Origin of the sequence: Massilia cavernae, from assembly GCF_003590855.1 — a bacterium.
GTDB lineage: Bacteria > Pseudomonadota > Gammaproteobacteria > Burkholderiales > Burkholderiaceae_D > Telluria_A > Telluria_A cavernae.
Window position 1 is genome coordinate 1 of sequence record NZ_QYUP01000088.1, and the last position, 44,477, is coordinate 44,477.

The following is a 44,477-nucleotide window of genomic DNA, read 5'->3' on the forward strand; positions in this document are numbered from 1 at the left end:
GCTGGACACTGCGCGTGGGTGAGGCAACTAACAGACTTGCCGGCCTTCAAAGTTCATGCTGGACGTTTTCCACCAAGGAGGTCGAAGATGTCTTATGAAGAACGCGATGCCTATGGCATGTATGTAGACAAAGGCCACAAAGGGCCTGGCCCTGAACTGATGGGCGCCGAGACCCTGATCGGCAACCACGTTCACAACCTGAAGAACGAGCACCTTGGCGAGATCAAGGAAATCATGCTCGACATGCGCACCGGCAAGGTTGCGTATGCGGTGATGTCGAGCGGGGGCGTGCTGTCGCTTGGCGAGAAACTGTTTGCGGTGCCATGGGAAGCGCTGAAGCTGGATACGGTGCACAAGCGCTTCACGATGGACCTCGAAAAGAGCCGCATCGCGAACGCGCCCGGCTTCGACACCGACCACTGGCCGACATGGCCGAGCAACAATGGGCGAACCAGATCCACAGCTACTACGGCACCTCGGGCACCTCGTCGCGCATGTAATTGTTCCAAAATCGGGGTCAGACCACCATTCTGGAATATTCCAGAATGGTGGTCTGACCCTGAGCCTTCCCCTCATATTTCGTACGTCTCGAGCATGGACCCGAGCTCGTTCAACGCTTCGGCGATTTGACGTCGCGTTAAGAGTGCCGAGCTGTGATATTGCAGCCAGTGGCGCGCTAGCGACAGGATGGATAGGGTGGCAGCCGCTTTCTTGCGACTGCCATAGTGAACAGCGAACCCGTTGCGGCGTACGGCCAAGCCGATCAGCCACAGCGCGAACGCAAGCAGCGATGCGATGAGCAACAAGATGGTGAGTCGATGTGGCTTGCGTGTTTGGCTGCTGCTGAGCCCCATTCCCATTGGGAGCTTTTGAGGTCGCGGAACGTCTGCTCGATCTGCATGCGGCCCTGGTACAAATTAACAACCGCCTTGGCACTGAGCCTCGACAGGCGTGGCGAAACAGCCAGCAACCACGGCTCCCGTTGCCCTGCGCTCTGCTTCTTACTATGGTGGCTCTGCGATTTTTTCCCGAACACAGTCTTGCATGTGCGCCCTTTGGGTACTCTCTTGATCATCACCAAACGGCATGGCACAGGGTTCGAACGGACGTAATTGAAGCTCCCCAGGTCGCGTGCACGTCCCTTCGTGTCCGCGAAATGCTCTTTGCAACCGCGCCAGTCACTTTTGCCACTGGGGGTCACCATGTCGCGGTTTCGGATGCGTCCTATCCAGGCAAACCCGAGTTGATCGAGCATCTTGAACCACGCGGCGCGAAAGCCGGCATCGGTGATGATCAAGGGCTGACAATGGGCTGGCAGCACCGAGCGTAGCGTCTTCATGAACTCGCGGTGCACCGAAGCCGCACCATACTGCGCGGTGGGGTGTATCTCTTCATAGATGACGATAGCGCGGCCCTTCACAACGACAGCCGCACGCAGCACGTGTTGGCTGATGTCGGCTAACAAATCGGACCAGTCCACGATAATGCTGATCTTCGATTGGCCTTGCAAGACGCGCTGCGCGACTGCGCGAAATATCTCCACGCGTTCGGTCGCCAGATGGGGATTGCTCAACAGCCGATCACAGCGCTTGATGCGATGACGCAATGAGCTCGAGCCTTGCACAGACTTACTCATCTTCAGCAAACCAAGCCCGCCACTCCGCGCCGCCTCAATCATCAAGGCAAGGCAATGCCGGCGTTTGGCGTGTATCGATGGGCATTGATCGGCTAACAAATCTTGTATGATTCGTCCTGCATGCATAGTCTGTTCCTTTCGTTCGCAGTTTGGTCGCTACAAACGAAAGGGTTAACACAGCCATGCATGCGCCGTTTTTGGGATTAGAAGTTAACAGGCATCCAGCCTGTTTACAAGCAATTTTTGAGGGGAAGGCTCAGGGTCTGACCCCGATTTTGGAATGTTCCGAGTTGGAACGTTTGCGCTGTTTAGCAGAAGTTGCGGCTGGAGGTGTCGAGGCGGCCGAGCAGGTGCGACATGTCGACCAGCCGCTTGGCCACCAGGTGGCGCACCTCCCCTTCCCTTTGCCAGATGCCGTACACGCCCAGCAGCGGCGCGCCCAGCACTTCGCGGCGCTGCTTTTCCACCAGGCTGGGCCAGATGATGACGTTGACGTTGCCGGTCTCGTCTTCCAGCGTCAGGAACAGCACGCCTTTCGCCGTCGCCGGCCGCTGCCGCACCGTGACGATGCCGCAGGCGCGCGCCAGCTGGCCGTGCTGGAAATCGGCCAGGTCGGAGGCGGCAATGAAGCGCTGCTGGAACAGCCGCTCGCGCAGCAGCGCCAGCGGATGCCGTCCCAGCGTGAGCCCCTGCGCGCGGTAGTCGCCGATAATTTCGTCGGCTTCGCTGGGTGCGCGCAGCACCGGCGCTTCCTCCGCCAGCGAAGTTGGCCGCAGCAGGTCTTTGTCCGGCACCGCGCCCACCGCCTGCCACAGCGCCTGGCGCCGGTTGCCGGCCAGCGAATGCAGTGCGTTGGCGGCAGCCAGCACCTGCAGGTCGTGCCGGTCCAGCTGGGCGCGCCGCGCCAGGTCGCTGACGCTGGCAAAGGGCCGGATCGCGCGTGCGTCTTCGATCCGCGCCACCGCTTCCTTGTGCATCCCCCGCTGCAGCGACAGCCCGAGCCGCACCGCCGCCTGCGGCCGTTCGCCCTCGCGCGCGGGCGGCCCTGACGGCGGCTCGAGCGCGCTGTCCCAGCCGCTGATGGCGATGTCCGCCGGCCTCACTTCGACGCCGTGCCGGCGCGCGTCCTGCACCAGCTGCGAGGGGCTGTAGAAGCCCATCGGCTGGCTGTTCAGCAGCGCGCACAGGAAGGCGGCCGGTTCGTGGCACTTCAGCCACGAGCTGGCATACGCCAGCAGCGCGAAGCTGGCGGCGTGCGATTCGGGGAAGCCGTATTCGCCGAAGCCCTGGATCTGGCTGAAGATCGCCTCGGCGAACTCGAGCGCGTAGCCCCGATCCTGCATGCCGCCGACAATCCGGTCGTAGTATTTTTCCAGCCCACCCTTGCGCTTCCACGCCGCCATCGCGCGCCGCAGCTGGTCCGCTTCGCCCGGCGTGAAGCCGGCCGCCAGCATCGCCACCTGCATCACCTGCTCCTGGAAGATCGGCACGCCCAGCGTGCGTTCGAGCGCGATCTTCATCTCCGGCTTGGGATAATCGACCGGTTCGATGCCCTGCCGCCTCCGCAGGTAGGGGTGCACCATGCCGCCCTGGATCGGACCGGGCCGCACCACCGCCACTTCGATCACCAGGTCGTAGAAGGTACGCGGCTGCATCCGCGGCAGCATGCTCATTTGCGCGCGCGATTCGATCTGGAATACGCCGATGGTGTCGGCCTTGCAGATCATGTCGTAGGTTTCCGTATCCTCGGCCGGGATGTCCTGCATCGAGAACACCATGCCGCGCTGCTGTCCCACCAGGTCGAGCGTGCGCCTCAGTGCCGACAGCATCCCCAGCGCCAGGATGTCGACCTTCAGCAGGCCCAGCTCCTCGAGATCGTCCTTGTCCCACTGGATCACGCTGCGGTCGGCCATCGCCGCGTTCTCGATCGGGACGAGGCGCGACAGCTTGCCCTGCGCGATGACGAAGCCGCCCGGGTGCTGCGACAAATGGCGCGGAAAACCGAGCAGCCGCTGCGCCAGCGTGGCCCACTGCTGCGCGAGGACGGAGTCGGGATCGAGCCCGCTTTCGGCCAGCCGCTTGACCAGGTCTTCCTTGCTGTCGAACCAGTGGTGGCTCTTGGCGACCTTCTCCACGATCGCCAGGTCGATGCCGAGCGCCTTCCCGCTGTCGCGCAGCGCGCTCTTGGGGCGGTAGGAAATGACCACCGCAGCCAGCGCCGCGCGTGCGCGCCCGTACTTCCCGTAGATGTACTGGATGACTTCCTCGCGCCGCTGGTGCTCGAAGTCGACGTCGATGTCGGGCGGCTCGTTGCGCTCCTTCGAGATGAAGCGTTCGAACAGCAGGTTGCCGCGCGCCGGGTCGACTTCGGTCACGCCGAGGCAGTAGCACACCGCGGAGTTGGCCGCCGATCCCCTGCCCTGGCACAGGATGCCGACCGAGCGCGCGTAGCGCACGATGTCGTACACGGTCAGGAAGTAAGGCTCGTAGTTCAGCTGCCCGATCAGGTCGAGTTCATATTCGACCTGGGCCTGCACCCTCGCTGGTATCCCCTGCGGGAAGCGGTGATGGGCGCCGATGTAGGTTTCGCTACGCAAGTACTGGGCCGCGGTCTGCCCCGGCGGCACCAGTTCGTCGGGATACTCGTAGCGCAGCTCGTCGAGCGAGAAGGTGCACAGGCGCGCGATGCGCAGCGTTTCGGCCAGCACCTCGGGCGCGTAGATGTTGGCCAGCCGCAGGCGCGCGCGCAGGTGCTGCTCGGCGTTCTGCGACAGCGAGTAGCCGCATTCGGACACCGGCTTGCCGATCCTGATCGCGCACAGCGTGTCGTGCATCGGCTTGCGCGAGCGGACGTGCATGCAGACGTGGCCTACCGCGGTCACCGGCAGCCAGTGCTGCAGCGCGACTTCCTCGATGGTGGCGCGGTGGGCGTCGTCGTAGGCGCGGTGCAGCAGGTTCAGTCCCAGCCAGGCGCGGCCCGGGAAGGTGGCCGCCATCCACGCGGCCTGGCGGTGCAGGCGGTCGACGTCGGCCGCGTCATGTCCCGGATACGAGGGCAACAGGATCGCCAGGCAGCCCGGCAGGCCTTTCAAATGGGCCTGCTCGCCCGAAGGCGATGCGAAGTCCGCCGGCGTGAGCAGGTAGCTGCCCTTGTCGCTGCGCGTGCGTCCCTGCGTGATCAGCTCCGACAGGTTGCCATAGCCGTTGCGGTCCTGCGCCAGCACGACCAGCGACAGCGCCGGGCTGCCGTCCGGGTCCTGCAAATGGAAGTGGGCGCCGATGATCAGCGGCAGTCCCTCGCGCTTGGCCACCGCATGGGCGCGCACCACGCCGGCCAGCGAACATTCGTCCGTGATCGCCAGCGCCGAGTACCCCAGCTGCACGGCGCGCGCGACCAGTTCCTCGGCATGCGAGGCGCCATGCAGGAAGGAGAAATTGGTCAGGCAGAACAGCTCGGCATAGTCGGGCAGGCTCTGCGCCATCGGGGCGGGAAACATATATGGTGCAGAAATAGTACTGTATAAAAACACAGTATAGGCCATGCGCCAGCCGGGAACAAATCCGCGTGCGCCAGGTCCCGCCCCCCCCCCCCCCGCCAGGCATGCAAGCGGCATAGGTCGCCGTGAAAACCTGAGGATTACCTCCAATCGTATATACAAATGTTGTCCCATAACCACACTTAATACAGTTATAAGTGCTTAGAATGCTTTTTTTCACCCTGGAGACTGACGCGTGTTTCAAACCACCACCTTACGCCGTTCCGTATTGCTCGCCCTGTATGGCAGTGTCGCCCTCGCCGCTTTCAGCCCTTCCGCTTTCGCCCAGACCGAATCCCAGCAAGCCCAGTCGGCTGACGTGATCCCGACCGTCAGCATCGTCGGATCGCGCCGCGTGACGGCCGCATCGGCCACGGAGACCGCGGTGCCGGTCGACTTCATCCCGATGACCAAGCTTGCCGAGCAAGGCAGCCAGTTCGACCTGGCCCAGACCCTGACCTACATCTCGCCTTCGTTCAACTCGACCCGCCAGACCGGCGCGGACGGCGCCGACCTGGTGGATTCGGCAGCCCTGCGCGGCCTCGGCTCCGACCAGACGCTGGTGCTCATGAACGGCAAGCGCCGCCACAGCACCTCGCTGGTCAACATCTTCGGTGCGCGCAACCGCGGCAACACCGGCACCGACATGAACGCAATCCCGCTGCTGGCGGTGAAGAACATCCAGGTGCTGCGCGACGGCGCGGCCGCGCAATACGGTTCCGACGCGATCGCGGGCGTGATCAACGTCGAACTGAAAAAATCGCTGGGCTGCGAATCGGTATTCGGCGTCGGCCAGTACTCCGAGGGCGACGGCGAGAACCTGCTGGTGTCCGGCTACTGCGGCGTGCCGCTGGCAGGCGGCGTGGTGGGCATCACCGCCGAATACCTGGACCGCGACCGCTCCAACCGCGCCGATCCGGGCAGCCTGCGCACCATCGGCGACTCCAAGGTCGAGAACCAGACCGTGTACCTGAACGGCGAGATCCCGGCCGGTCCGGGCAAGGTGTACTTCACTGCAGGCCTGCAGAAACGCGACGCATCGTCAGCCGCATGGGGCCGCGGCCCTGACGAGATCCCGACCCGCAATGCGCAGGCGATGTACCCGAACGGCTTCGCCCCTTACATCAACGCCGACATCGACGACCAGTACGGCACCATCGGCTACCGCACCAGGTTCGACGAATGGACTGCCGACCTGTCGCAGACCTACGGCTACAACAAGATGCACTACAACATCAGCAACACGCTGAATGCATCGATCGCCAATAAGGACCTGCTGGCCGGCGGGCGCGGCGTCAGCGCGTCGCAGTTCGACGCCGGCGGCTTCTCGGCCGAGCAGATGACCACCAACGCCGACGTGGCGCGCTTCTACCCGGGCTTCATGAATGGCCTGAACCTGGCGTTTGGCGCCGAGTACCGCACCGAGAACTACAAGATCTTCGCGGGCGAACCGGGTTCCTACATCGACGCCGACGGCCCGGGCTTCGGCGGCGACCCGGGCAGCCAGGGCTTCCCTGGTTTCCGGCCGGCCGACGTGACCGACCGCGACCGCCACAGCGTGGCCGCGTACGTCGACGTCGAAACCGACGTGACCGACCGCTTCAAGGTGCTGACCGCGGCGCGCTACGAGAACTTCAGCGACTTTGGCAGCAGTGTCACCGGCAAGCTGGCGGCGTCGTTCAAGGTCAGCGACGGCTTCATGCTGCGCGGTTCGGCCAGCACCGGCTTCCGCGCACCGTCGCTGCAGCAGGCATTCTTCTCGTCGACGTTCACCGAATTCGTCAGCGGCCGCCCGATCGATTCGGTGTTCGCACCGAACGGCGGCGCCGTGGCCAACGCGATCGGCATTCCGAAACTGAAGGAAGAGGAATCGACCAGCTACACCCTGGGCGCGACCTTCACGCCGACCGCAGCGACCTCGGTAACGGCCGACCTGTATCGCATCTCCATCGATGACCGCGTCGTGTTCTCGGGCCGCTTCGACGCCGACAACTTCGCGCCGATCGTGCCGCTGCTGAATACCCTGGGCGTGGGCGCCGCGCAGTTCTTCGTGAACTCGATCGACACCAAGACCCAGGGCCTGGACCTGACGGTGGCGCACCGCGCCGACGTCGGCCCCGGCAAGCTGAATACCTTCCTGGCCATGAACCTCAGCAAGACCGAAGTGACCGCGGTGCATGCGCCGGCGGTGTTCAGCGGTTACGAGGACGTGCTGCTGTCCGAGCGCGAACGCCTGTTCATCGAACAGGGCGGCCCGCGCCGCAAGGCCACGCTGTCGTTCGAGTACCTGCTTGGCAAGGTCGGCACCGAGTTCAAGATCATCCACTTCGGCCCGCAGACGCTGGGCACGTGGTCGGGCAGCGAGTCGGTGCCTAACCAGCACTACAAGGCCAAGACCTCGGCCGACCTGTCGCTGACCTGGAACTTCAGCGACAAGACCAAGCTGACCGTGGGCGGCGCCAACATCTTCAACGTCAAGCCGACGGTGCAGGACGAGAACGAAACCGACAACGGTTTCAAGTACGAGTCGGTGCAGTTCGGCCTGAACGGCGCATCCTACTTCGCGCGCCTGTGGCACAAGTTCTAAGCCCGTACGCGTAAGCAGCGGCGCCCTGCCTCGTGCACGGGCGCCGCTTTTTTTTTGGGACCGCCGCCCTGTAATTACAAATATGTATACCGAATTTTCATGCTGGCCGGTGCGATCCCGGTGATATACACTTGCGCGCTACGTTATCCACGTCACCTCACACCAGCCCGGACATGAAACCAAAATTCCTCGCCTACGCCCTTCCCCTGTTCCTGCTCGCCGCCGCGCCGGCCGCGCGCGCCGATGTGGACTACCAGCTGCGCATTACCGATGCCGCCCAGCACCTGGCTGAAGTGCGCGCCACCTTCCCCGCCTCGAACGCCACCACGCTCGACGTGCAGATGCCCAACTGGCGCACCGGCCGCTACCAGATCCTGAACCTGGCCAACGGCGTGCGCATGTTCAAGGCGGTCAACGCCAAAGGCGAGCCGCTGGCAGTGGCCAAGACCGACAAGGGTACCTGGCAGGTGCAGACCACGCCGGGCGACGCCGTCACCGTCAGCTACGAGGTATACGCCAACGTGCTGGGCGAACGCACCCGCCACATCGATGACACCCACGCCTACCTCGACGCCAGCGGCGTCTTCGTCTACGCCGCGCCGTTCCGCAACGAGCCGGTGAAAGTGAAGATGGACGTGCCGGCCGGCTGGCAGTCGCGCTCGGGCATGGATGCCGGCACCAACTGCAACCACTGCTTCGTCGCGCCGAACTACGACGTGCTGGTCGACTCGCCGATCGAAACCGGCATCCACGAATTCCACAGCTTCATGGTCGACGGCCGCACCATCGAGCTGGCGATCTGGGGCCGCGGCAACTACGACAGCAAGAAGATGGCCGAGGACCTGAAGAAGGTCGTGATCGAAGGCGGCAAGCTGTATGGCGGCAAATGGCCATTCCAGCGCTACCTGTTCATCGTGCACGCCACCGACGGCGCGGGCGGCGCCACCGAACACCTGAACTCCACCGTGATCCAGAAACCGCGCTGGACCTTCGCCAAGCGCAAGGACTACCTGAACTTCATCCGCACCGCGGCGCACGAGTTCTTCCACACCTGGAACGTGAAGGCCTACCGTCCGAAGGAGATGGTTCCTTACGAATACCAGAAGGAGAACTACAACCGGCTGCTGTGGGTAGCCGAAGGCCACACCTCCTACTTCGAGGAGCTGATGGTGCTGCGCGCAGGCCTCGAGAAGCGCGACGAGTTCATGGAAGAATACGCGAAGCTGATCGATGACTACCTGCACCAGCCGGGCCGCTTCCAGCAAACCGCCAGCGAATCGAGCTTCGACGAGTGGATCTCGGTCGGCGGCGAACGCGCGCGCAACGCGTCGGTCAACATCTACACCAAGGGCCAGGTGCTGGGCCTGATGATGGACATCGAGCTGCGCCGCCAGACCAAGGGCGCCAAGGGGCTGGAAGACGTGCACCGTGTCCTGTACGAGAAGCACTCGGTGGCGCAGGGCGGTTACGATCCGAAGGCGTTGAAGGCTGCGCTGCGCCAGGTCAGTGGCCAGGACTGGAGCGGCTGGTGGGCGCAGTACGTGGACGGCACCGCGGAGATTCCGTTCAAGGACCTGCTCAAGACGGTCGGCATGCAGTACCTGATCGACGTACCGAAGGACGAGGAACAGAAGGAAGCGTGGTGGGCCGGCTGGAAGGTGAAGGAAGGCTCCGATCCGGCGGTGGTGACGGAAGTCGAGCGTGACGGTCCGGCGTGGAAGGCCGGTATCGTGTCGGGCGACGTGCTGCTGGCGGTGAATGGCGTGAAGGTGTCGGCCAAGGATTTGTCGGAGAAGCTGTACCTGACCAAGACCGGTCCGTTCAAGCTGCACCTGTTCCGTCGCGACGAACTGCGCGAGATCCAGCTGGCGCCGGTGCTGCAGCCGAACGGCAAGGCGAAGGTGAAGGCGCTGGACAAGCCGACAGCGGAGCAGAAGGTGATGAACGCGGCGTGGCTGGGTACGCCGTGGCCGAAGGAAGAGGCGAAGAAGAACTAACGAAGGGCGTAGGGCGGACAAGCGAAGCGCCTCCGCCGAATGGGTGCATACGTCAACGCGACGTACCCAATTCGGCGGATGCGCTCCGCTTATCCGCCCTACATTTTTATGGCTAAAATCTCGGGAACTCGATGCGAACTTTCAACCCACCCAGGCGCACGGATTGATCAAGCACCAGCTTCGCGCCATGCCTGTCCGCGATGGCCTTCACAATCGCCATCCCGATCCCGCTCCCCCCCGTCTCGCTGCCGGCAATCCGGTAGAAGCGGTCAAACACCCTCCCCCGCTCCTCCGGCGCAATTCCCGGCCCGCTGTCCTCGACGACGACCACCGGCCCGGTATCTCCCGCATTCACCTCCACATCGACCTTGCCCCCCGCCGGCGTGTACTTGATCGCGTTATCCACCAGGTTGCGCATCAGGATCGCCAGCGCCTCCGGCTGGCCCTGGATTGTCACGTCGTCAGCACGTTCCAGCCCCAGGTCGATTCCCTTCACCTGCGCCGCACCGGCCAGGTCGCCCAGCGTCCTTCGCGCCACGTCCGTCAGCGCAACTTCCTCGACCCTTGCAATATCGGCCGCCGTGGTCTCCTGCCTGGCCAGCACCAGCAGTTGCTCCACCAGCCGCGTGGCGCGCTCGATGCCAGCGGTAAGCCGCCCTACCGCCACGCTGCGCGCTTCCTCGCTGCCTGCGCGTTCGAGGCTTAGTGCCTGCAACTTCAGCGCCGCCAGCGGCGTGCGCAGTTCGTGCGCGGCGTCGGCGACAAAATTCTGCTGCGCCTCGAACGCCGTCCTCACGCGCCCGAACAGCGCGTTCAGTTCCTGCACCAGCGGCAGCACTTCATCCGGCAAACCCGATTCGGACACCGGCGACAAATCATCGGCCTGGCGCGACGCGACCTGCTTGCGCACCCGCGCCACCGGTTCCAGTGAGCCGCTGACCACCCACCATACGACCAGCATCAGGATCGGCATCATCACTGCGATCGGGCCGACCGTCCGCAGCGCGAGGTTGCCCGCGATCTTGCGGCGCACCGCCATGTCCTGCGCAACCTGCACCGTCTGGTTGCTGGTCTGGACCGAGAAGATGCGGTAGGTGGTGCCGTTGGCGTCGACGTTGGAGAAGCCCAGCACCGCCCGCTGCGGCAGGCGCGCTCGCGAAAACGTGCGGAACACCTGCACGCCGTCGGGCGTCCAGACCTGCACCATCAGCTCGTTGTTCTCCGCGTCGGCCTCGGTCGCTTCGCGCGCTTCGATGTTCGACAGCGGTGCGCCGGAGCGCAGCGACAGCGCCATCTGCTGCATGTGGTAGTCGAAGATCTGGTCGGCGTCGCGCAGCGAGGTGCGGTAGGCGATCGAGGCCTGCGCCAGCGTGGCGATCGAGATGGCGGCCAGCAGGAACCACAGCAGGCGGCCGCGCAGCGAGTGCGACACCTTCATTGTTTGGGCACCATGTAGCCGACGCCGCGCACGTTCTGGATCAGTTCACTGCCCAGTTTCTTGCGCAGGCCGTGGATGTACACCTCGACCGCATTGCTGCTTACTTCGTCGCGCCAGCTGTACAGCTTTTCTTCGAGCCGTGGCCGCGACAGCACCGCGCCGGGACGCGCGATAAGCGCTTCCAGCACCGCCCATTCGCGCGCGGACAGCGTGACCATGGCGCCGTCGACCTGCACTTCGCGGGTGGCGGGGTTGATCGAGATGTTCTTGTATTCGAAGACCGGTTCGGCGCGGCCGGCGGCGCGGCGCAACAAGGCGCGGATGCGCGCCAGCAGTTCGTCGAGGTCATAGGGTTTGAGGACGTAGTCGTCGGCGCCGGCGTCCAGGCCGGCGATGCGCTGCCCGACCGAGTCGCGCGCGGTGGCTACCAGCACAGGGGTGCGGTCCTTCCGGTTGCGCATGGAGCGCAGTACTTCAAGGCCGTCCTTGCGCGGCAGGCCAAGGTCCAGCAACACCAGGTCGTAGGCTTGCGACTGCATCAGCGCGGTATCCGCCATTTCGCCGTCCTTGACCCAGTCGACGGCGTAGTGCTCGGCCCTGAGCAGGTCGAGCACTACTTCGCCGATCATCGTATCGTCTTCCACCAGCAGCAGCCGCATCACTTCCCCGTTTCTCGATTAATGCGGTGGCCGACGTACGCGTCAACCGATCCGCACAGGAATGAAGATTTTGTCACCACCGCGCTGAATCAGCAAGGCAACCGACTTGGTCGACTTGCCCACCACGTCGCGCACCTGGGCGACCGAGGTCACCGGCCGGCCATTGATCGCCAGTAGTACATCGCCAGGTTCGACCCCGGCATTCGCGGCGGCGCCGTCCGCATCTTCCACCAGCAGGCCGGCGGCGATGCCGGACTGGCGCTTCTCGATCGGCTCGAGCGGACGCAGGGCCAGGCCCAGCTTGCTGCCCGAATCGACCGCGGCGACTTCCTCTTGCTCATCCGGCGCCGCCTTGTCGCTGGCGTTGGCCAGCTTGGCGGGCACCTGGATCGTCTTGCCTTCGCGGAAGACTTCCATGGTGACCTTGTCGCCCGGCTTGTTCAGGTTGAGCATGGCCGGCAGGTCGAGCGAGGCGATGATCGGTTGTCCATTGAGCTTGCGGATCACGTCGCCCGCCTTCAGGCCGGCCTTGTCGGCCGCGCCGCCACGCTCGACGTTCGCCACCAGCGCGCCTTCCGGCGAGGCCAGGTTGAACGAATCGGCGAAAGCCTGGTTCACTTCCTGGATCTGGATGCCCAGCTTGGCGTGCTGCACCTTGCCGGTGGCGACGATCTGGTCCTTGATGCGGTAGGCCACGTCGATCGGGATCGCAAACGACAGGCCCTGATAGCCGCCGGTCTGGCTGTAGATCTGCGAGTTGATGCCGACCACTTCGCCGCGCGTGTTGAACAGCGGGCCGCCCGAGTTTCCGGGGTTGACGGCGACGTCGGTCTGGATGAAGGGCACATGGCTGTCGTCCTGCAGCGAACGTCCCTTGGCGCTGACGACACCCGCCGTCACGCTGCTTTCAAGGCCGAACGGCGAACCGATCGCCAGCACCCATTCGCCCACCTTGAGGTCGCTCGACTTGCCGATAGGTACAACAGGCAGGTTCTTCGCCTCGATGCGCAGGACGGCAACGTCGGTCTTCGGATCGGAGCCCAGCACCTTGGCGCGGAATTCGCGGCGGTCCTGCAGCTTGACCGTGACCTCGGTCGCATCGCGCACCACGTGCGCATTCGTCAGGATGACACCGTCCGGGCTGATTATGAACCCGGAACCGGCGCCAAAAACGGGCATGTCGCGTTGTCCGCGGGGCCCTTGCGGCCCCTGGAAGCGACGGAAGAATTCATACATCGGATCGTTTTCAGCCCCGCGCGGTACGCGTGCACTGGTCTTGGTGCTGCCGGTGACGCGGATGTTCACGACGGCAGGACTGGCGCGCGAAACGAGCTGGGTAAAGTCCGGCAGGGCGACGCCCGCGGCAACCGGCGCAGGGGCTGCTGCCGCAGCGGCAGGCGCAGCAAGGGTTGCGACGGTTGCGGGAGCGCTGCCGGCGCCGGACGCTACCGCGTTGCTGTGATTGACTGCGACCGCACCGACCGCGCCGCCGATGATACCGGCGGTGGCAAGAGCCAACGTGAGTCGCTTAGCGCTGATGGCAGTGGTGGCACCTTCGTTTTGCATTGAGTAACTCCATGACAGGTAGGGTTTTACGATGGATATATATTGCGGGAGCAGACTTAACGTTCCCTTAAATCTGATTGTGCGACGGGGCGCTCCGTACCGCGAGCGCCCCGTCGTCTGTCCAAGGTCTAAAACATGCTGCCACTGCGGGCCTTACGCGGCCTGGCGCTGCTCCAGCGACTGCACATTCTCACCGTTGCCAGTGGTGGCGTCGGCGCCGCCGATGGCGATCTTGCGCGGCTTGAAGGCCTCCGGTACTTCGCGCACCAGCTCGATGGTCAGCATGCCGTTGTCGAACGAGGCGGTGGTGACCTTGACGTGGTTGGCCAGCTGGAAGCGCTGTTCGAAATCGCGTGCCGCGATGCCGCGGTGCAGGAAGGTGCGCTGGGTCTCGTCCTTCTGCTTGCGGCCGGTGACGTGCAGCGTGTCGCGCTCGGCAACGATCTCGACTTCCGAACGGTCGAAGCCGGCAAGCGCCATCACGATGCGGTACTTGTCTTCGCTGACCAGTTCGATGTTGTATGGGGGGTAGCTAGGCTGGGTGTCGGCACGCTGTTCGAGCAGCTGGGCCAGGCGGTCGAAGCCGATAGCGGAACGATAGAGAGGGGCAAGGTCAAAAGTACGCATGATAAGTATCCTTGTAAAGTTAAGCGATAAGTTGACGGACCTCCGTTGAGCATCCGTTGCACCCCATCTAATGGCTGGGCTCGTTCATTTCAAGGGTAAATAAAATACGGTTTTCTTGACCACTTTCCGATCAACATTTGCCGCCCGATGTATCCGCAGCGGTCGGATTCGCGGTATTGCACGATGGTGTATGCTGCCGGTCATGACTACCGATACCGACATCCAGCTGAGCGGCCCGTTCAAGGCCACGGACAGCACAGGCCGTTCCCATGACGTCAAAGGCATCCGCATTTTCGACGAGGGCTACGGAATCATCGACGTGTATGTCGATTTCGCCGCGGCGATCGAACCGGGCCTTTACAAGGACGATGCGCTCGTCGGCCAGGTGATCGACCGGCTGCGCGCGCTCGGCTACAAGGGTCCCGACTTCGGCCACAGCGATCCGGGCTTGCAGGAGCGCAAGCTGATCGTGCTGGAAGCGCCGGAAGAATTCAGCGCTTTCGCGAAGAGCAAAGGGTGGAAGAACCTGGCTGAGGAATTCGACGAGGAGTAAATCCGGCGCGGCCGGTCACGCGCGTCCTTATTCCTGCATGTCCAGGGCTGCGAGGTAGCGTGCCGGTAGCGGCTTCACCGCGATTCCGGTGGACTCCCGCCGTGCTTCCCATAAATCGCGGGATTGCTGCATCTTCAACCACGTCTCTGCAGACGTATTCAAGAGGATTTCGAGCCGTACAGCCATCGATGGCGACATCGCTCGCTTTTCATTGACCAGTTCCGAGACGGTCAAGCGACTGACGCCCAGCAATCGGGCGAATTCGGTTTGCGTGATTCTTAGCGCTGGCAGCACGTCTTCGCGTAGTATCGCGCCGGGATGGGTCGGTGGCCGTTGTGGATCGCGAAGTGATTTCACTAGTGATAGTCCTCCAGGTCTACATTGACGGCGTTTGCTTCGGAAAATTGAAATGTAAGGCGCCAATTTGCAGAAACATTCACGGCATATGTGCCTGCACGGTTACCTTTCAGGGCATGAAAGCGATACCCGGGCAGGTCCATCTCTTGCGGTTTTGAGCATTCGTCCAATATGTCCAGAATTCGTCCAAGTCGCACTGAGAAATTCGCAGGTATTCCACGTCGGTTACTTGTGTAAAAAAACTCCGCCAAGCCTTTGTGTCGAATCGATGTAATCACACCCACCTCGCAGAAGTGTAATCCACGCCATTACAATGTCAAGCCTCACGCGAACAGTCCGTGAAGGTACCAGCGCGGTTCCGCGTCTTCCAGCATGCCCGCGATCCGCTCGCGATAGACCCAGTAGTGCGCGTTGTCCTGCCCTTCCGCGATGAAGTAGTCGCGCGTGTGCGCCTGGCTCCACCACCCTGCTTCGATACGCTCCGGCGTGGACGCCATTTTCAACGGCGAGCCGTAGAACGGACGGTGGTTGCGCATCAGTAGCGCGATGGGTTTGGCCAGCAGCCACACCGGCCGCGGCAGGCTGAGCACGTCGGGCGGCATCTGCGCGTCCAGCGCCGCCTGCCTGATCTTTTTTTGCACCGGCACCCAAGTATTGGCCAGCTCTGGACGGTAGTCCGCCTGCGGCGCCGCCTGCAGCACGTTGTCGGGCCCCAGCCGCGCCACCAGCAGTTCGAGCATGCGCAGCTGGTCTTCCTCGCTGCCGCCTGGCTCGGGAAACAGCGACTCGCTGGGCGGCGCCATCGGCTGCACCTGCAGCGCTTCAAGAGTAAGGCCAATCACGTGCGCTTCCAGCGTTTGCTTTGCCAGCCTTTCCTTCAGCAGGCGCACCAGGTGCTCGTCGCGCCAGGTGGGTTCGGCCAGCGCGATTTCGATGACCGTGGGCGGCCGCGCCACCCGCCCCCGTTCGTGTTCGAGCTGCAGCGTGATGCGTTCGACGGCAAGCTGGCGCGCGCACAGCCAGCCTGTCAGCTGCAGCAGCAGGCGGTGCGCGCCCCACAGCAGCGCCTCGGCGTTTTCGACCCGGTCGAACAGCTCGAGATGGGCGCGGAAAGTGGTGGGCGCTTCGATCCACTCGAACAGCTCGGGCGTCATGCCGTAGGCGGCATCGAGCAGGTCGAGCAAGGGATGGCCGCAACGGCGCTGCAAGCCCGGCCTTGGCAGGCGCCGCATTTCGCCCAGGGCAAAGCAGCCGATGCCTTCGAACCACGGCGCGAACTGGCGCGCGGGCGGCAGCAAGGCGCACGGCAACTGGTCGAGCCGGCGCACCAGCGAAGGCATGCACAGGGCGCGCCCTCCTCCATGCCGCGCGAGCAGCCATGCGCCGCGCGCCGTGGGAGCGCAGCTGATCACGGCTGAAAAACCAAGCGCGCGCATGTTGGCGCGGATGCGCTTGCACAGCGAACGGATGCCGCCGAACAGCCGCAGGCTGGCGCCGATGTCGATCAGCAGCGTCGATTCCTCGGCTTGCGTTACCAGCGGCGTGTACTGGAGCAGCGCCATGGCCACCGCATGCAGTGCGTCTGCCTCGCGTTCGGCGGTGCGGTCGTACAGGCGCGCCTCGGGCATGAGCATGAGCACGCCGCCGCGCCGCATGCCTGGCTGCACGCCGGCGGCGCGCGCCAGCGGCGACGCGGCCAGCACCTTTTCCTGCTCCAGGACGATGCTGCCGCCGTCACTGGACCAGTTCGGGCAGAAGACCTCGAGCGGTAGCTGGCGCAGGTGCAGGCCGATCCACAGTCGCATGGCGTTGAAGTAAAGAAGGTGTAAGTGGCAGGAACAGCGGCGCATCGCGCTGCGGTCCCCGGCGTTTGACGAAACCGATTTCCATGCCCCCCGGCGCCGGGCGCAGGCTCAGGCGCAGCGGGGCGGGCGACGCGTCCTGGCTGGCGGCCAGCGGGCGCAGCATGAAGAACAGGGTTTCGCCACTTTGGGCGGCAAGGTGAAGCCGGCGCAGCGCCTCGCCGCGCGCATGGCTGTGCCAGAACAGCAGCGCGCCGCAACTGCCGCTGCGCAGGATTTGTTCGGCCGCCCATAAAGCGTCCGCGCTGCGGCTGGTGCGCACCCACAGCAGCTGGGACGGCTTGAGGCCCAGCGCGGCCAGCGCCAGCGCCTGCGGCGCGTGCGGCGGCTGCAGCAGCACGATGCGGCGTTTGGCGACGGCCTCCAGCGATGGACGCAGCAGGCGGAATTCGCCAATGCCCGGCTGCAGCAGCAGCAGTTCGTTCAGCGTGCCGGTGGGCCAGCCGCCGCCAGGCAGTTGCGCCGACAGGGTGGGATGCCCCGTATCGACGCAGCGCGTGGACGAATGCGCCAATTGCGAGGCCAGCCACAAGGAGGGGTGCAAAGCCTCCGGGGCGGGCATGGAATGTAGGGAAGGCATGGGTCAAAGGGATAGAATACTGTATGAATATACAGTACTATCCAAAGCCGCTTTTGACAAGGTCTATCTTTTTCGTGCGCTGCATCGCCTATCGGAAGCAGGCACTTACTTACACGATTAGCCGGGGATGGCCGCCGCGTCGCCACGGCGGTGGCGCGCAAAGAAATCGATCAGGATCTGGCTCGAATCGGGCCCGAAGCCGGAATTGAAGGCGATGCCATCGTTACCCCCGCTCCAGGCGTGCTTGAGTTCGGCAATCCTCACGACCCTCAGCAACACATTTCGCTTGAGCCGAATGTCGCGCAACTGGTAGGCATTCGACCGCGTAGTGCGCGCTTTTACCGATATCTCGACAGGCGTCCCATCGGGCACGCGGTTCAGTTGCAGGGACTGCAGTTCCAGCTGGGATTGGTTGATGGGACGGACCACCCCATCGGCCTCGCCATGGATCAGGATGGTCGGCATGCCGGGGAAGTCTGGTTGCCTCGCAAACAATTCCGCGATCGCCATCCCGGCCCGGGCGGCATCGCCATGCCGCATGACCTTGATGGCGCCGACCGCCCCGCGCGCCGCCCCGAACAAGGGCGATGAGTGGATGCCAACGCCGGCGATCAGGCCGGGATGGTTCAACGCGACAATATGCGCCATCGCGCCGCCGGCGGACAAGCCGCAAATATAAATGCGCGAACGATCGATGGGATGCGTAGCCGCTACCGAATTGACGATGCCGACGATGTGCCCGACGTCGCCGCCGCCCAGCTGCGTGGCCCGGTCGTACCATTTCCAGCAGGCGTGGGGATGGCTTGCCACCGATTGCTGCGGATACACAACCGCGAATCCCTTTCGCTCCGCCAGTTCGTTCATGCGCGTTCCCTGTGCGAAGGAAATTGCGTTCTGGTCGCAGCCGTGCAGCATCACCACCAATGGCATTCCCTGCGGCTGTGGCGGAAGCGACGGGACATATACCCAGTACAGCATGCTGCGCAATACGCCGTGCTTGCCGGGTGCGGTGAAATGGGACGACAGCCACCGGCCGGGCGGATCAAGGTGCGGGGTGGGGCGCGTGGCGCGCAGCCGCGAGGGTTTGGCGAGCGAGGACGGAGTCATTCCTGCTGCCGGCCCGACGCGGGGCGCGAGCAGCACGCTGGTCTTCGCCGGCGCCTTGCGTACCCTTGTCTTTTTTGGGGCCGCAGGCTTGGACAGGGCCAGCAGCGTCTTGACCGCGCGGGCGGATGTACGCTGCTGTATTTTCGCGGCGCGCAGCAGGCTGCGCAGCCAGGGACTGGCTTTCCTTACCATCGTAACCGGGACAGCACGGGCAGCCGCGCCAGCAATGCGGAAATCGAACGGCTTGGAATGGGCTTGCCGAGCGGGCCGGCGTTGTTGCAGCGTGAGCTTACGAACATGATGTGAGGTCTCCGGTTTTAATCAGAGTAGCAACCTGGAAACACACCTTCTGTGCGTTAGCTCGCATAAAGGTAGAAACACAACAATATCGCCGCACTCCCGGCCGGTGGCCGGAACTTCTATCAGGGACAGTGTAGTAAAGAGACGGCGGAAAAATCTGGCGGAAATCAAGGAATCGCGCTTGCGCCCGATCCTGCGGGCAAGCCCGCAGGGGTCAGCGTTGCATCGACTCCCATACTTTCTGCAAGCGCTTCCCTGAAACGGGCATCGGTGTACGCAATTCCTGCGCAAACAGCGAGACGCGCAACTCCTCCAGCATCCAGCGGAATTCCACCATCTTCGGATCGGTGTTCTTGCCCGCGAGCCTGTCCCTGGCGGCGCGCAGGAAGTGGCTGGCCGACTGGTTCCACTCGGCCATCAGGCGCGCGTCGCGCGACGGATCGCCGCGCAGCTTTTCGAGCCGCACGTTGATCGCCTTAAGATAGCGCGGGAAGTGGGACAGCTGCGCGTATTCCGTTTCGCCGACGAAGCGCTTGTGCACCAGGCCTTGCAGCTGGCCCTGGATGTCGGCCGCCGCCTGCTGCCCGATGTTCTGCAGCTTCTTCGGCAGGCCGTGGTACTCGGCCAGCACCTGCCCGACCAGCCGCGCGATCTCGTTGACCAGCAGCCCGAGGCGAGACTTGCCCTCCTCCTTGCGCTTGTTGAACGATGCCGCATCGGTCGGCAGCGGATCCTGCAGGCAGGCGATATCGATCGCCTTCTGGATGATCTGGTCGCGCAATTCTTCCTGCGATCCGAGCGCCATGAACTGCATGCCCATCTGCTGCATGCCGGGGATGTTCTTCTCCACGAACTTGAGCTGGTCGCGGAACTGCAGCGCGAACAGCCTGCGCAAGCCGATGCGGTGCGTACGCGCAGCCACTGCCGGATCGTCGAACACTTCGAGGTCGCAATGCGTCCCCTTGTCGACCAGCGCCGGGAAGCCGATCAAGGTCAGCTTGCCCTGCACGATCTCCAGCAATTCAGGCAGTTCGCCGAAGGTCCAGCTGGTCAAGCCGGTGTGCTGGGTGATAGACGGCGAAGCCGCAGCTTCGGCCGCGGCCGGCGCGGCCTTGCCGCCCTTGCCCGCCGGCGCAGCCGCGGACGGCGCTGCGGCCCCCTTGGCGCCCGCGAACACATTGACCTTCCCCGCAGCAGCGGATCCCATGCCATTGATGGCAGCCTGCGATGCGGCCGACAGCCCGACCGCCTGCGCCTTCCCCTCGGCCAGCTTCTGGAAGCTCTGGCGCGCCTGCTTGCCGAATTCGTCCTGCAGCGCGGCCAGGTTGCGCCCCATCTCGAGCTGGCGCCCGTGTTCGTCGACCACCTTGAAGTTCATGAAGTGGTGGGCCGGCAGCGTCTCCATCTTGAAATCGGACGTCAGCACCGCGATGCCGGTCTGCGCACGGATGTCCGCGATGACCGCATCGACCAGGTCTCCGCGCCCGAAGGTACCGGTGTCGTTGATCCGTTCGCAGAACTTCGCGGCGAAATCCGGCAGCGGTACGCAATGGCGGCGCAGCTTCTGCGGCAGCGATTTCAGAAGCAGGTGCACCTTCTCCTTCAGCATGCCCGGCACCAGCCACTCGGCGCGCTCGCGCGGCAGCTGGTTCAGCGCGAACAGCGGCACGTGCAGCGTCACGCCATCGCGCGCGGTGCCGGGCTCGAAGTGATAGGTCAGCTGCATCTCGATGCCGGTAACCGACATCGTCTTCGGGAACAGCTCCGTCGTCACGCCCGCCGCCTCGTGCCGCATCAGTTCTTCGCGGTTCAGGTACAGCAGCTTCGGGTTGTCGCGCGTCGCGTCCTTGTGCCATTTATCGAAGCCGGCGCCGTTGACCACGTCGGTTGGTATCAGCTTGTCGTAGAAGGCCGCGATCAGGTGGTCGTCGACCAGCACGTCGAGCCTGCGCGACTTGTGCTCGAGGTTCTCGATTTCCTTGATCAGCTTCAGGTTGTGCGCGTAGAACGGCGCGCGCGTGTCGTAATCGCCCGCCACCAGGCCATCGCGGATAAAGATCTCGCGCGCCTCGGCCGGGTTCTTCTGGCCGTAGTTGATGCGGCGCTGGCTATACACCGTCAGGCCGTACAGCGTCGCCTTTTCGGACGCGGTCACCTGCGCCGCGCGCTTTTCCCAGCGCGGCTCGCCCCAGGATTTTTTCAGCAGGTGGCTGCCCACGCGCTCCACCCACTCGGGCTGGATTTGCGCCACGCAGCGCGCGTACAGGCGCGTGGTCTCCACCAGTTCCGCCGCCATCACCCACTTGCCCGGCTTCTTCAGCAGCGACGATCCCGGCCAGATGTGGAACTTGATGCCGCGCGCGCCCAGGTAGGCGCCGCCCTGTTCGTCCTCGGACTTGAAGCCGACGTTACCCAGCAAGCCGGTAAGCAGCGCGGTATGCAGGTTCTCGTAAGTGGCCGGCGCATCGTTCAGGCGCCAGCCCTGCTCGCGCACAATGGTCAGCAGCTGCGAATGCACGTCGCGCCATTCGCGCAGGCGCACCTGGGACAGGAAACTGCTGCGGCAGGTTTCCATCAGCAGGCGGTTCGACTTCTTGTGTTCGATGGCCTGCTCGAACCAGTTCCAGATCTTGATAAACGAGAGGAACTCCGACTTCTCGTCGGCGAACTTCTTGTGCGCCTCGTCGGCCGCCTGCTGGAACTCCATCGGGCGGTCGCGCGGATCCTGCACCGACAGCGCCGACGCCACGATCAGCATCTCGGTCAGGCAGGCGTTGTCCAGCGCGGCGAGGATCATGCGCCCCACGCGCGGGTCGAGCGGAAGCTTGGCCAGCTTGTGGCCCAGGGGCGTCAGCTGGTTGGCCTCGTCTACCGCACCCACTTCCTGCAGCAGCTGGTAGCCGTCGGCGATCGCGCGGCCCTGCGGCGGTTCGATAAAGGGGAAGGTTTCGACGTCGGTCAGGTGCAGCGACTTCATGCGCAGGATAACGGCGGCCAGCGACGAACGCAGGATCTCCGGATCGGTGAACTTCGGCCGCTGCAGGAAATCGTCTTCCTCGTACAGGCGGATGCAGACGCCGTCCTGCACGCGGCCGCAACGGCCGGCGCGCTGGTTGGCCGCCGACTGGGCCACCGGTTCCACCTGCAGCTGTTCGACCTTGTTGCGGAAGCTGTAGCGCTTCACGCGCGCCAGGCCGGCATCGACGACGAAGCGGATGCCGGGCACCGTCAGCGAAGTCTCGGCCACGTTCGTCGACAGAACGATACGGCGCGCATTGGTAATTTTGAAGACGCGGTCCTGCTCCTCGACCGACAGGCGGGCGAACAGCGGCAGGATCTCGACGTGGGGCGGATGGTGCTTGCGCAGCGCCTCGGCGCAATCGCGGATCTCGCGCTCGCCCGGCAGGAACACCAGCACGTCGCCTGAACCGATGCGGCACACCTCGTCGACGCCGTCGATCACCGCGTCCATCAGGTCGCGCTTTTCGCGGGCGGCCTGCGCCTTCGGCTGCGGCTTGCCTTCCGGCGCGGCGACGGCGACCGGGTCGCGGTCGACCGGACGGTAGCGCACTTCCACCTTGTACAGGCGGCCCGACACCTCGATCACCGGGGCCGGCTTGCCCGGCTGGCCGAAGTGGCGCGAGAAGCGGTCGGCGTCGATGGTTGCCGAGGTGATGATGACTTTCAGGTCGGGACGGCGCGGCAGCAGCTGCTTCAGGTAGCCAAGCAGGAAATCGATGTTCAGGCTGCGCTCGTGCGCCTCGTCGATGATGATGGTGTCGTAAGCCCTGAGCAGCGGGTCGGTCTGGGTCTCGGCCAGCAGGATACCGTCGGTCATCAGCTTGACCGACGCGCCCTTCGACAGCGTGTCGTTGAAGCGCACCTTGAAGCCCACGTGCTCGCCCAGGGGCGAACCGAGTTCCTGCGCGATGCGCTTGGCCGTGGACGACGCCGCGATACGGCGCGGCTGCGTGTGGCCGATCAGGCCTTTTTGGCCGCGCCCCAGTTCGAGGCATATTTTCGGCAGCTGGGTGGTCTTGCCCGAGCCGGTCTCGCCGGACACGATGATGACCTGGTTCTCGGTCAGGGCCTTGGCGATGTCCGCGCGGCGGCCGGAGACCGGCAGCTCCTCGGGGAAGGTAATCGGCGGCAGCGGGTTGCGCACTTGCTCGCGCGGCGCCTGCGGTGGACGCCTGCCGGCAGCTTGCGGCGCGCGCTGGCCCGGCTCGCCGGCCGCGCGTTTCTGCCCCTGCTGCTGGCCCTGTCCCTTGCGCGGCTGCCCCTCGTTGCGCTGCTGTGGAACCTTGCGCGGCTGCGCAGCGGGTGCATCGGGCTTGTTACTCTGTTCTGACATCGTTTTTTGCATGAATTTGGCGCGCAAGTCGCGCAGCGAATTATAATGCGGCAAATGGAAACTCCTACCCAATTCGTCCAATGGCTGCGCTCAGTCGCACCTTACATCCACGCCTTCCGTGGCAAGACCTTCGTGGTCGCATTCCCGGGCGAACTTGTCGCTGCCGGCGCACTGTCGGTGCTGGCGCAGGATTTATCGCTGCTGGTCGCACTCGGCATCCGCGTCGTCATCGTGTACGGCTCGCGTCCGCAGGTGGCCGAACAGCTCGCCCTGCGTAACGTCGAAGGCCGCTTCCACAACGGCCTGCGCATCACCGACACCGCGGCGCTCGAATGCGCGAAGGAAGCCGCCGGCGAACTTCGCCTCGACATCGAAGCCGCGTTCAGCCAGGGGCTGCCGAACACCCCGATGGCGCACGCCGCCATCCGCATCATCTCAGGTAACTTCGTCACCGCGCGTCCGCTTGGCGTGATCGACGGCGTCGACCTCGAACTGACCGGCATCACCCGCAAGGTCGACGCCGAGCGCATCCACGCGATCCTCGGCACCGACAGCCTGGTGCTGCTCTCCCCGCTCGGCTTCTCGCCGACCGGCGAAGCGTTCAACCTGACCATGGAAGACGTCGCGGTCTCCGCGGCGATCGCCCTGCACGCCGACAAGCTGGTATTCATCACCGAAACGGCGATGATGACCGACGATGGCGGCGCCGAGATCCGCGAACTGTCGTCGCACCAGGCCGAAGCCGTGCTGGAAGCGGGCTTCCTCGCCTCCGACGCCTCGTTCTACCTGCAGCACGCGATCAAGGCCTGCAACAGCGGCGTACCGCGCGCCCACATCGTGCCGTTCGAGATGGACGGCTCGGCGCTGCTCGAGCTGTTCACCCACGATGGTGTCGGCACGATGATCAGCCACGAGAACCTCGAAAGCCTGCGGAAGGCAACAATTGAGGACGTCGGCGGAATTATCAAGCTGATCGAACCGCTAGAAGCGGACGGCACGCTGGTCAAGCGCGGCCGCGAGCTGATCGAACGCGAGATCGACCAGTTCTCCGTCATCGAGCATGATGGCGTGATCTTCGGCTGCGCGGCGCTGTACCCCTTCCCGGAAGAGAAGATGGCCGAGATGGCATGCCTGACCGTCAACCCCGAGGTGCAAGCCCAGGGCGACGGCGAGCGCATCCTGCGCCACATGGAGAACCGCGCGCGCGCAGCGGGCTTCAAGCAGCTGTTCGTACTGACCACGCGCACCTCGCACTGGTTCCAGAAACGCGGCTTCAAGCCGGCCACCGTCGACGCGCTTCCGAAGGATCGCCAGCGCATGTACAACTGGCAGCGCAAATCCCAGGTTCTGGTCAAGTCCCTATAATTCAACTTTTAACGCATCAGGAGCAGAGATGGCCCGCACAGTACATTGCATCAAACTGAACAAGGAAGCCGAAGGGCTCGATTTCCCGCCGTACCCGGGCGAACTTGGCAAGAAGATCTACGAATCGGTGTCGAAGGAAGCGTGGGCGGCATGGCTCAAGCACCAGACCATGCTGGTCAACGAAAACCGCCTGAATTTGGCCGACCAGCGCGCGCGCAAGTATTTGGCGGCGCAGATGGAGAAGCACTTCTTCGGTGAAGGCGCGGATGCTGCGGTGGGTTACGTTCCGCCAGCGGACTAAGCAACATACGATTCATATAAAAACACCCGTAGGGCGGATAAGCGAAGCGCATCCGCCCTACGGGTTTCGATTGCGTTTTCTTAACTACATGGCCTTACATTGCCGCAGCTCGCACCGCGCGGTGAACGTCTGTCCATTCTCGCAGCGCATCTTGTAAACCTCGACCGGTCCTTCCGGCGTCATCAAGCCGGCGCCCTGCCCTCCGGTACACCCCTTCAGCTTCGCCATCCGTTCGACGGTCACCGACGACCTTCCGGTCACGAACTCCACGCGCTCGATCCGCGCGCCGTTTGCATCCACCAGCACCGGCGTCGGCGCGGCCACCCTTGCCGGGGCCGCCCGCACCACAGTCTCCTGCTTTCCATACATGGAACAGCCGCTTGCCAGCAGCACGCACGACACCAGCACAAACAATCGCTTCATGGTTTTCCCGACAAGGTTCCGCGCGCCGCGGAGAATCAGAACTCGAGCTTCTTGACGCCTTCGCTGGTGCCCAGCAGGCAGACATCCGCGCCGCGCTGTGCAAACAGGCCCACCGCCACCACGCCGACGATCTGGTTGATCTGCATTTCGAAACCGGCAGGATCGGTGATCTGCAGGCCGGCCACGTCGACCAGCTCACCGCCGTTGTCGGTGATAAAGGCGTCGTCGGAGCCCGCTTTGGTGCGCAGTTTCGGCTGGCCGCCCAGCGCCGCCATCCTGCGCATGACCGCATTGCGCGCCATCGGCAGCACTTCGATCGGCAGCGGGAACTTGCCCAGCACGTCGACCAGCTTGGAGCCGTCGGCGATGCAGACGAACTTCTTCGACACCGAGGCCACGATCTTCTCGCGCGTCAGCGCAGCGCCGCCGCCCTTGATCATCGCGCCGCCGGAGGTGATTTCATCGGCGCCGTCGATGTACACCGCGATCGAGGTCACCTCGTTCAGGTCGAACACCGGAATGCCGTGGCCGCGCAGGCGCGCCGCCGTCGCTTCCGACGACGCTACCGTGCCCTTGATGCGGTCCTTGATCCTGGCCAGTTCGTCGATGAAGAAATTGGCGGTCGAGCCGGTGCCGACACCGATGATCTCGCCGTCCACCACGTAGTCGATCGCGGCGCGGGCCACGGCTTGCTTCAGTTCGTCTTGAGTCATGATTGTTAGTAAAAAATGAGGAATCCGCCATTTTAGCGGATCGGGCACCATCGCGACCCGTCAATTTCATGATCGGCAATGCAACGCCAATAGCGATGTCCTGCTGCACTTATATGTATCCACTTTGACTAGACGGCCGTGCGGCTGGCCGTTAGTATCTGGTCATTATAAAAACATCAAGGAAAACCTCCATGTCCAATAACGTCGCTGCGATCCCGCTGCAGATTCTTGTCGAACCAAGCAAGGCCTTCGCCGCCATCCGCGAACGCTCCCACACCTGGCTTCCGCTGCTGACCGTCATGTTCGGCTCCGCGCTGATGATCTGGTGGTACTTCCAGACCGTGGATTTCGCATGGCTGATGAACCACACCATGGCGTCGCAGCCGGACATGACCGACGAACAGCGCCAGGCCGCACAAGGCATCATGTCGCAAACGACGATGGGCTGGATGTCGGTCGCCGGCGCCCTGATCGTCACCCCCGTCATCTATGCGATCTTCGCCCTCTACTACCTGTTGGCCGGTAAATTCCTGGGCAGCGACATCAGCTTCGGCAAATGGTTTGCGCTGACGGCATGGGCCTCGCTGCCACGCCTGCTGGTGCTGCCGCTGATGGCCATGCAGATCATGACTTCCGGCGGCCAGGTGCCGATGGAAGACCTGTCGATGACGTCGCTGAACTTCCTGCTGTTCCAGCTGCCGCAAAGCCATCCGTGGGCCGGCTTCCTCACCAACATCGACCTGGCGATGCTGTGGAGCGTGGTGCTGTCCGTGATCGGCCTGCGCGTGTGGACCGCCCGCAGCCTCGCCACCTGCGTCACCATTTCCCTGCTGCCGCTGGTGCTCGTCTTCGGCCTGTGGGCCGGCAAGATCGTCATGTTTGCCTAAGCACCGAAAACAATGAAAAAGAAAATTATCGCCGCAGCGGTGATCGCGGCGTTCATCGCCGTGCCGGTCGCGGTCAAGCTGTCGAAGAATAAGACCGTCAAGGAAGCGGAACTGGCGAAGGTCGAACTGCGCCAGATCCAGCCGACGATCCTCGCCTCCGGCAACCTGGTGTTCAGCCAGGAAGTCCAGCTGTCGAGCGAAGTAATCGGCAAGGTCAGCGAAGTGCTGGTCAAGGAAGGCGACAAGATCGAAAAAGGCCAGGTTCTGCTGCGCCTCGACCCCACCACCTACCGCGCCGAAGTGGCGCAGCAGGACGCCAACCGCCGCAGCGCCGCCATCGCCATCGAACGCGCGCAGCTGAACCTCGCCAACCAGAAGCGCAACCTGGAACGCAACGCCAGCCTGGCCGACGCCAGGTTCATCGGCGCCAGCAAGTACGACGACGCGCGCCATGCGGCCGAGCTGGCCGCGGTGGAACTGCGCGCCAGCCGCGAGGCGCTCCAGCAGGCCGAGGCGATGCTGTCGCTGTCCAAGGAGCGCCTGGCCAAGACCGAAGTGCGCGCGCCGATCAGCGGCACCGCTACCTCGGTCCAGATCAAGGTCGGCGAAACCGCCGTCGCCAGCGCCACCGGGATCGCCGGCTCCAGCCTGATGACGATCGCCGACGTGTCGGGCATCATGGCCGAAGTGAGCGTCGACGAAGCCGACGTGGCCGGCGTGGCGGCAGGCCAGGCCGCGCGCATCTACCCTTCCGCCTACGCCGACAAACCGGTGTCCGGCAAGGTCCAAAGCGTGTCGCTGACACCGAAAGTCAGCCCGCAGGCGCGCAACTACATCGTCAAGGTGCGCCTCGACGACACCACGCTGGCCCTGCGCACCGGCATGACGGCGCGCGTGGAGATCGTGCTTGGCGGCGGCACCGCCCGTCCATCCGTGCCGCTGCAGGCGGTGATGACCGAGCAGGCGCCCGGCGCCAAGGACAACAAGCAGTCCAGCTTCGTGCTGGCGGTGGTCGACGGCGTGGTGCGCAAGCGTACCGTCGAACTGGGCCTGGCCGACGACAACAACCAGGAAGTGCTCAAGGGTGTGGCCAGGGGCGATACCGTCGCGATCGGGCCCGCGCGCCTGCTGCGCGAACTGCGCGACGGCGAAGCGGTGGCGGCGCTGAAGGCGGATCCGAAGAAGGAGGTGCGCAGCGCGCAGGCGCCGCAGCCGAAGGCAAGCCTGTGATCCGTCTGTCCGGCATCACCAAGACCTACCGGATGGGCGACCAGGAAGTCCATGCGCTGCAGGGCGTGGACCTCCAGATCGAGCGCAACGAGTACATCGCCTTCATCGGCGCTTCCGGTTCCGGCAAGTCGACCATGATGAGCATCCTCGGCTGCCTCGACCGCCCTAGCGCCGGCACCTACCTGCTCAACGGCCGCGATGTCGCCACCATGGAAGGCGACGAGCTGGCCCTGGTGCGCAACGCCGAAATCGGATTCATCTTCCAGAGCTTTCACCTGCTGCCGCGCTCCACCGCGCTGGCCAATGTGGCGCAGCCGCTGATCTACCGCGGCATCGGCATCCGCGAGCGCACCCGCATGGCGGAAGAGGCGCTGCAGCACGTCGGGCTCGGCGAGCGCATGCACCACCGCCCCAACGAGCTGTCCGGCGGCCAGCGTCAGCGCGTGGCCATCGCGCGCGCGCTGGTCGGCAAGCCCTCGATCCTGCTGGCCGATGAACCGACCGGCAACCTGGACTCGGCCACCAGCCGCGACATCCTGGCGCTGATCCGCGACGTGCAATGCAGCGCCAGACGGTTGGTTTCATGGTCACCCAGTGAGCCCGGGAAAATCGCCGCACAGTGCCGGCGCCGTGGTGCGGCCTTGCAGACGGGAAGATCGTTCAGCGGGACACCTTCAACGAACCGCGCGGGGCCTAGAAGGAACCAGACATGTACTATTTATCGAGGCCCTGCGCTCGCGGCTGGCCGCCATCCGGCGCACCGGCTTGCGCAGCTTCCTGACCGCCGCTCGGCCGTGAATTCATTCGGGGTCGCATGCGGTGATCGCGTGGTCTCGCTGATCCAGGGTATTCCCAGAGCATTCAGCGAAGCAGTTTCGAAGGCCTGGGCAGCAAATGCCAACACCCATCAGCGCCAGGAACGACTTCAAGGATGTCCTGCGCGGCAAGATCAACACCTGCGCTTCCGAGGACGATGGAACAGGTTGCGCGCCCACGTCAGCCGGCATCCCGACCTGTGCCCGGTTGATTCTCGCTCGGGCGGCGGCGACGTCCGGGTCGGCAACAGCAAGGCCTTCGCGCATGTGATGGCGACCACGCCGAGCTACCAGGACGTTCACCAGCGCTTTGTGCAGACCGGCCGCTTCCTCAGCCAGGCGGACGAGGCCAACGCGCGCCGGGTCGCCGTGATCGGGTCGAAGCTGGTCGAAGAACTGCACCTGAAGGGCGATCCGCTCGGCCAGTTCGTCCAGTACTCGGGCGAGTGGTTCAAGATCGTCGGTGTGATGGAGACGCGCGGCGAGTTGTTCGGGATGTCGCAGGACGACTACCTGATCATCCCGTTCAAGACCGGCCGCAGCATGATCGGCAATAACCAGAAGCCGAACATGCGCATCAACGTCAGCAGCGACAGCGCCACCCCGACCGAGGAAGTCAAGCGCCAGCTCACCGCCGCGATGCGCGCCTCGCACAAGCTGAAGGCTGAGCACAAGGACGACTTCGAACTGGTCGCGTCAGACCAGCTGGCGAAAAGCTTCGCCGAGATCAGCACGATGGTCACGATGGTCATGGCCGGCATTGTCGGCATCGCCCTGCTGGTGGGCGGCATCGGCATCATGAACATCATGCTGGTGTCGGTGACCGAGCGCACCCGCGAGATCGGCATCTGCAAGGCGATCGGCGCGCGCAGCCGCGACATCATGCTGCAGTTTTTGATCGAAGCGGCCATCCTGGCCATGTTCGGTGGCCTGATCGGCGTGGTGCTCGGCTACGCGATCGGCTGGGGCGTGGCGGCGGTCATTCCCAATTTCCCGGATGCATTCGTGCCGTGGTGGGCGATTGCGGTGTCGCTGCTGTTCTCGGGCGGCGTGGGCGTGGTGTTCGGCGTCTTCCCGGCCAGTAAGGCCGCGAAGCTCGATCCGATCGAAGCGCTGCGCTACGAGTAGCCGCAAGCGTAATTCGTAGGGCGGATAAGTGCGAAGCACGCATCCGCGTGTTTGCGCTTCGTTGACGCATGCACGCGGATGCGCACCAAGCGCTTATCCGCCCTACGTCATCTACGCGTAAGACTTAGCGGCGGATAAAGCCGCGCGGGAGGTTGGCGCGGTCGCGCGGGTTGGCGAGGAAGCCGGCCAGCACCTTGTCGAACAGCGCGCCGCAGTCGGCGTAGCGCGGCTGGCGCATCGTGCGCGCCGAATGCAGGTGCTTCAGCACGAAGTAGTCGGCCAGCAGGTCGCCCTGCGCTTCCATGTTGTAGTCGGCCAGCGTCTTGGCGGGATCGAGCTCGTAGGCGTAGCCGAGGCCGATCCTGATGGCGCCGCGCAGGCGTACCGGATAACCCAGCTGGTGCTGCCAGACGTGCACCATTTCGTGCATGAACCAGTGCCTGGCGTGGTCGTCGCCGCGCGAAAAATCGGACAGGCAGCAGGATTTGTGGAAGTAGATGCTGCCGTTGGGAGACATCGCGCAATTGCGCGGCTGCATGCCGAACGGGAGGTAGCGGCGGCGGAAAACCCGCACGCGCGCGTAATCGAGCGCGTCGCCGAACAGCGCCGATGCCATGGCGACCTCGCCTTCGGTGAGCGGCCGGTCGAGGCGCGCGGGTGCGCGCACTGCCGGCTTGACGCAGATGTGCAGCGGTTCGTTATGCATCCACGAATTCTAACGCGGCGCGCGCCTCAAGCGCGCCGCGTTCGTTTGCGGCAGCCGCCTTTGCCAGTTCGGTAATGCGCGCCCAGTCGCCGGCCAGGATCGCGTCCTTCGGGGTGAGCCAGGATCCGCCGACGGAGGCCACGTCAGAATCGTCGATGGCGATGAAGACTTTTTGTTGACATCCTCCCCTACCCTGAAGGAAACGGATTCCTACGGCGCTATGCGGCGATTTGCGCAGTCGCTTCAGTGGGGTGAACGCATGCGCTCACGCTTCGCCGAGCGGCCTGGCTGCACCGGCTCTCCACAGGCTAGAACGCGATGTCCTCGCGCTAAAATATTGATCGCACCGACCACATCGGCGTGATTTTCGTAACCGCAATCGACGCATAAGAACTTCGCTTGTGTTTGCCGATTGTCTTTCGATGTGTGGCCGCAGCATGGGCACATCCGGCTGGTGTGGTGCGGCGGAACGGCAACAGCATGCCGCCGTTCCACGCCACCTTGTAATCCAGCTGTCGCCTGAATTCGCCCCATCCCTGATCGAGAATGGCGCGGTTCAGGCCGGACTTCTGTTTCACCATCTTGCGGTGCTGTTCGCTGCTGCCTTTGGAAGACCTGGACATGTTCCGTACCTGCAAATCCTCAATGCAAACGAGTGCGTGGTTTTGGCAAATCGTTGTTGTGGTTTTGTGCAGAAAATCCTTGCGGGCGTTAGCGATACGGGTATGAACCTTTTGGACGCGGGCCTTTGCCTTCTTCCAGTTGTTGCTGAACTTGACCTTGCGGCTCATGCGGCGCTGGTAGCGGGCAAGGCGCTGTTGGTGCTTCTTGAAGCTGTTGAGCGGGGCGATATAGCTCTCGTCGCTCATGGTGGCGAACCGAGCGATGCCGACGTCGATCCCGATGGCGGTTGTCGCCATGGGCAGGGGCTGCTCGACCTCGCGCCGCGTCTGAATCGACACGAACCACTTGCCTCCCGACTGGCTCACGGTGACGTTACGCAGTTCGCCGAGCACGTCCCTGCTGTTGCGGTAGCGCAGCCAACCCAATTTGGGAAGAAAGAGGCGATTGTTGGCCTGATCGAGCTTGATCTGTTTCGGATCGGGGTAGCGGAAAGCATCGCCGCTGCCCTTGCGCTTGAAACGCGGGAAATCGGCGCGTTTGGCAAAGAAGTTTTGGTAAGCCTTCTCCAAGTCCTTCAAGGCATGTTGTAATGGATGACAAGGCGCGTCCTTGAGCCACGGCGTGTCAATGCCATTGCGCCATCCCGTAAGGTGTTTCGCCATCGCGACATAGCCGATGAACTTGTTACCCGCTTCGTAATTTTCTTTTTGCAGTGCCAGCGCCTTGTTATAGACGAACCGGCACGATCCGGCGAAGCGGCGCATAGCGCGCTCCTGCTCGCCATTTGGCATCAGTTCGTATTTATAGGCTTGTAGACGCTGCATGCTTCGATTATCGTTGGGACTATGAGAAATGACAGCGATATTCGCCACGGAAGACACTGTATTTTTCTAATGCATGCGCATTTGATCTTTGTCAAAAAATACCGCCGTGAAGTCTTCACAAAAGAGATTCTTGACGACCTGCGTCTGCATGGACTTTGAAGCGGAACTGATGAAGTTCGACGGCGAGAACGACCACGTTCACCTTCTGGTCAACTACCCGCCCAGGGTTGCCGTTTCCAATCTGGTCAACAGCCTGAAAGGTGTTACCAGCCGCATGATCCGGAAGAAAAACTATCCGAGTATTCGAAAAAAACTGTGGGCGGTGCGCTTTGGTCGCCCAGCTACTTTGCGGGTAGTTGCGGCGGCGCACCCATCGCAGTTATTCGACAGTACTTCGAACAGCAGCAGACTCCGCACTAAAGTCAAAGGCAAGGACGGCTCTGCCGTCGGCGCCTGCCCCCGCCCTGAAGAGGGTGTCGCAAAACGTTTTTCTGCGATCACATCAGGCCCGGGCGATGTTGTGGTTGAGGACGCAAGCCAAAAAAACGCGGCATGCGGCCGAAAAAACGTATGCGCCCCTCTGAGCGCGTATGGAACGGCGTAAAAGTAGAAAAACAGCGCCCTCAGCAGGGCAACCGCTCTGGACAAGTTGTACGCCATGACATGTAAGGCAAATTCGCGCTTGACCGCCTGTAGCCCACGTCGGCGAAAGCGATCCAGGCCCTGCTGACCGCGCAGGCTGCTGAACACTGGTTCGACGATCGCCTTGCGCTGGCTGAAAATGTAGCGCGCCTGGCGATGCTGCATCACGAGACGAAGCGCGTCCCGTTGTTCATCCTCGGGGTAGCGTTTGATGCGCCGCCCCTGCGCGGCCTTCGTACAGTTCGCACGCAGGCGGCAAGCTGTGCAGCTTGATGCCGCATACACGCTCACTGCCCGCGTGCGCGGTGTTTCTCCGCATTTGGAAATGAGGACCAAGGTTTGGCCGGCAGGGCATCGGTAAGTGTCGGTATGCGCGTCGTAGGTGAATGCGCTCTTGTGGTACAGCCCCTCCTCTTTGGTCTTGGCAGGCCACTGGCCCTCCGGACACAACAAGCTGATATCGCGTGTGAGCGTCGCGTCAATCACTTCATCATCGAAGTAGCCGGCGTCGAGCAGCAATTCCCTGACATCTTCTCCAGTCACGCGTGCACTTTGATCGAGCATCGGTGCGATCACCTTCGTCTCGCTCGATGGATCGATTTCGAAGGCTGTGATGATTCTGTCTGGATTTGCCAGTACCGATGGTTTGTACGACGCCGCAAACCCGTGTCCACGTTTCAGGCGCTGTACCATGGCCTCCGGTTCGCTGCCGCTGATACGCAAGGTCTCGACATTCTTGCCATTGCTGAGGCGCGCAGTCTGGCGCTGCTCGAAGAGTTCCTGGCATCGCGCACTGCGTTCCTGTTCCTGCTGCGCCGCCTGATTCTCCGGTGTGCGTTCTACGGCCTGGTGCGCCGCTGTTGCGCGCGCCTTGACGGCCTCTTCCTTGAGCAGATTGTAGTGCGAGCAAGCCGCTTCAATAACGGTGCCGTCACCGGCCAACCGAGCGCTGCCAGAACCCGTCGCTTTCAAAATCGACCCGGTCAGCGATTCAAAGAAATCCCGGGTCAGCGACGCTTCATGCTGGACGATGAAGCGTCCGATGTTGGCATGGTCCGGCGCGATGCCGCCGGTCACCCACATGCATCCGAGATCGAGTCGCGCCAGCCGTTCCAATTCGCGCAGGGAATGCACCCCTTGCATCACGCCGTACAGGATCAGGCCGACCATCAGTTGCGGCGCATAGGGAGCGCGGCCAGTTGCAGCGTAGCGCCGCTCAAACGCTTGCCAGTCTTGTGCTCCGAGCAGACGGGCCACGGTAAATGGAGCATGCTGGCCAGAACGCTTCAGATGTTCTTCCAGACGCATCGTCCCCAGGAAAATGGCGTTGGCATCGCCCGTCACGAAACGCCGACCGCTATGGACCGCCGTTTGCAGAGCCGGCGCATCCGAACCTGCCGGCACGCCGCCAAACAAATCGTACTGCGGAACGTCGGGCGAAGGTAATTTGCGGGTGCTGCTCATTGTCGGTTCCTGGCATTTCATTCTGAGCAATATTTTATCGCGCAGAGGGCTTTTGCGACACCCTCTGAAGGGCGAGGTTTGCCGCCCAACAGATCAAGAGCCCAAAATGACTATGACCCTACTCGACATCATGTGTTTGTCGTGCGCGATCCCCCGTACCGAGAACGAAGCAAGCATCAAGCTCACGGCGGAACACTTCGAAATCTCCCGGCTACCGTCAAGCGGAACTGTGCGGCCTGAACCCTCTACGGCCCGCCGCGCCTCGATCACGCCGGGGCCGTGGCCGAGTCCACCCGCTAGGCTACGAAGCGTCCCCCGCGATACTTTACGCAGCACCCCGCCCCTAACGCTCCGTGACGGCATACCGGTTAAGCCAGCCGATGGAAACACCAGATTTCCAGCCTCCCCATATAGTATTCTCCCTTCCCACCGCCCCCTCCTGCTGCTGCTAGACACACTCCCCATTTTTTGTTCAATGATTGGCCCAGCCCTTTAACGCCGGCGGTTGACGGCATCTCTTGATATCAGCCAACGCCCACCCCGTACAGCCGAGCAACAATGCTCACTTAACTAAACCTGTAACGGAGGCAAGGCATGTCAATCGACGTTTATCTCTCCATCGACGGCATCAAAGGTGAATCGGCCGATTCCGAACACCAGGGCTGGATCGAGGTCACATCGGCACAGTGGGGCGTGATTCAACCTAGAAGCCCGACCGCGTCGACAGGTGGCGGCCATACAGCCGAACGGTGCGAGCACCGTACGCTCTCGTTCAGTAAGCTCGCGGACCTCGCCTCTCCGATACTGATGCAGACGGCCTCAATGGGAAAGACGATCCCGAAGGCAAAGCTAGAGTTCATGAGGGCCGATGGCGACGGTAAGCGCGTGAAGTACTACGAGGTGGAACTTGAGAATGTCATGATAGCCAACATGGAACAGGTGGTAGGCGGCGGCAGCATTCTGCACGACTCCATTGGCCTCCGGTTCTCAAAAGTGAAGTGGAAATATTCGCAGCAGAAGATCGGCGGCGGTACTGGCGGCAATACCGCTGGTGGGTGGGACCTTGCGTGCAATAAATGCGCATGACTGGGATGCACGCTATGGATGACGACAACGACCCGCTACGCCCACGGCCTACACAAGATACTCGCGGGTTCTACATGCTCCCGCAAGCCCCGATGGACTCAGGTTACTACGTGTACGGAAACCTCTACGGGAAATCCGCCAAGGGAGCCTACCAGTACCCGCATCCGATAATGATGACAGCGATCCTACGCGTTGCGATGGAGTGGCAGACCCGCGACAAGCGCCGAATCGGGATCGGGGACATCAGCTTAGCGGGAGGGGGGAAGCCGCCAGATCACGACTCGCACATGAGTGGGTTGGATGTTGATGTCCGTCCATTGCGTAAAGACGGTCTCGAACAGCAAGTGTTCTGGTGGGACCGCGAGTACGACAAGGAAGGAACCGAGAAACTAATCGAATTGTTCCGCACCTTCGCGCCAGTCGTTCTGGTCTTGTTCAACGGCCCTGACATACCGTTTGTGAAGAGGGCGAAAAATCACGACCACCATTTTCATGTAAAGCTACGAGGCTGACATGCGCAAAACTGCTTTCCTGATACTCTGCGCGACCGCAGTCGTGCTCTCGATTGCCCATGCCGCCGATCCGTCGTCCGACCCGTATGGCCTATGGAAACCGCTCCAAGGCGCAATCTACAAAGTCCATTCCGGCATAGTCGCTGATCGTACACCACCGACACCTAATGACCGTAAGCTGACTGTGCTTGTTGACGGCAAGACGGCGAAGGACATATTCGATTCATTAGGCCCCGACCTCCCAGACACGTGCAGCGGGGAGAAGGGCGACCGACTTCGAGACAAGAAGGGTATTCATTGCAGCTACACGGCGCAGGACAAAGGGACGAAGGACGGCCCATATCGGTGCTGGATTGGGCTCGATCTTCGGACCGGCGATAGCGTCGGGACCGTCAGTTGTTGAGTGCCTCTTGGGTATGTCCGAACGGGGCTTCTGCACCAAAACACGGTGTGCACAACAACATACCAGTACCATCTCGAGCATGAACCAGTGCCTGGCGTGGGCGTCGCCGCGTGAAAAATCAGGCAGGCAGCAGGACTTGTGGAAGTAGATGCTGCCGTTGGGAGACATCGCGCAATTGCGGGGCCGCATGCCGAACGGCAGGTAACGGCGGCTGAATATCCGCGCGTAATCGACCGCGTCGCCGAACAGCGAGCGCGCCATGGCGATCTCGCCTTCGGTCAGCGGCCGGTCGAGGCGCATCTGTGCGCGCACTGCCGGCTTGACGCAGATGTGCGGCGGTTCGTTATGCATCCACGATTCTAGCGCGGCGCACCTTTTGCACGCGCCGCGTTCGTTTGCGTCAGCGCAGTGCGGCAGCCGCCTTTGCCAGTTCGGTAATGCGCGCCCAGTCACCGGCCTGGATCGCGTCCTTCGGGGTAAGCCAGGAGCCGCCCACGCAGGCCACGTTCTTGCAAGCGAGGAATTGCGGCGCGGTGTCGATCGAGATGCCGCCAGTCGGGCAGAAGGTCACGTCGGGCAGCGGCCCTCCGATCGCGTTCAGCATCCCGACGCCGCCCGCCGGCACTGCCGGGAACAACTTCAGCTGGCGGAAACCCGCTTCGCGCGCTGCCATCACTTCCGACGGCGTCATCACGCCCGGCAGCAGCGGCAGGCCGCTTTTCTTCGATGCTTCGATCAGGGCCGGGGTCAGGCCGGGCGACACGCCGAATACCGCGCCGGCGTCGCGCGCGGCGGCGAATTCCTCGGGCTGGGTCAGGGTGCCGACGCCGACGATTGCGCCCGGCACCTGGGCCATCGCGCGGATCGCGCCCAGGCCGTGCTGGGTGCGCAGCGTCACTTCAAGTACGCGGATGCCGCCCGCGACAAGCGCTTGGGCCAGCGGCACTGCATGTTCAGGATCGTCGATGGCGATTACCGGGATAACGCTCGCCGAGCGCATGATGTCGAGTAGGGTCATGGTCATTTTGGGTTCTTGTTCAAAAGTCTTCATCGGAGCCCGGCACCGTGTTGCCGATGTCCGCGCCTTCGTGCACGTTGAGGGTACTCGGGATCGGCGCCGGCAGCGGGAACGTCGCCGCGCCCTTCTCCGCCTCGCTGATCGTACTGCGGTACATCGCGAACAGCTCGCGTCCCATGCCTACCTGGCAGGAGCCCAGGTCGGCGGTGGCTTGCGTACGCGACGCCCAGACTTCGGCCGGCACCAGCGCTTCCAGCGTGCCGGTTCCCGCGTCGAGGCGGATGATGTCGCCGTCGCGCACCAGCCCGAGCGGGCCGCCCGCCAGGATCTCGGGCGACACGTGGATCGCCGCAGGCACCTTGCCCGAAGCGCCCGACATGCGGCCGTCGGTGACCAGCGCCACGTGGCGACCAGCGTCCTGCAGGTTGGCCAGTGCCGGGGTAAGCGCATGCAGCTCGGGCATGCCGTTGGCGCGCGGGCCCTGGAAGCGGATCACTGCGACGAAGTCGCGGTCCAGCCGTCCGGCCTTGTAGGCGTGCATGAAGGCTTCCTGCGAATCGAAGGTCAGCGCGGGCGCTTCCACCACGCGGTGTTCCACCTTCACTGCCGACACCTTCATCACGGCGCGGCCCAGGTTGCCGTCGACCAGCACCATGCCGCCGTCGGCCGAGAATGGCGCGCTGGCAGGGCGCAGCACGCTGTCGTCGCCGGTGATTTCGGGGGCCGGCTTCCAGACCACTTTATCGCCGTCGAGGAAAGGCTCGGTGCAGTGGGCGCGCAGGCCCTTGCCGAGGATGGTCGTCACGTCGTCGTGCAGCAGGCCGGCGTCGAGCAGTTCGCGGATCACGAAACCGGTGCCGCCGGCTGCGTGGAAGTGGTTCACGTCGGCGTCGCCGTTCGGGTAGATACGGGTCAGCATCGGAATGACGGCCGACAGTTCGTTGAAGTCGTCCCAGTCAATCACGATGCCGGCCGCGCGCGCGATCGCCACCAGGTGCAGGGTGTGGTTGGTCGAGCCGCCGGTGGCCAGCAGGCCGATGATGGCGTTGACCATGCATTTCTCGTCGACCACCTGGCCGACCGGGATGTACTCGCCCTGCTCGGTGATCGCCACCGCGCGCTGCGCGGCGGCCGCGGTCAGCGCGTCGCGCAGCGGGGTGCCCGGCGTGATGAAGGCGGCGCCCGGCAGGTGCAGGCCCATGATCTCCATCAGCATCTGATTGCTGTTGGCGGTGCCGTAGAAGGTGCAGGTGCCGGCGCCGTGGTAGGACGCGGCTTCGTTCTCGAGCAGCTCTTCACGCGTGGCCTTGCCCTGCGCGTACAGCTGGCGGATGCGCGCCTTTTCCTTGTTGGAGATCCCGGTCGTCATCGGGCCGGCCGGCACGAATACCGCCGGCAGGTGGCCGAAGTGCAGCGCGCCGATCAGCAGGCCCGGGACGATCTTGTCGCATACGCCCAGGTACAGGACCGAGTCGAACATATTGTGGGACAGCGCGACCGCGGTGCCCATCGCGATGGCGTCGCGCGAGAACAGCGACAGCTCCATGCCGGGCTGGCCCTGGGTGACGCCGTCGCACATGGCAGGCACGCCGCCCGCGAACTGGGCCACCGCGTCGACCTTGCGCACGGCGTCCTTGATAATCGCCGGGAAGGATTCGAACGGCTGGTGCGCGGACAGCATGTCGTTGTACGAGGAGACGATGGCGACCGACGGCTTCTTGAATTCCTTCAGTTTCAGCTTGTCGTTGGCCGGGAAGGCGGCGAAGCCGTGGGCCAGGTTGGTGCAAGACAGCGCGCCGCGCTGCACGCCCTGCATGCGCGCCGCGTCGAGGTGGGCCAGGTAGGCCGTGCGCGAGGGCCGGCTGCGCTGGATTATCCGGTTCGTCACCGCTTCAACTACGGGATGCAAGGCCATGATCGTTCCTTTTGAATTAATTTCCTGAAATTTTACTACAGTTTGGGCTTGTGAACACAAAGTCTTCCATTCGCATGGTGAATTAACGCGACGCGTTTATCCGCGCGACGCCGGGCCCTTCCCACAGCAAGAGGCGTTCGATCACGATTTTTTACTCAACTTTGTAGTGAATTTACGCGATTATCATGTATGATTCGATAATCTTACGCGCAGTGCGCGGCCAGCCCTCCATCTCCTAAACGTCAAAGATATGCGCCAGCCTTCCCTTACCCAGACCGCCAGCTTCCAGGCCCTCGAAACCCACGCCATCGATGCGGAAGACTGGCAGATGCGCGGCCTGTTCGCGGCCGATGCCGAGCGCTTCCCGAAGCTGACCGTCGACGCCGCGGGACTCTTTCTAGACTATTCAAAAAACCGGCTTGACGGGCGCACGCTTGAACTGCTGGTGGACCTCGCGCGCGAACGCGGCGTCGAGGAGCGCCGCGACGCCATGTTCGCCGGCGAAAAGATCAACACCACCGAAGGCCGCGCCGTGCTGCACACCGCCCTGCGCTCGCCGCGCACCACCGAGCTGGTGGTCGACGGCCAGGACGTCATCGCCGACGTCCACAAGGTGCTCGACCGCGTCCGCGCTTTCTCCGACGCGGTGCGCGCCGGCACCTGGCTGGGTTACTCGGGCAAGCCGATCACCGACATCGTCAACATCGGCATCGGCGGCTCCGACCTGGGCCCGAAAATGGTGTGCCTGGCATTACGCCAGTACAGCCACCCGCGCCTGGCCATGCACTTCGTGTCCAACGTCGACGGCCACGACATCGACGCAGCGCTGGCGAAAGTGAATCCCGAAACCACGCTGTTCATCGTCGCGTCCAAGACCTTCACCACCGCCGAAACCATGATGAACGCGCAGACCGCGCGCGCCTGGTACCTGCAGCATGGGCCGGAGTCCGAACTGGCGCGCCACTTCGTGGCGGCATCGACCAACCTTGATGCGATCAAGGCCTTCGGCATCGACCCGGCCAACATGTTCCCGTTCTGGGACTGGGTCGGCGGCCGCTATTCGGTATGGTCGGCGATCGGCCTGCCGATCGCGCTGGCCGTGGGCTTCGGCTACTTCAGCGACCTGCTGAACGGCGCGCACGCGATGGACCAGCACTTCAAGGAAGCGCCGCTCGACAAGAACATGCCCGCCCTGCTTGGCCTGATCGGCTTCTGGAACCGCCAGTTCCTCGACTGCGAGTCGGTCTCCATCGCGCCCTATCACCAGGACCTGAACCGCTTCCCGGCTTACCTGCAGCAGCTCGAGATGGAAAGCAACGGCAAGCGCGTGACACGCGACGGCCACCCGGTCGACACCGAAACCTGCCCTGTCATCTGGGGCGACTGCGGCACCAACGGCCAGCATGCCTACTTCCAGCTGCTGCACCAGGGTACAGAGGTCACGCCGATCGACTTCATCGCCGCGCTGCGCCCCGCGCACGAGTACGAGAACCACCACGCCGCCCTGCTGGCGAACTGCTTCGCCCAGTCGGAAGCCTTCATGAAGGGCAAGACGCTGGACGAGGTGCGCGCCGACCTGCAGCAGCAGGGATTGTCGCCGGCCGAAGTCGAGCGCCTGGCGCCGCACAAGACCTTCCCCGGCAACCGCCCGAGCAACACCATCCTGATGGAATACCTGAACCCGTACACACTGGGCGCGCTCATCGCACTGTACGAGCACAAGACCTTCGTGCAGGGCGTGATCTGGGACGTCAACAGCTTCGACCAGTGGGGCGTCGAGCTGGGCAAGGTGCTGGCGAAGAACATCGAGGCGGAGCTGACCGGCGAAGCCAAACCAGAACGGCACGACAGCTCCACCAACGGCCTGATCGCGATGGCCAAGGCGGCGACCTGACCATGACTTCCATGACCCAGCACCCATTCGAAGTAGCCTACGATGCGCCGATGAGCGTGGGCGAAAGCCCGCTCTGGCATCCGACCGAATCGAGCCTGTACTGGGTCGATATCAACGGCTTCACCATCCACCGGCTGAACCAGCTGACCGGGACCCATGACGAATGGCGCCTGCCGTCCGAACCGACCGCCCTGGCGCTGTGCGCCACCGGCGGGCTGGTGGTGGCGATGCGCGCCGGCTTCTTCCACTTCAATCCGCAGGACGGTGCGCTGGCCGAAATCGCGCCGGCCCCGTACGATACCAGCACCACGCGCTTCAACGACGGCCGCGTCGATGCGGCCGGCCGGTTCTGGGTCGGCACCATGTACGAACCGCGCGACCAGCAGGCCGCGCAGATGTTCTGCCTCGACAAAGGCGAAGTGAAACTGAAGTGGTCGGGCGGGATGACGGTGTCGAACGGACTGGCGTTTTCGCTCGACGCCACCGCGATGTACCACGCCGACACCACCAGCCACCGGGTCGACCGCTACGATTTCGACGCCGCCACCGGCACCGCCTCGCATCCATCGCGCTTCCAGCAGTTCTCGACCGACAAGGCCCGCAACTACGGCGGCCGCCCCGATGGCGCGGCCGTCGACAGCGAAGGCGCCTACTGGGTCGCCATGATCGAAGGCGCGGGCCTGCTGCGCTTCGCGCCCGATGGCGAGCTGCTGGACGAACTGCAGCTGCCGGTGCGCTGCCCGACCATGATGGCGTTCGGCGGCGACGACCTGCGTACCCTTTTCATCACCAGCCTGGGCCACCGTCCAGCCGAGGAAATCGCGCAGTTCCCATTAACCGGCCGCCTGCTGTCGTTGCGCGTCGACGTCCCGGGCCGCGTTGAGAATGCGTACCAGCCATGATGCCGGGTCGAGTCGATGCAGCTGTCGGCGAAGGCACCCTGATCCGCGCGCCAGGATCCCGGCGCCAAGGTAATGGGAAAATTTGTAGTATATTTTCTTGCAAACTCGATTTCTATGTAGTAAATTTACATAAATAGCCCCAATCACGCTTCTTGCGTACGCCAGCGCGGCGTCGGGCACTGCATTATCTCCATCGGCACCTACTTTCTGCGATAACACACTATGGCTCTTAACGATTTCGACCTCGTTCTCTTTGGCGGCAGCGGCGACCTGGCGATGCGCAAACTGCTCCCGGCGATGTACTCCCGCGACGTCTGCAACGACCTGCCGCCGACCGCGCGCATCATTTGCGTGGGCCGCCATGAATGGTCGCAGGACGAATTCCTGCACAGCGTCGAAAAGAACTCCAAGCCGCACCTGAAGGCGGTCGACCAGGCCGCCTGGGCCAAGTTCATCCAGCGGATCGTCTACGTGTCGCTCAACGCGACCGACGCTTCCACCTATGCCCCGCTGGTCGAGGCGCTGCGCGATGACGCGTCGCTGACCCGCGTGTACTACCTGGCCACCCCGCCGCACCTGTTCGCGAAAATCTGCGACAACCTGGCCGCCACCGGCCTGGCGACCGCGAATTCGCGCGTGGTGCTGGAAAAGCCGCTCGGCCGCGACCTTGCCAGCGCCAAGCAGATCAACGCCGAAGTCGGCAAGGTGTTCTCGGAATCGCAGATCTTCCGTATCGACCACTACCTCGGCAAGGAAACCGTGCAGAACCTGCTGGCCCTGCGCTTCGGGAACATCCTGTTCGAGCCGCTGTGGCGCCGCGAATGGATCTCGGACGTGCAAATCACCATCGCCGAAAAGATCGGCGTCGGCAACCGCATGGGTTACTACGACACTTCCGGCGCGCTGCGCGACATGCTGCAGAACCACCTGCTGCAGCTGCTCTGTATCGTGGCGATGGAGCCGCCAACATCGATCGCGCCGGACGCCGTGCGCGACGCCAAGCTGCAGGTACTGCGCTCGCTCAAGCGCTTCACCCCGACCACGCTGGCGCAGAATATCGTGCGCGGCCAGTACCGCGCCGGCCACGTCGACGGCGCCGCGGTGCCGAGCTACCGCGACGAACCGGATGCACCGGCACAGTCGCGCACCGAAACCTTCGTCGCGATAAAAGCCGAGATCGACACCTGGCGCTGGGCCGGCGTGCCGTTCTACCTGCGCACCGGCAAGCGCATGCACGACCGCCTGGCGGAAATCGTGGTGCGCTTCAAGCCGATCCCGCATTCGATCTTCAACCAGCCGAACAACAGCTTCCAGCCGAACAGCCTGGTCATCCGCCTGCAGCCGGACGAAGGCCTGCGCATGAACCTGATGGCCAAGACGCCGGGCGACGGCATGCGCCTGAAGCAGGCCGAGCTCGAACTCGACTTCAAGGAGCAGTTCAAGGCGCCGCGCATGGAAGCCTACGAACGCCTGCTGCTCGACGTGCTGCGCGGCCAGCTGACGCTGTTCATGCGCGGCGACGAGCTGGAAGCGGCCTGGGATTGGGTCGAACCTATCCTCAACCATTGGGAGCATGAAGACAGCATGCCGATCCCGTACACCTCCGGGACCTGGGGACCAGCCGCATCGTCGGCCCTGATCGGCCGCGATGGACTCCAGTGGCGCGAAGAAGCGCTGCCTGAAGACTGAACGGAGCGCCGACCGTGCTTCTCGATTCAATCCGCACCCAGCTTGACTCGCTGTCTCGCTCCGAGCGCAAGGTCGCGCTGGCGGTGCTCGACAACCCCGGCGCGACGGTCACCCAGAACATCACTGCGCTGGCCAAGGCGGCGCAGGTGTCCGAGCCGACCGTGGTGCGCTTCTGCCGTACGCTGGGCTACGATGGCTGGCATGAGTTCAAGCTCAAGCTGGCGCAGGGCCTGGCGCTTGCGCTGCCGGGCGCGAACGAGCAGCCGGCCCAGGACGACTTGGCGGCGGACCTGGTCAACAAGATCTGCAGCCGCTCGATCAACACCCTGCTCGACCTGCGCAACAACCTGAACCCGGAAGCGATCCAGCGCGCGCTGGACATCCTGTCGCGCGCCAACAAGATCGAGTTCTACGGCCAGGGCACGTCGGGCATCGTGGCCACCGACGCCCAGCACAAGTTCTTCCGCTCCGGCGTGCCGACCGTGGCCTACGCCGACCCGGCGATCCACAGCATCGCTGCCTCGCTGCTGCACGAGGGCGACGCGGTGGTAGCGATTTCACAGCGCGGCAACAATTCGGCGCTGGTGCGCTCGGCCAAGCTGGCGCGCCGCGGCGGCGCCGACGTGATCGTGCTGGCGCCTTCCGGCACCCCGCTGGCCGACATGGCCACGGTGCTGATCCCGATCGACCTGGTATTCAACATCGACCCGTACACGCCGATCTCGGCGCGCCTGGCCTACCTGGTGGTGATCGACGTACTGGCGGTCGGCCTGGCGC

At 63.7% G+C, this 44,477-nt stretch carries 34 protein-coding genes and 3 pseudogenes; 16 read left to right on the plus strand and 21 right to left on the minus strand.

Features of this window, described 5'->3' with window-relative positions:
* The first annotated feature begins 87 nt into the window (after positions 1-87).
* Positions 88-500, plus strand: a pseudogene (locus D3872_RS08980) (PRC-barrel domain-containing protein).
* A gap of 263 nt (positions 501-763) precedes the next feature.
* On the opposite strand, the gene D3872_RS08990 reads toward D3872_RS08980, so the two are convergent.
* Positions 764-1,678, minus strand: coding sequence for an IS4 family transposase (locus D3872_RS08990; protein WP_182915742.1), 915 nt, complete (start codon positions 1,676-1,678; stop codon positions 764-766).
* Between the two features lie 266 nt (positions 1,679-1,944).
* Entirely contained in the window at positions 1,945-5,133 is a 3,189-nt protein-coding gene (locus tag D3872_RS08995) for an error-prone DNA polymerase (protein ID WP_119810453.1), read from the minus strand.
* Between the two features lie 235 nt (positions 5,134-5,368).
* Between D3872_RS08995 and D3872_RS09000 the strand changes: the two genes are divergently transcribed.
* Entirely contained in the window at positions 5,369-7,759 is a 2,391-nt protein-coding gene (locus D3872_RS09000; protein WP_119810454.1) for a TonB-dependent receptor plug domain-containing protein, read from the plus strand.
* A 173-nt stretch (positions 7,760-7,932) separates the two neighbouring features.
* The gene (locus D3872_RS09005; RefSeq protein ID WP_119810455.1) at positions 7,933-9,756 is read left to right on the plus strand and encodes a M61 family metallopeptidase; all 1,824 of its coding nucleotides are present in this window, start codon (positions 7,933-7,935) and stop codon (positions 9,754-9,756) included.
* Positions 9,757-9,868: 112 nt separating this feature from the next.
* On the opposite strand, the gene D3872_RS09010 is transcribed toward D3872_RS09005, so the two are convergent.
* The 4 genes from D3872_RS09010 to D3872_RS09025 all read right to left on the minus strand — a co-directional run bounded on the left by D3872_RS09010 (position 9,869) and on the right by D3872_RS09025 (position 14,046).
* A complete protein-coding gene (locus tag D3872_RS09010) occupies positions 9,869-11,194 on the minus strand; it encodes an ATP-binding protein (RefSeq protein ID WP_119810456.1) in 1,326 nt (441 codons plus the stop codon).
* Positions 11,191-11,853, minus strand: a complete 663-nt coding sequence (locus D3872_RS09015) for a response regulator (RefSeq protein WP_119810457.1) — start codon at positions 11,851-11,853, stop codon at positions 11,191-11,193. The genes D3872_RS09010 and D3872_RS09015 overlap by 4 nt, the downstream gene beginning before the upstream one ends.
* A gap of 42 nt (positions 11,854-11,895) precedes the next feature.
* Positions 11,896-13,419, minus strand: coding sequence for a DegQ family serine endoprotease (locus D3872_RS09020; RefSeq protein ID WP_119810458.1), 1,524 nt, complete (start codon positions 13,417-13,419; stop codon positions 11,896-11,898).
* A gap of 153 nt (positions 13,420-13,572) precedes the next feature.
* A complete protein-coding gene (locus D3872_RS09025) occupies positions 13,573-14,046 on the minus strand; it encodes an Hsp20 family protein (RefSeq protein WP_119810459.1) in 474 nt (157 codons plus the stop codon).
* Positions 14,047-14,248: 202 nt separating this feature from the next.
* Between D3872_RS09025 and D3872_RS09030 the strand changes: the two genes are divergently transcribed.
* Positions 14,249-14,599, plus strand: coding sequence for a hypothetical protein (locus D3872_RS09030; protein WP_119810480.1), 351 nt, complete (start codon positions 14,249-14,251; stop codon positions 14,597-14,599).
* A gap of 27 nt (positions 14,600-14,626) precedes the next feature.
* Here the strand turns inward: D3872_RS09030 and D3872_RS09035 are convergent, their stop codons facing one another.
* The 6 genes from D3872_RS09035 to hrpA form a co-directional block, all read right to left on the minus strand.
* Positions 14,627-14,956, minus strand: coding sequence for a HigA family addiction module antitoxin (locus D3872_RS09035; RefSeq protein WP_119810460.1), 330 nt, complete (start codon positions 14,954-14,956; stop codon positions 14,627-14,629).
* Entirely contained in the window at positions 14,956-15,240 is a 285-nt protein-coding gene (locus D3872_RS09040; protein WP_307719419.1) for a type II toxin-antitoxin system RelE/ParE family toxin, read from the minus strand. Before D3872_RS09040 ends, D3872_RS09035 begins: the two co-directional genes overlap by 1 nt.
* 39 nt (positions 15,241-15,279) lie before the next feature.
* Positions 15,280-16,761 carry a Y-family DNA polymerase gene (locus tag D3872_RS09045; RefSeq protein ID WP_119810462.1) on the minus strand — a complete coding sequence of 494 codons (1,482 nt, stop codon included), beginning with the start codon at positions 16,759-16,761 and terminating at the stop codon, positions 15,280-15,282.
* Entirely contained in the window at positions 16,691-17,398 is a 708-nt protein-coding gene (imuA, locus tag D3872_RS09050) for a translesion DNA synthesis-associated protein ImuA (protein WP_119810463.1), read from the minus strand. The genes D3872_RS09045 and imuA overlap by 71 nt, the downstream gene beginning before the upstream one ends.
* Positions 17,399-17,515: 117 nt before the next feature.
* Complete coding sequence (locus D3872_RS09055) at positions 17,516-18,697, minus strand: extracellular catalytic domain type 1 short-chain-length polyhydroxyalkanoate depolymerase (protein WP_119810464.1); 1,182 nt, start codon at positions 18,695-18,697, stop codon at positions 17,516-17,518.
* Between the two features lie 322 nt (positions 18,698-19,019).
* Positions 19,020-23,159 (minus strand): ATP-dependent RNA helicase HrpA, encoded by a 4,140-nt coding sequence (gene hrpA, locus D3872_RS09060; RefSeq protein WP_119810481.1) that lies wholly within the window; start codon positions 23,157-23,159, stop codon positions 19,020-19,022.
* A gap of 54 nt (positions 23,160-23,213) precedes the next feature.
* Between hrpA and argA the strand changes: the two genes are divergently transcribed.
* Both argA and D3872_RS09070 read left to right on the plus strand, forming a co-directional pair.
* A complete protein-coding gene (argA, locus tag D3872_RS09065; protein WP_119810465.1) occupies positions 23,214-24,524 on the plus strand; it encodes an amino-acid N-acetyltransferase in 1,311 nt (436 codons plus the stop codon).
* A 28-nt stretch (positions 24,525-24,552) separates the two neighbouring features.
* The gene (locus tag D3872_RS09070; RefSeq protein ID WP_119810466.1) at positions 24,553-24,825 is read left to right on the plus strand and encodes an oxidative damage protection protein; all 273 of its coding nucleotides are present in this window, start codon (positions 24,553-24,555) and stop codon (positions 24,823-24,825) included.
* Positions 24,826-24,909: 84 nt separating this feature from the next.
* Here the strand turns inward: D3872_RS09070 and D3872_RS09075 are convergent, their stop codons facing one another.
* Both D3872_RS09075 and rpiA read right to left on the minus strand, forming a co-directional pair.
* The gene (locus tag D3872_RS09075) at positions 24,910-25,248 is read right to left on the minus strand and encodes a hypothetical protein (protein WP_119810467.1); all 339 of its coding nucleotides are present in this window, start codon (positions 25,246-25,248) and stop codon (positions 24,910-24,912) included.
* A 35-nt stretch (positions 25,249-25,283) separates the two neighbouring features.
* Complete coding sequence (gene rpiA / locus D3872_RS09080; protein WP_119810468.1) at positions 25,284-25,961, minus strand: ribose-5-phosphate isomerase RpiA; 678 nt, start codon at positions 25,959-25,961, stop codon at positions 25,284-25,286.
* A 191-nt stretch (positions 25,962-26,152) separates the two neighbouring features.
* Here rpiA and D3872_RS09085 point away from each other — a divergent pair, with 191 nt between their 5' ends.
* Genes D3872_RS09085 through D3872_RS09095 form a run of 3 tightly spaced genes read left to right on the plus strand, consistent with a single transcriptional unit; the run spans position 26,153 to position 30,021 of the window.
* Positions 26,153-26,848 carry a YIP1 family protein gene (locus D3872_RS09085; RefSeq protein WP_119810469.1) on the plus strand — a complete coding sequence of 232 codons (696 nt, stop codon included), beginning with the start codon at positions 26,153-26,155 and terminating at the stop codon, positions 26,846-26,848.
* Positions 26,849-26,860: 12 nt separating this feature from the next.
* The gene (locus D3872_RS09090; RefSeq protein WP_119810470.1) at positions 26,861-28,078 is read left to right on the plus strand and encodes an efflux RND transporter periplasmic adaptor subunit; all 1,218 of its coding nucleotides are present in this window, start codon (positions 26,861-26,863) and stop codon (positions 28,076-28,078) included.
* Entirely contained in the window at positions 28,075-30,021 is a 1,947-nt protein-coding gene (locus D3872_RS09095; protein ID WP_119810471.1) for an ABC transporter ATP-binding protein/permease, read from the plus strand. The genes D3872_RS09090 and D3872_RS09095 overlap by 4 nt, the downstream gene beginning before the upstream one ends.
* A 124-nt stretch (positions 30,022-30,145) precedes the next feature.
* Here the strand turns inward: D3872_RS09095 and D3872_RS09100 are convergent, their stop codons facing one another.
* From D3872_RS09100 to D3872_RS09105, 3 genes and pseudogenes are all read right to left on the minus strand, one after another.
* Positions 30,146-30,727 (minus strand): Rhs element Vgr protein, encoded by a 582-nt coding sequence (locus tag D3872_RS09100; RefSeq protein WP_229459233.1) that lies wholly within the window; start codon positions 30,725-30,727, stop codon positions 30,146-30,148.
* Positions 30,720-30,869, minus strand: a complete 150-nt coding sequence (locus D3872_RS25640; RefSeq protein WP_182915743.1) for a hypothetical protein — start codon at positions 30,867-30,869, stop codon at positions 30,720-30,722. The genes D3872_RS09100 and D3872_RS25640 overlap by 8 nt, the downstream gene beginning before the upstream one ends.
* Positions 30,870-30,970: 101 nt before the next feature.
* Positions 30,971-32,175, minus strand: a pseudogene (locus D3872_RS09105) (RNA-guided endonuclease InsQ/TnpB family protein).
* A 21-nt stretch (positions 32,176-32,196) separates the two neighbouring features.
* Between D3872_RS09105 and tnpA the strand changes: the two are divergent.
* A pseudogene (tnpA, locus tag D3872_RS09110) lies at positions 32,197-32,586 on the plus strand (IS200/IS605 family transposase); the annotation flags it as partial.
* Here the strand turns inward: tnpA and D3872_RS26020 are convergent.
* Positions 32,467-34,302, minus strand: coding sequence for an IS1182 family transposase (locus D3872_RS26020; RefSeq protein WP_441295139.1), 1,836 nt, complete (start codon positions 34,300-34,302; stop codon positions 32,467-32,469). The pseudogene tnpA and the gene D3872_RS26020 overlap by 120 nt on opposite strands.
* 573 nt (positions 34,303-34,875) lie before the next feature.
* Here D3872_RS26020 and D3872_RS09120 point away from each other — a divergent pair.
* Entirely contained in the window at positions 34,876-35,367 is a 492-nt protein-coding gene (locus D3872_RS09120) for an Hcp family type VI secretion system effector (RefSeq protein ID WP_119810472.1), read from the plus strand.
* Positions 35,368-35,381: 14 nt separating this feature from the next.
* Complete coding sequence (locus D3872_RS09125; RefSeq protein WP_182915744.1) at positions 35,382-35,879, plus strand: penicillin-insensitive murein endopeptidase; 498 nt, start codon at positions 35,382-35,384, stop codon at positions 35,877-35,879.
* A gap of 226 nt (positions 35,880-36,105) precedes the next feature.
* Here the strand turns inward: D3872_RS09125 and D3872_RS26025 are convergent, their stop codons facing one another.
* The 3 genes from D3872_RS26025 to edd are packed head-to-tail and all read right to left on the minus strand — an operon-like array spanning position 36,106 to position 39,215.
* Positions 36,106-36,633: a hypothetical protein gene (locus D3872_RS26025; protein ID WP_220476910.1), complete on the minus strand. Its 528-nt coding sequence runs from the start codon at positions 36,631-36,633 to the stop codon at positions 36,106-36,108.
* 49 nt (positions 36,634-36,682) lie between these two features.
* Complete coding sequence (locus tag D3872_RS09140; RefSeq protein WP_119810475.1) at positions 36,683-37,306, minus strand: bifunctional 4-hydroxy-2-oxoglutarate aldolase/2-dehydro-3-deoxy-phosphogluconate aldolase; 624 nt, start codon at positions 37,304-37,306, stop codon at positions 36,683-36,685.
* A 13-nt stretch (positions 37,307-37,319) separates the two neighbouring features.
* Complete coding sequence (gene edd, locus D3872_RS09145) at positions 37,320-39,215, minus strand: phosphogluconate dehydratase (protein WP_119810476.1); 1,896 nt, start codon at positions 39,213-39,215, stop codon at positions 37,320-37,322.
* 250 nt (positions 39,216-39,465) lie between these two features.
* On the opposite strand from edd, the gene pgi reads away from it, so the two are divergent.
* The 4 genes from pgi to D3872_RS09165 form a co-directional block, all read left to right on the plus strand.
* Positions 39,466-41,109 carry a glucose-6-phosphate isomerase gene (gene pgi / locus D3872_RS09150; protein ID WP_119810477.1) on the plus strand — a complete coding sequence of 548 codons (1,644 nt, stop codon included), beginning with the start codon at positions 39,466-39,468 and terminating at the stop codon, positions 41,107-41,109.
* Positions 41,110-41,111: 2 nt separating this feature from the next.
* Positions 41,112-42,011, plus strand: coding sequence for an SMP-30/gluconolactonase/LRE family protein (locus D3872_RS09155; RefSeq protein WP_229459234.1), 900 nt, complete (start codon positions 41,112-41,114; stop codon positions 42,009-42,011).
* A gap of 222 nt (positions 42,012-42,233) precedes the next feature.
* Complete coding sequence (zwf, locus tag D3872_RS09160; RefSeq protein ID WP_119810478.1) at positions 42,234-43,700, plus strand: glucose-6-phosphate dehydrogenase; 1,467 nt, start codon at positions 42,234-42,236, stop codon at positions 43,698-43,700.
* Positions 43,701-43,714: 14 nt separating this feature from the next.
* Positions 43,715-44,477 (plus strand): SIS domain-containing protein (locus D3872_RS09165; RefSeq protein ID WP_119810479.1); only part of this gene is annotated, 763 nt, incomplete at its 3' end.

What these genes read in the sequence shown, in the direction of transcription:
- D3872_RS08990 (WP_182915742.1), bottom strand. Translation starts at nt 1,678, where the DNA reads ATGATTGAGGCGGCGCGGAGTGGCGGGCTTGGTTTGCTGAAGATGAGT.
- D3872_RS08995 (WP_119810453.1), bottom strand. Translation starts at nt 5,133, where the DNA reads ATGTTTCCCGCCCCGATGGCGCAGAGCCTGCCCGACTATGCCGAGCTG.
- D3872_RS09005 (WP_119810455.1), top strand. Translation starts at nt 7,933, where the DNA reads ATGAAACCAAAATTCCTCGCCTACGCCCTTCCCCTGTTCCTGCTCGCC.
- D3872_RS09010 (WP_119810456.1), bottom strand. Translation starts at nt 11,194, where the DNA reads ATGAAGGTGTCGCACTCGCTGCGCGGCCGCCTGCTGTGGTTCCTGCTG.
- D3872_RS09015 (WP_119810457.1), bottom strand. Translation starts at nt 11,853, where the DNA reads ATGCGGCTGCTGCTGGTGGAAGACGATACGATGATCGGCGAAGTAGTG.
- D3872_RS09020 (WP_119810458.1), bottom strand. Translation starts at nt 13,419, where the DNA reads ATGCAAAACGAAGGTGCCACCACTGCCATCAGCGCTAAGCGACTCACG.
- D3872_RS09025 (WP_119810459.1), bottom strand. Translation starts at nt 14,046, where the DNA reads ATGCGTACTTTTGACCTTGCCCCTCTCTATCGTTCCGCTATCGGCTTC.
- D3872_RS09030 (WP_119810480.1), top strand. Translation starts at nt 14,249, where the DNA reads ATGACTACCGATACCGACATCCAGCTGAGCGGCCCGTTCAAGGCCACG.
- D3872_RS09045 (WP_119810462.1), bottom strand. Translation starts at nt 16,761, where the DNA reads ATGCGACTGTGGATCGGCCTGCACCTGCGCCAGCTACCGCTCGAGGTC.
- imuA (WP_119810463.1), bottom strand. Translation starts at nt 17,398, where the DNA reads ATGCCTTCCCTACATTCCATGCCCGCCCCGGAGGCTTTGCACCCCTCC.
- D3872_RS09055 (WP_119810464.1), bottom strand. Translation starts at nt 18,697, where the DNA reads ATGGTAAGGAAAGCCAGTCCCTGGCTGCGCAGCCTGCTGCGCGCCGCG.
- hrpA (WP_119810481.1), bottom strand. Translation starts at nt 23,159, where the DNA reads ATGTCAGAACAGAGTAACAAGCCCGATGCACCCGCTGCGCAGCCGCGC.
- argA (WP_119810465.1), top strand. Translation starts at nt 23,214, where the DNA reads ATGGAAACTCCTACCCAATTCGTCCAATGGCTGCGCTCAGTCGCACCT.
- D3872_RS09070 (WP_119810466.1), top strand. Translation starts at nt 24,553, where the DNA reads ATGGCCCGCACAGTACATTGCATCAAACTGAACAAGGAAGCCGAAGGG.
- D3872_RS09075 (WP_119810467.1), bottom strand. Translation starts at nt 25,248, where the DNA reads ATGAAGCGATTGTTTGTGCTGGTGTCGTGCGTGCTGCTGGCAAGCGGC.
- rpiA (WP_119810468.1), bottom strand. Translation starts at nt 25,961, where the DNA reads ATGACTCAAGACGAACTGAAGCAAGCCGTGGCCCGCGCCGCGATCGAC.
- D3872_RS09085 (WP_119810469.1), top strand. Translation starts at nt 26,153, where the DNA reads ATGTCCAATAACGTCGCTGCGATCCCGCTGCAGATTCTTGTCGAACCA.
- D3872_RS09090 (WP_119810470.1), top strand. Translation starts at nt 26,861, where the DNA reads ATGAAAAAGAAAATTATCGCCGCAGCGGTGATCGCGGCGTTCATCGCC.
- D3872_RS09100 (WP_229459233.1), bottom strand. Translation starts at nt 30,727, where the DNA reads ATGCATAACGAACCGCTGCACATCTGCGTCAAGCCGGCAGTGCGCGCA.
- D3872_RS26020 (WP_441295139.1), bottom strand. Translation starts at nt 34,302, where the DNA reads ATGAAATGCCAGGAACCGACAATGAGCAGCACCCGCAAATTACCTTCG.
- D3872_RS09120 (WP_119810472.1), top strand. Translation starts at nt 34,876, where the DNA reads ATGTCAATCGACGTTTATCTCTCCATCGACGGCATCAAAGGTGAATCG.
- D3872_RS09125 (WP_182915744.1), top strand. Translation starts at nt 35,382, where the DNA reads ATGGATGACGACAACGACCCGCTACGCCCACGGCCTACACAAGATACT.
- D3872_RS26025 (WP_220476910.1), bottom strand. Translation starts at nt 36,633, where the DNA reads ATGCATAACGAACCGCCGCACATCTGCGTCAAGCCGGCAGTGCGCGCA.
- D3872_RS09140 (WP_119810475.1), bottom strand. Translation starts at nt 37,306, where the DNA reads ATGACCATGACCCTACTCGACATCATGCGCTCGGCGAGCGTTATCCCG.
- edd (WP_119810476.1), bottom strand. Translation starts at nt 39,215, where the DNA reads ATGGCCTTGCATCCCGTAGTTGAAGCGGTGACGAACCGGATAATCCAG.
- pgi (WP_119810477.1), top strand. Translation starts at nt 39,466, where the DNA reads ATGCGCCAGCCTTCCCTTACCCAGACCGCCAGCTTCCAGGCCCTCGAA.
- D3872_RS09155 (WP_229459234.1), top strand. Translation starts at nt 41,112, where the DNA reads ATGACTTCCATGACCCAGCACCCATTCGAAGTAGCCTACGATGCGCCG.
- zwf (WP_119810478.1), top strand. Translation starts at nt 42,234, where the DNA reads ATGGCTCTTAACGATTTCGACCTCGTTCTCTTTGGCGGCAGCGGCGAC.